Origin of the sequence: Pseudomonas sp. SZ57, from assembly GCF_009495975.1 — a bacterium.
Classification (GTDB): domain Bacteria; phylum Pseudomonadota; class Gammaproteobacteria; order Pseudomonadales; family Pseudomonadaceae; genus Aquipseudomonas; species Aquipseudomonas syringae.
The window spans coordinates 55,194-111,163 of record NZ_WIBD01000025.1 but is presented as its reverse complement, the minus strand read 5'-3'; the positions used below and the strand labels follow the sequence as shown (position 1 = coordinate 111,163).

59 protein-coding genes (2 of these 59 cut by a window edge) are annotated in these 55,970 nt (G+C 55.6%); 46 read left to right on the top strand and 13 right to left on the bottom strand.

Going from position 1 to position 55,970, the window contains the following annotated elements:
- The 35 genes from rpoB to bfr form a co-directional block, all read left to right on the top strand.
- On the top strand, positions 1–911 hold the 3' end of the coding sequence (gene rpoB, locus GE543_RS21245) for a DNA-directed RNA polymerase subunit beta (protein WP_003317110.1). Its footprint begins 3,163 nt before the window's first position; only the last 911 of its 4,074 coding nucleotides appear in the window; its start codon lies beyond the left edge, outside the window; the stop codon is at positions 909–911.
- Positions 912–975: 64 nt separating this feature from the next.
- Positions 976–5,175 (top strand): DNA-directed RNA polymerase subunit beta', encoded by a 4,200-nt coding sequence (rpoC, locus tag GE543_RS21240; RefSeq protein ID WP_003391781.1) that lies wholly within the window; start codon positions 976–978, stop codon positions 5,173–5,175.
- 199 nt (positions 5,176–5,374) lie between these two features.
- The gene (rpsL, locus tag GE543_RS21235) at positions 5,375–5,746 is read left to right on the top strand and encodes a 30S ribosomal protein S12 (protein WP_002555494.1); all 372 of its coding nucleotides are present in this window, start codon (positions 5,375–5,377) and stop codon (positions 5,744–5,746) included.
- A gap of 122 nt (positions 5,747–5,868) precedes the next feature.
- Positions 5,869–6,339, top strand: coding sequence for a 30S ribosomal protein S7 (gene rpsG, locus GE543_RS21230; protein WP_002555493.1), 471 nt, complete (start codon positions 5,869–5,871; stop codon positions 6,337–6,339).
- A 30-nt stretch (positions 6,340–6,369) separates the two neighbouring features.
- Complete coding sequence (fusA, locus tag GE543_RS21225) at positions 6,370–8,475, top strand: elongation factor G (protein WP_003317109.1); 2,106 nt, start codon at positions 6,370–6,372, stop codon at positions 8,473–8,475.
- Positions 8,476–8,506: 31 nt separating this feature from the next.
- The gene (gene tuf, locus GE543_RS21220) at positions 8,507–9,700 is read left to right on the top strand and encodes an elongation factor Tu (protein WP_003344210.1); all 1,194 of its coding nucleotides are present in this window, start codon (positions 8,507–8,509) and stop codon (positions 9,698–9,700) included.
- A gap of 141 nt (positions 9,701–9,841) precedes the next feature.
- Positions 9,842–10,153 (top strand): 30S ribosomal protein S10, encoded by a 312-nt coding sequence (gene rpsJ, locus GE543_RS21215; protein ID WP_002555491.1) that lies wholly within the window; start codon positions 9,842–9,844, stop codon positions 10,151–10,153.
- An 81-nt stretch (positions 10,154–10,234) separates the two neighbouring features.
- Positions 10,235–10,870, top strand: coding sequence for a 50S ribosomal protein L3 (gene rplC / locus GE543_RS21210; RefSeq protein WP_002555490.1), 636 nt, complete (start codon positions 10,235–10,237; stop codon positions 10,868–10,870).
- Positions 10,871–10,882: 12 nt separating this feature from the next.
- Positions 10,883–11,485: a 50S ribosomal protein L4 gene (gene rplD, locus GE543_RS21205; protein ID WP_002555489.1), complete on the top strand. Its 603-nt coding sequence runs from the start codon at positions 10,883–10,885 to the stop codon at positions 11,483–11,485.
- Positions 11,482–11,781 carry a 50S ribosomal protein L23 gene (gene rplW / locus GE543_RS21200; protein WP_002555488.1) on the top strand — a complete coding sequence of 100 codons (300 nt, stop codon included), beginning with the start codon at positions 11,482–11,484 and terminating at the stop codon, positions 11,779–11,781. Before rplD ends, rplW begins: the two co-directional genes overlap by 4 nt.
- A 14-nt stretch (positions 11,782–11,795) precedes the next feature.
- Positions 11,796–12,620, top strand: coding sequence for a 50S ribosomal protein L2 (gene rplB / locus GE543_RS21195; RefSeq protein WP_003317104.1), 825 nt, complete (start codon positions 11,796–11,798; stop codon positions 12,618–12,620).
- A gap of 16 nt (positions 12,621–12,636) precedes the next feature.
- Positions 12,637–12,912, top strand: a complete 276-nt coding sequence (rpsS, locus tag GE543_RS21190; RefSeq protein ID WP_002555486.1) for a 30S ribosomal protein S19 — start codon at positions 12,637–12,639, stop codon at positions 12,910–12,912.
- 13 nt (positions 12,913–12,925) lie between these two features.
- Complete coding sequence (gene rplV / locus GE543_RS21185) at positions 12,926–13,258, top strand: 50S ribosomal protein L22 (protein ID WP_002555485.1); 333 nt, start codon at positions 12,926–12,928, stop codon at positions 13,256–13,258.
- 13 nt (positions 13,259–13,271) lie between these two features.
- Positions 13,272–13,958, top strand: a complete 687-nt coding sequence (rpsC, locus tag GE543_RS21180) for a 30S ribosomal protein S3 (RefSeq protein ID WP_003176422.1) — start codon at positions 13,272–13,274, stop codon at positions 13,956–13,958.
- A 12-nt stretch (positions 13,959–13,970) separates the two neighbouring features.
- Complete coding sequence (rplP, locus tag GE543_RS21175; protein WP_002555482.1) at positions 13,971–14,384, top strand: 50S ribosomal protein L16; 414 nt, start codon at positions 13,971–13,973, stop codon at positions 14,382–14,384.
- Positions 14,384–14,575, top strand: a complete 192-nt coding sequence (gene rpmC, locus GE543_RS21170) for a 50S ribosomal protein L29 (RefSeq protein ID WP_002555481.1) — start codon at positions 14,384–14,386, stop codon at positions 14,573–14,575. The genes rplP and rpmC overlap by 1 nt, the downstream gene beginning before the upstream one ends.
- 2 nt (positions 14,576–14,577) lie before the next feature.
- Positions 14,578–14,844, top strand: coding sequence for a 30S ribosomal protein S17 (gene rpsQ, locus GE543_RS21165; RefSeq protein ID WP_002555480.1), 267 nt, complete (start codon positions 14,578–14,580; stop codon positions 14,842–14,844).
- 23 nt (positions 14,845–14,867) lie between these two features.
- Positions 14,868–15,236, top strand: a complete 369-nt coding sequence (gene rplN / locus GE543_RS21160) for a 50S ribosomal protein L14 (RefSeq protein WP_002555479.1) — start codon at positions 14,868–14,870, stop codon at positions 15,234–15,236.
- Positions 15,237–15,247: 11 nt separating this feature from the next.
- Positions 15,248–15,562: a 50S ribosomal protein L24 gene (gene rplX, locus GE543_RS21155; protein WP_003317102.1), complete on the top strand. Its 315-nt coding sequence runs from the start codon at positions 15,248–15,250 to the stop codon at positions 15,560–15,562.
- A gap of 20 nt (positions 15,563–15,582) precedes the next feature.
- Complete coding sequence (gene rplE / locus GE543_RS21150) at positions 15,583–16,122, top strand: 50S ribosomal protein L5 (RefSeq protein WP_002555477.1); 540 nt, start codon at positions 15,583–15,585, stop codon at positions 16,120–16,122.
- A 13-nt stretch (positions 16,123–16,135) separates the two neighbouring features.
- Entirely contained in the window at positions 16,136–16,441 is a 306-nt protein-coding gene (gene rpsN / locus GE543_RS21145; RefSeq protein WP_002555476.1) for a 30S ribosomal protein S14, read from the top strand.
- A 214-nt stretch (positions 16,442–16,655) separates the two neighbouring features.
- A complete protein-coding gene (rpsH, locus tag GE543_RS21140) occupies positions 16,656–17,048 on the top strand; it encodes a 30S ribosomal protein S8 (RefSeq protein WP_002555475.1) in 393 nt (130 codons plus the stop codon).
- Positions 17,049–17,060: 12 nt separating this feature from the next.
- Positions 17,061–17,594 (top strand): 50S ribosomal protein L6, encoded by a 534-nt coding sequence (gene rplF, locus GE543_RS21135; protein WP_002555474.1) that lies wholly within the window; start codon positions 17,061–17,063, stop codon positions 17,592–17,594.
- A gap of 10 nt (positions 17,595–17,604) precedes the next feature.
- Positions 17,605–17,955 (top strand): 50S ribosomal protein L18, encoded by a 351-nt coding sequence (gene rplR / locus GE543_RS21130; protein ID WP_002555473.1) that lies wholly within the window; start codon positions 17,605–17,607, stop codon positions 17,953–17,955.
- A gap of 3 nt (positions 17,956–17,958) precedes the next feature.
- Positions 17,959–18,459: a 30S ribosomal protein S5 gene (gene rpsE, locus GE543_RS21125; RefSeq protein WP_003317099.1), complete on the top strand. Its 501-nt coding sequence runs from the start codon at positions 17,959–17,961 to the stop codon at positions 18,457–18,459.
- A 2-nt stretch (positions 18,460–18,461) separates the two neighbouring features.
- On the top strand, positions 18,462–18,638 hold the full coding sequence (gene rpmD / locus GE543_RS21120; protein ID WP_002555471.1) for a 50S ribosomal protein L30: 177 nt from the start codon (positions 18,462–18,464) through the stop codon (positions 18,636–18,638).
- 3 nt (positions 18,639–18,641) lie between these two features.
- Positions 18,642–19,076: a 50S ribosomal protein L15 gene (gene rplO / locus GE543_RS21115; protein WP_002555470.1), complete on the top strand. Its 435-nt coding sequence runs from the start codon at positions 18,642–18,644 to the stop codon at positions 19,074–19,076.
- Positions 19,077–20,411: a preprotein translocase subunit SecY gene (gene secY / locus GE543_RS21110; protein ID WP_002555469.1), complete on the top strand. Its 1,335-nt coding sequence runs from the start codon at positions 19,077–19,079 to the stop codon at positions 20,409–20,411.
- A gap of 28 nt (positions 20,412–20,439) precedes the next feature.
- Positions 20,440–20,556, top strand: coding sequence for a 50S ribosomal protein L36 (gene rpmJ / locus GE543_RS21105; protein ID WP_002555468.1), 117 nt, complete (start codon positions 20,440–20,442; stop codon positions 20,554–20,556).
- Between the two features lie 130 nt (positions 20,557–20,686).
- A complete protein-coding gene (gene rpsM, locus GE543_RS21100) occupies positions 20,687–21,043 on the top strand; it encodes a 30S ribosomal protein S13 (RefSeq protein ID WP_002555467.1) in 357 nt (118 codons plus the stop codon).
- A 30-nt stretch (positions 21,044–21,073) separates the two neighbouring features.
- Positions 21,074–21,463, top strand: coding sequence for a 30S ribosomal protein S11 (rpsK, locus tag GE543_RS21095; protein WP_002555466.1), 390 nt, complete (start codon positions 21,074–21,076; stop codon positions 21,461–21,463).
- An 18-nt stretch (positions 21,464–21,481) separates the two neighbouring features.
- Entirely contained in the window at positions 21,482–22,102 is a 621-nt protein-coding gene (rpsD, locus tag GE543_RS21090) for a 30S ribosomal protein S4 (protein ID WP_002555465.1), read from the top strand.
- Positions 22,103–22,124: 22 nt separating this feature from the next.
- Positions 22,125–23,126 carry a DNA-directed RNA polymerase subunit alpha gene (gene rpoA, locus GE543_RS21085; protein ID WP_002555464.1) on the top strand — a complete coding sequence of 334 codons (1,002 nt, stop codon included), beginning with the start codon at positions 22,125–22,127 and terminating at the stop codon, positions 23,124–23,126.
- Positions 23,127–23,167: 41 nt separating this feature from the next.
- Positions 23,168–23,554: a 50S ribosomal protein L17 gene (gene rplQ / locus GE543_RS21080; RefSeq protein WP_003317096.1), complete on the top strand. Its 387-nt coding sequence runs from the start codon at positions 23,168–23,170 to the stop codon at positions 23,552–23,554.
- Positions 23,555–23,817: 263 nt separating this feature from the next.
- Positions 23,818–24,282, top strand: a complete 465-nt coding sequence (gene bfr / locus GE543_RS21075; protein ID WP_003317095.1) for a bacterioferritin — start codon at positions 23,818–23,820, stop codon at positions 24,280–24,282.
- A 94-nt stretch (positions 24,283–24,376) separates the two neighbouring features.
- Here the strand turns inward: bfr and uvrA are convergent, their stop codons facing one another.
- Positions 24,377–27,211: an excinuclease ABC subunit UvrA gene (gene uvrA, locus GE543_RS21070; protein WP_003317094.1), complete on the bottom strand. Its 2,835-nt coding sequence runs from the start codon at positions 27,209–27,211 to the stop codon at positions 24,377–24,379.
- Positions 27,212–27,340: 129 nt separating this feature from the next.
- Here uvrA and GE543_RS21065 point away from each other — a divergent pair, with 129 nt between their 5' ends.
- Both GE543_RS21065 and GE543_RS21060 read left to right on the top strand, forming a co-directional pair.
- On the top strand, positions 27,341–28,735 hold the full coding sequence (locus GE543_RS21065) for an MFS transporter (protein WP_153222305.1): 1,395 nt from the start codon (positions 27,341–27,343) through the stop codon (positions 28,733–28,735).
- 9 nt (positions 28,736–28,744) lie between these two features.
- Positions 28,745–29,311 carry a single-stranded DNA-binding protein gene (locus tag GE543_RS21060; RefSeq protein WP_003317093.1) on the top strand — a complete coding sequence of 189 codons (567 nt, stop codon included), beginning with the start codon at positions 28,745–28,747 and terminating at the stop codon, positions 29,309–29,311.
- Positions 29,312–29,590: 279 nt separating this feature from the next.
- Here the strand turns inward: GE543_RS21060 and GE543_RS21055 are convergent, their stop codons facing one another.
- Positions 29,591–30,769, bottom strand: coding sequence for a hypothetical protein (locus GE543_RS21055; RefSeq protein ID WP_256664790.1), 1,179 nt, complete (start codon positions 30,767–30,769; stop codon positions 29,591–29,593).
- Positions 30,770–31,282: 513 nt separating this feature from the next.
- Here GE543_RS21055 and GE543_RS21050 point away from each other — a divergent pair.
- From GE543_RS21050 to GE543_RS21030, 5 genes are all read left to right on the top strand, one after another.
- Positions 31,283–32,290 (top strand): CBASS cGAMP-activated phospholipase, encoded by a 1,008-nt coding sequence (locus GE543_RS21050; protein ID WP_153222304.1) that lies wholly within the window; start codon positions 31,283–31,285, stop codon positions 32,288–32,290.
- On the top strand, positions 32,291–33,439 hold the full coding sequence (locus tag GE543_RS21045) for a cyclic GMP-AMP synthase DncV-like nucleotidyltransferase (protein WP_153222303.1): 1,149 nt from the start codon (positions 32,291–32,293) through the stop codon (positions 33,437–33,439).
- 3 nt (positions 33,440–33,442) lie between these two features.
- Entirely contained in the window at positions 33,443–35,068 is a 1,626-nt protein-coding gene (locus tag GE543_RS21040; protein ID WP_256664788.1) for a ThiF family adenylyltransferase, read from the top strand.
- Positions 35,056–35,577, top strand: a complete 522-nt coding sequence (locus GE543_RS21035) for a Mov34/MPN/PAD-1 family protein (protein WP_178118650.1) — start codon at positions 35,056–35,058, stop codon at positions 35,575–35,577. The genes GE543_RS21040 and GE543_RS21035 overlap by 13 nt, the downstream gene beginning before the upstream one ends.
- A 70-nt stretch (positions 35,578–35,647) precedes the next feature.
- The gene (locus GE543_RS21030) at positions 35,648–36,232 is read left to right on the top strand and encodes a hypothetical protein (protein ID WP_153222302.1); all 585 of its coding nucleotides are present in this window, start codon (positions 35,648–35,650) and stop codon (positions 36,230–36,232) included.
- Positions 36,233–37,677: 1,445 nt separating this feature from the next.
- Here GE543_RS21030 and GE543_RS21025 read toward each other — a convergent pair.
- Genes GE543_RS21025 through GE543_RS20995 form a run of 7 tightly spaced genes read right to left on the bottom strand, consistent with a single transcriptional unit; the run spans position 37,678 to position 44,497 of the window.
- Positions 37,678–38,790, bottom strand: coding sequence for an endo-1,4-beta-xylanase (locus GE543_RS21025; protein ID WP_153222301.1), 1,113 nt, complete (start codon positions 38,788–38,790; stop codon positions 37,678–37,680).
- A complete protein-coding gene (locus tag GE543_RS21020) occupies positions 38,790–39,533 on the bottom strand; it encodes an inositol monophosphatase family protein (RefSeq protein ID WP_046235106.1) in 744 nt (247 codons plus the stop codon). Before GE543_RS21020 ends, GE543_RS21025 begins: the two co-directional genes overlap by 1 nt.
- Complete coding sequence (locus tag GE543_RS21015) at positions 39,530–40,291, bottom strand: glycerophosphoryl diester phosphodiesterase (protein WP_046235107.1); 762 nt, start codon at positions 40,289–40,291, stop codon at positions 39,530–39,532. The genes GE543_RS21020 and GE543_RS21015 overlap by 4 nt, the downstream gene beginning before the upstream one ends.
- Positions 40,292–40,297: 6 nt before the next feature.
- The gene (locus GE543_RS21010) at positions 40,298–41,404 is read right to left on the bottom strand and encodes an ABC transporter ATP-binding protein (protein WP_153222300.1); all 1,107 of its coding nucleotides are present in this window, start codon (positions 41,402–41,404) and stop codon (positions 40,298–40,300) included.
- The gene (locus tag GE543_RS21005) at positions 41,401–42,294 is read right to left on the bottom strand and encodes an ABC transporter permease subunit (RefSeq protein ID WP_046235109.1); all 894 of its coding nucleotides are present in this window, start codon (positions 42,292–42,294) and stop codon (positions 41,401–41,403) included. The genes GE543_RS21010 and GE543_RS21005 overlap by 4 nt, the downstream gene beginning before the upstream one ends.
- On the bottom strand, positions 42,291–43,184 hold the full coding sequence (locus GE543_RS21000) for a carbohydrate ABC transporter permease (RefSeq protein WP_003419592.1): 894 nt from the start codon (positions 43,182–43,184) through the stop codon (positions 42,291–42,293). Before GE543_RS21000 ends, GE543_RS21005 begins: the two co-directional genes overlap by 4 nt.
- Entirely contained in the window at positions 43,181–44,497 is a 1,317-nt protein-coding gene (locus GE543_RS20995) for an extracellular solute-binding protein (RefSeq protein ID WP_153222299.1), read from the bottom strand. The genes GE543_RS21000 and GE543_RS20995 overlap by 4 nt, the downstream gene beginning before the upstream one ends.
- 165 nt (positions 44,498–44,662) lie before the next feature.
- Here GE543_RS20995 and GE543_RS20990 point away from each other — a divergent pair, with 165 nt between their 5' ends.
- Positions 44,663–45,793 (top strand): ROK family transcriptional regulator, encoded by a 1,131-nt coding sequence (locus tag GE543_RS20990; protein WP_046271163.1) that lies wholly within the window; start codon positions 44,663–44,665, stop codon positions 45,791–45,793.
- Positions 45,794–45,866: 73 nt separating this feature from the next.
- On the opposite strand, the gene GE543_RS20985 is transcribed toward GE543_RS20990, so the two are convergent.
- Positions 45,867–46,754 (bottom strand): serine hydrolase, encoded by an 888-nt coding sequence (locus GE543_RS20985; protein ID WP_153222298.1) that lies wholly within the window; start codon positions 46,752–46,754, stop codon positions 45,867–45,869.
- A 312-nt stretch (positions 46,755–47,066) separates the two neighbouring features.
- On the opposite strand from GE543_RS20985, the gene GE543_RS20980 reads away from it, so the two are divergent.
- The 3 genes from GE543_RS20980 to GE543_RS20970 all read left to right on the top strand — a co-directional run bounded on the left by GE543_RS20980 (position 47,067) and on the right by GE543_RS20970 (position 52,621).
- A complete protein-coding gene (locus tag GE543_RS20980) occupies positions 47,067–47,888 on the top strand; it encodes a phosphate/phosphite/phosphonate ABC transporter substrate-binding protein (RefSeq protein WP_153222297.1) in 822 nt (273 codons plus the stop codon).
- Positions 47,889–47,919: 31 nt separating this feature from the next.
- A complete protein-coding gene (locus GE543_RS20975) occupies positions 47,920–50,838 on the top strand; it encodes a bifunctional diguanylate cyclase/phosphodiesterase (protein ID WP_153222296.1) in 2,919 nt (972 codons plus the stop codon).
- Positions 50,839–51,109: 271 nt separating this feature from the next.
- Positions 51,110–52,621 carry a Fic family protein gene (locus tag GE543_RS20970; protein WP_153222295.1) on the top strand — a complete coding sequence of 504 codons (1,512 nt, stop codon included), beginning with the start codon at positions 51,110–51,112 and terminating at the stop codon, positions 52,619–52,621.
- Here GE543_RS20970 and GE543_RS20965 read toward each other — a convergent pair.
- The 3 genes from GE543_RS20965 to GE543_RS20955 form a co-directional block, all read right to left on the bottom strand.
- Positions 52,614–53,264 carry an FMN-dependent NADH-azoreductase gene (locus GE543_RS20965; protein WP_153222294.1) on the bottom strand — a complete coding sequence of 217 codons (651 nt, stop codon included), beginning with the start codon at positions 53,262–53,264 and terminating at the stop codon, positions 52,614–52,616. The two genes, GE543_RS20970 and GE543_RS20965, sit on opposite strands and share 8 nt — an antisense overlap.
- A gap of 97 nt (positions 53,265–53,361) precedes the next feature.
- The gene (locus GE543_RS20960) at positions 53,362–53,601 is read right to left on the bottom strand and encodes a hypothetical protein (protein WP_003317071.1); all 240 of its coding nucleotides are present in this window, start codon (positions 53,599–53,601) and stop codon (positions 53,362–53,364) included.
- Between the two features lie 298 nt (positions 53,602–53,899).
- Positions 53,900–55,970, bottom strand: the 3' portion of a protein-coding gene (locus GE543_RS20955) for a TonB-dependent receptor (protein ID WP_153222293.1). The gene runs 236 nt beyond the window's last position; only the last 2,071 of its 2,307 coding nucleotides appear in the window; the start codon falls outside the window, past its right edge — the gene reads right to left on this strand; it ends in the stop codon at positions 53,900–53,902.

The window sequence follows — 55,970 nt, the reverse complement described above, 5'->3', positions numbered from 1 at the left end:
AGGGCGATGACCTTGCTCCAGGCGTTCTGAAAATCGTCAAGGTCTACCTGGCAATCCGTCGCCGCATCCAGCCGGGCGACAAGATGGCCGGTCGTCACGGTAACAAGGGTGTGGTCTCTGTGATCATGCCGGTTGAAGACATGCCGCACGATGCCAATGGCACGCCGGTCGATATCGTCCTCAACCCGCTGGGCGTACCTTCGCGTATGAACGTTGGTCAGATTCTCGAAACCCACCTGGGCCTCGCGGCCAAAGGTCTGGGCGAGAAGATCAACCGCATGCTCGAAGAGCAGCGTAAAGTTGCTGAGCTGCGCAAGTTCCTCAACGAGATCTATAACGAAATCGGCGGTCGTCAGGAGTCTCTGGAAGACCTCACCGACAACGAGATTCTGGACCTCGCGAAGAACCTGCGTAACGGCGTACCGATGGCTACCCCGGTTTTCGACGGTGCCAAGGAAAGCGAAATCAAGGCAATGCTCAAGCTGGCAGATATGCCGGAAAGCGGCCAGATGCAGCTGTTCGACGGTCGTACCGGCAACAAGTTTGAACGTGCTGTAACGGTTGGCTACATGTACATGCTGAAGCTGAACCACTTGGTGGACGACAAGATGCACGCGCGTTCCACTGGTTCGTACAGCCTGGTTACCCAGCAGCCGCTGGGTGGTAAGGCACAGTTCGGTGGTCAGCGTTTCGGGGAGATGGAAGTGTGGGCGCTGGAAGCATACGGCGCGGCGTACACTCTGCAGGAAATGCTCACAGTGAAGTCGGACGATGTGAACGGTCGTACCAAGATGTACAAAAACATCGTGGACGGCGATCACCGTATGGAGCCGGGCATGCCCGAGTCTTTCAACGTGTTGATCAAAGAAATCCGTTCGCTCGGTATCGATATCGATCTGGAAACCGAATAACACGTGACGCGAATCGGGGGCAGGGCGGTATTGCCTGCTCCCTGCTCCGCCAGGAGGAAAAGCCTTGAAAGACCTACTGAATTTGCTGAAAAACCAGGGTCAAGTCGAAGAGTTCGACGCAATCCGTATCGGACTTGCATCGCCTGAGATGATCCGCTCTTGGTCGTTCGGTGAAGTTAAAAAGCCGGAAACCATCAACTACCGTACGTTCAAGCCTGAACGTGACGGTCTGTTCTGCGCCAAGATCTTTGGCCCGGTAAAAGATTACGAGTGCCTGTGCGGTAAGTACAAGCGCCTGAAGCACCGTGGTGTCATCTGCGAAAAGTGCGGTGTTGAAGTAGCACTGGCCAAGGTTCGTCGCGAGCGCATGGCTCACATCGAGCTGGCTTCGCCGGTTGCCCACATCTGGTTCCTGAAATCGCTGCCGTCCCGTATCGGTTTGCTGATGGACATGACCCTGCGTGATATCGAACGTGTTCTCTACTTCGAGAGCTATGTCGTTATCGATCCAGGCATGACCACCCTTGAAAAAGGTCAGCTGCTGAACGACGAGCAGTACTTCGAAGCGCTCGAAGAGTTCGGTGACGACTTCGATGCCCGCATGGGTGCCGAGGCTGTCCGCGAGCTGCTGCACGCTATTGATCTGGAGCACGAAATTGGCCGTCTGCGCGAAGAAATTCCGCAAACCAATTCCGAGACCAAAATCAAGAAGCTGTCCAAGCGTCTGAAATTGATGGAAGCCTTCCAGGGTTCCGGCAACCTTCCTGAGTGGATGGTGCTGACCGTTCTGCCGGTTCTGCCGCCAGATCTGCGTCCTCTGGTTCCGCTTGACGGTGGCCGTTTCGCGACGTCCGATCTCAACGATCTGTATCGTCGAGTGATCAACCGTAACAACCGTCTGAAGCGCCTGCTGGATCTGTCCGCTCCCGATATCATCGTGCGTAACGAAAAGCGCATGCTGCAGGAAGCGGTCGATGCACTGCTCGACAACGGCCGTCGCGGTCGTGCGATCACTGGTTCGAACAAGCGTCCTCTGAAATCCCTGGCTGACATGATCAAGGGTAAGCAGGGTCGTTTCCGTCAGAACTTGCTCGGTAAGCGTGTTGACTACTCGGGTCGTTCGGTAATTACCGTAGGTCCGACCCTGCGTCTGCACCAGTGCGGTCTGCCGAAGAAGATGGCTCTCGAGCTGTTCAAGCCGTTCATTTTCGGCAAGCTGGAAATGCGTGGCCTGGCTACGACCATCAAGGCTGCCAAGAAGATGGTCGAGCGCGAGCTGCCAGAGGTCTGGGACGTTCTCGCTGAAGTGATTCGCGAACACCCGGTGCTTCTGAACCGTGCGCCGACGCTTCACCGTCTGGGCATCCAGGCGTTTGAGCCGGTACTGATCGAAGGTAAAGCTATTCAGCTGCACCCGCTGGTCTGTGCTGCGTACAACGCCGACTTCGACGGTGACCAGATGGCCGTTCACGTGCCTCTGACGCTGGAAGCTCAGCTCGAAGCGCGCGCGCTGATGATGTCGACCAACAACATTCTGTCGCCAGCCAACGGTGAGCCAATCATCGTTCCTTCGCAGGACGTTGTACTGGGTCTGTACTACATGACTCGTGAAGCGATCAACGCCAAGGGCGAAGGTCGTGTATTTGCGGACCTTCAGGAGGTCGACCGCGTATTCCGCGCCGGCGAAGCGGCTCTGCACGCCAAGGTCAAGGTTCGTATCCACGAAACGGTCAACGACCGTGATGGTGGCAGCGTCAAGAACACCCGTATCGTCGACACCACTGTCGGCCGTGCGCTGCTGTTCCAGGTGGTTCCGGCCGGCCTGTCATACGACGTCGTCAACCAGCCGATGAAGAAGAAGGCGATCTCCAAGCTGATCAACCAGTGCTATCGCGTGGTTGGCCTGAAAGAGACCGTTATCTTCGCTGACCAGTTGATGTACACCGGTTTTGCCTACTCGACCATTTCGGGTGTTTCCATCGGCGTTAACGACTTCGTTATCCCTGATGAAAAAGCTCGCATCATCGACGCGGCCACCGAAGAAGTTAAAGAGATCGAAAGTCAGTACGCCTCCGGCCTGGTAACCCAGGGCGAGAAGTACAACAAGGTAATCGACCTTTGGTCCAAGGCGAACGACGAAGTCTCGAAAGCGATGATGTCGAACCTTTCCAAAGAACGCGTTATCGACCGTCACGGCGTCGAAGTTGATCAGGAATCCTTCAACTCGATGTACATGATGGCTGACTCCGGGGCGCGTGGTTCTGCTGCCCAGATTCGTCAGCTGGCCGGTATGCGTGGTCTGATGGCCAAGCCTGACGGCTCCATCATCGAAACGCCGATCACTGCGAACTTCCGTGAAGGTTTGAGCGTACTTCAGTACTTCATCTCTACTCACGGTGCTCGTAAGGGTCTTGCGGATACCGCGTTGAAAACCGCTAACTCCGGTTATCTGACACGTCGTCTGGTAGACGTCGCGCAGGATCTGGTGGTTACCGAGGTTGATTGCGGTACCGAGCACGGTCTGCTGATGACTCCGCACATTGAAGGCGGTGACGTTGTAGAGCCGCTGGGTGAGCGCGTACTGGGTCGAGTCATTGCCCGTGACGTGTTCAAGCCGGGTACAGAAGAGGTCATCGTGCCTGCTGGCACGCTGGTAGACGAGAAGTGGGTCGAGTTCATCGAGCTGAACAGCATCGACGAAGTCATCGTTCGTTCGCCAATCAGCTGCGAAACCCGCTACGGCATCTGCGCCAAGTGCTACGGTCGCGACCTGGCACGCGGTCACCAGGTCAACATCGGTGAAGCTGTCGGCGTAATCGCTGCACAGTCGATCGGTGAGCCGGGTACCCAGCTGACAATGCGTACGTTCCACATCGGTGGTGCGGCAAGCCGGACCTCGGCAGCCGACAGTGTTCAGGTGAAGAATGGCGGTACTGTCCGTCTGCACAACCTGAAGCACGTCGAGCGTGTTGACGGTCACCTGGTTGCGGTATCCCGCTCCGGTGAGCTGGCAATCGCAGATGACTTCGGTCGCGAGCGTGAGCGTTACAAGCTGCCATACGGTGCAGTGATTTCGGTGAAGGAAGGCGACAAGGTCGACGCTGGCTCTATCGTGGCCAAGTGGGATCCGCACACTCACCCAATCGTCACCGAGATGAAAGGTACTGTTACCTACGTAGGCATGGAAGAAGGCATCACGATCAAGCGTCAGACAGACGAATTGACCGGTATGACCAACATTGAAGTGCTCGACGCCAAAGACCGCCCGGCTGCCGGCAAGGACATCCGTCCTGCTGTGAAGATGGTCGGTCTGGATGGCAAGGATCTGCTGCTGCCAGGTACTGACGTACCGGCCCAGTACTTCCTGCCGGCCAACGCCCTTGTTGGTGTTGCTGACGGTGCGCAGATCGCGATCGGTGATGTTATCGCTCGTATTCCGCAGGAAACTTCGAAGACTCGTGACATCACCGGTGGTCTGCCGCGTGTTGCCGACCTGTTCGAAGCGCGTCGTCCGAAAGAGGCGTCGATCCTTGCAGAAGTCAGCGGTACCATCGCATTCGGTAAAGAGACCAAAGGCAAGCGCCGTCTGGTCATTACCCCGAACGACGGTAGCGATCCGTACGAGGAGCTGATTCCGAAGTGGCGTCACCTGAACGTCTTCGAAGGCGAGCAAGTGAACCGCGGCGAAGTTATCTCCGACGGCCCGAGCGATCCACACGACATCCTGCGTCTGCTGGGTGTGAGTGCGCTGGCCAAGTACATCGTCAACGAGATTCAGGACGTATACCGTCTGCAGGGCGTGAAGATCAACGACAAGCACATCGAGACGATTCTGCGTCAGATGCTGCGTAAGGTTGAGATTGCCGAGTCTGGCGATTCCAGTTTCATCAAGGGCGACCAGATGGAATTGACTCACGTACTGGTAGAAAACGAGCGCTTGAGCACGGAAGACAAGTTTGTTTCCAAGTTCACTCGCGTGTTGCTGGGTATCACCAAGGCATCGCTGTCCACCGAGTCGTTCATCTCCGCGGCCTCCTTCCAGGAGACAACCCGCGTACTGACCGAAGCGGCTGTGACCGGCAAGCGCGATTACCTGCGCGGCCTGAAGGAAAACGTGGTCGTGGGTCGTCTGATCCCGGCCGGTACCGGTCTGGCTTATCACAGCGAGCGCAAGCGTCGTCGTGAAATGGACAAACCGACCCGTGTCAGCGCGAGCGAAGTAGAAGCAGCTCTGACGGAAGCGTTGAACTCCAGCGGTAATTGAGACCAGAGCCTCGGCATTTTTCATCTGGCAGGCAGCACGTTATCGTGTTGTTTGCCCGGTGAGGACGTCGGGGCTTTGTCTTGACTGGGGGCGGGATCCTCTTTAGACTCTTGTACCCCTAAATTTGGCGGGGCCTGTGCCCTGTCATTTGCTTTTCTTGTAAGACAATAGCGTCGCAAGACAACAGTGGAGCTAGTAGATGGCAACTATCAACCAGCTGGTACGTCAGCCGCGTAAGCGTATCGTCGAGAAATCCGACGTACCTGCGCTGCAGAACTGCCCGCAACGTCGCGGTGTGTGCACTCGTGTGTATACCACCACGCCGAAAAAACCTAACTCGGCATTGCGTAAAGTCTGCCGTGTGCGCCTGACCAACGGTTTCGAGGTTTCCTCGTACATCGGTGGTGAAGGTCACAACCTGCAAGAGCACAGCGTGGTACTGATCCGTGGCGGTCGTGTAAAAGACTTGCCAGGTGTTCGTTATCACACCGTTCGTGGTTCTTTGGATACTTCCGGCGTTAAAGGTCGTAACCAGGGTCGCTCGAAATACGGTACCAAGAAGCCTAAGTAGTTTTTGGCTTCTGTTTGAAATTGCAGATTTCTATTTTTCTGAGTCGATAAGAGTAAGGTCGGGCGCATCCCTTGCAGGATGGTGGTCCCGAGCTAACCTGAAGACCGTTTGAGGGCTTATCCATGCCAAGAAGACGCGTAGCAGCCAAGCGCGAAGTGCTTGACGATCCAAAATACGGCAGCCAGATTCTGGCCAAGTTCATGAACCACGTAATGGAAAGCGGCAAGAAGGCCGTTGCCGAGCGTATCGTTTATGGCGCGCTGGAAAAGGTTAAAGAACGTAAGAACAGCGACCCCCTGGAAATCTTCGAGAAAGCTCTCGACGCCATCGCTCCGCTGGTCGAAGTAAAGTCGCGCCGTGTAGGCGGTGCTACTTACCAGGTTCCTGTCGAAGTTCGTCCGTCCCGTCGTAATGCTCTGGCAATGCGTTGGCTGGTAGACTTCGCGCGCAAGCGCGGTGAGAAGTCAATGGCACTGCGTTTGGCTGGCGAACTGCTGGACGCCGCCGAAGGTAAAGGTGCTGCGGTCAAGAAGCGTGAAGACGTGCACCGTATGGCTGAGGCCAACAAGGCTTTCTCGCACTACCGCTTCTAATTTCAGCGTCACTAATTTTGCGAGGGCTTTATGGCTCGTACTACTCCGATTGGCCGCTACCGTAACATTGGTATCGTCGCTCACGTGGATGCTGGTAAAACCACCACCACCGAGCGCGTCCTTTTTTACACCGGCAAAAGCCACAAAATGGGCGAGGTGCATGACGGCGCCGCGACCACGGACTGGATGGTTCAGGAGCAGGAGCGTGGTATTACCATTACTTCTGCTGCTATTACTGCCTTCTGGCAGGGTTCCGAGAAGCAACACAAAGACCAATACCGTTTCAACGTTATTGACACCCCGGGCCACGTTGACTTCACCATTGAAGTTGAGCGCTCCCTGCGTGTACTCGACGGCGCGGTCGTTGTGTTCTGTGGTACTTCTGGCGTAGAGCCGCAGTCCGAAACCGTATGGCGTCAAGCCAACAAGTACGGTGTTCCGCGTATCGTTTACGTGAACAAGATGGACCGTGCTGGTGCGAACTTTCTGCGCGTAATCGCTCAGATCAAGCAGCGCTTGGGCCACACCCCGGTGCCGATCCAGCTGGCCATTGGTGCCGAAGACAACTTCCAGGGTCAGATCGATCTGATGTCCATGGAAGCTGTTTACTGGAACGATGCCGACAAGGGTATGGTTCCACGTCGTGAGCCTATCCCTGCTGAACTGCAGGAACTGGCTGACGAGTGGCGCAGCAACATGGTCGAGGCTGCGGCCGAAGCCAGCGAAGAGCTGATGAACAAGTACCTCGAGGGTGAAGAACTCACCAACGAGGAAATCAAGGCCGCTCTGCGTCAGCGTACTATCGCTGGTGAGATCGTTCTTGCTGTTTGCGGTTCTTCCTTCAAGAACAAGGGTGTTCCCCTGGTTCTCGACGCCGTGATCGACTACCTGCCGGCTCCAATCGATATTCCAGCTATCAAGGGTTCCGATCCTGATAACGAAGAAATCCTGATGGAGCGTCATGCAGACGACAACGAGCCGTTCTCGGCTCTGGCGTTCAAGATCGCTACTGACCCATTCGTGGGTACCTTGACTTTCGTCCGCGTTTACTCGGGCGTGTTGGCATCCGGCGACGGCGTGATCAACTCGGTCAAGGGCAAGAAAGAGCGTGTGGGTCGTATGGTGCAGATGCACGCAAACGCCCGCGAAGAGATCAAGGAAGTGCGCGCTGGTGACATCGCGGCCTTGATCGGCATGAAGGACGTCACCACTGGTGAGACCTTGTGCAACGCTGACAAGCCAATCATCCTGGTTCGTATGGACTTCCCGGAGCCGGTTATTTCGGTTGCCGTTGAGCCTAAAACCAAGGATGACCAGGAAAAAATGGGTATCGCACTGGGCAAACTTGCTCAGGAAGACCCGTCTTTCCGCGTCAAGACTGATGAAGAGACTGGTCAAACGATCATCTCTGGCATGGGCGAGCTGCACCTGGACATCCTGGTTGACCGGATGCGCCGTGAGTTCAACGTCGAAGCCAACATCGGCAAGCCTCAGGTTTCCTATCGTGAGCGCATCACGAAGAACTGTGAAATCGAAGGCAAGTTCGTTCGTCAATCCGGCGGTCGTGGCCAGTTCGGTCACTGCTGGATCCGTTTTGCACCTGCTGACGAAGGTCAGGAAGGTCTGCAATTCGTAAACGAAGTGGTAGGTGGTGTTGTTCCCAAGGAATACATCCCGGCTATCCAGAAGGGTATCGAAGAGCAGATGAAGAACGGCGTTGTTGCCGGTTATCCGCTGATCGGCCTGAAGGCTACCGTGTTTGATGGTTCCTACCATGACGTCGACTCGAACGAGATGGCGTTTAAGGTGGCTGCTTCCATGGCGACCAAGCAACTGGCCCAGAAGGGCGGTGGTGAGCTGCTTGAGCCGATCATGGCGGTAGAGGTTGTTACGCCTGAAGACTATATGGGTGACGTGATGGGCGACCTTAACCGCCGTCGCGGCATGATTCTGGGTATGGAAGATACGGTTTCCGGCAAAGTAATTCGTGCCGAGGTTCCGTTGGGTGAGATGTTCGGTTATGCGACCGACGTTCGCTCCATGTCTCAGGGTCGCGCAAGCTACTCTATGGAATTCAAAAAATACAATACAGCTCCGTCGCACATCGTCGAAACTGTAACCAAAAAACAAGGCTGATTCAGCGCCTTTAGGCTAGGAGTTATTTGTCGTGGCTAAAGAAAAATTTGATCGTTCCCTCCCGCACGTCAACGTTGGCACCATTGGTCACGTTGACCACGGTAAAACCACGCTGACCGCTGCTCTGACTCGCGTCTGCTCCGAAGTTTTCGGTTCGGCTGCTGTTGAATTCGACAAGATCGACAGCGCACCGGAAGAAAAAGCTCGTGGTATTACCATCAATACCGCGCACGTCGAATACAAATCGTTGATCCGTCACTACGCTCACGTTGACTGCCCAGGTCACGCTGACTACGTGAAGAACATGATCACTGGTGCTGCCCAGATGGACGGCGCGATTCTGGTTTGTTCGGCCGCTGATGGTCCGATGCCACAAACCCGTGAGCACATCCTGCTGTCCCGTCAGGTTGGCGTTCCGTACATCGTGGTCTTCCTGAACAAGGCTGACCTGGTAGACGACGCTGAGCTGCTGGAACTGGTTGAGATGGAAGTGCGCGATCTGCTGAGCACTTACGACTTCCCAGGCGACGACACTCCGATCATCATCGGTTCTGCTCGTATGGCTCTGGAAGGTAAAGACGACAACGAAATGGGCACCACTGCCGTTCGTAAACTGGTTGAAACACTGGACTCGTACATTCCAGAACCAGTTCGTGTTACCGACAAGCCGTTCCTGATGCCAATCGAAGACGTGTTCTCGATCTCCGGTCGCGGTACTGTTGTGACTGGTCGTATTGAGCGCGGTATCGTCAAGGTTCAGGATCCACTGGAAATCGTTGGTCTGCGTGACACTACCGTCACCACCTGCACCGGTGTTGAAATGTTCCGCAAGCTGCTCGACGAAGGTCGTGCTGGCGAGAACTGCGGCGTGCTGCTGCGCGGCACCAAGCGTGACGACGTTGAGCGTGGCCAGGTTCTGGTCAAGCCAGGCAGCGTTAAGCCGCACACTCAGTTCGAAGCTGAAATCTACGTTCTGAGCAAGGAAGAAGGCGGTCGTCACACTCCGTTCTTCAAGGGCTACCGTCCACAGTTCTACTTCCGTACTACCGACGTAACTGGTAGCTGCGAACTGCCGGAAGGCGTAGAAATGGTTATGCCAGGTGATAACGTTAAAGTTTCCGTTACCCTGATCAAGCCAATCGCAATGGAAGATGGTCTGCGTTTCGCAATCCGTGAAGGCGGTCGTACCGTCGGCGCTGGCGTCGTAGCCAAAATCATCGCTTAAGCGTTGAGTCCCAAAAAGAGCCCCCGCACTGCGGGGGCTTTTTTATTGGGTTGACACCTTGTTAGGTCGTCTATAGAATTGCGCCTCCTTTTAACGGGCGTATTGCGCTCGGTGGGAACAGCAATCTGGAGTCTGAATCCAATGCAAAACCAGCAAATCCGTATCAGGTTGAAGGCTTTTGACCATCGCCTGATCGACCAATCAACCCAGGAAATCGTGGAAACCGCGAAACGTACTGGTGCACAGGTGCGTGGTCCGATTCCACTGCCGACTCGTAAAGAGCGGTTCACCGTTCTGGTTTCTCCGCACGTCAACAAAGACGCGCGCGACCAGTATGAGATCCGTACTCACAAGCGTGTTCTGGACATTGTCCAGCCAACGGAAAAAACCGTTGATGCGCTTATGAAGCTTGATCTTGCGGCCGGTGTGGAAGTTCAGATCAGCCTCGGCTAAGACTTGGGTCTTAGTCGTGTAACGCTCTGAAATGGGCGGCCATAGCGGGTGAAAGCCCCGTACACTCATGAGGTTTACAACATGACTATTGGTGTAGTCGGTCGTAAATGCGGTATGACCCGTATTTTCACCGAAGAAGGTGTCTCCATTCCGGTCACGGTCATTGAGATCGAGCCGAATCGCGTCACTCAGTTCAAAACCGAAGAAACCGATGGCTATCGTGCAGTGCAAGTCACTGTCGGCGAGCGTCGCGCTTCGCGTGTCACAGCCGCTCAGGCTGGCCACTTCGCTAAGGCGAACGTTGCCGCCGGTCGTACCGTCATGGAATTCCGTCTTGAAGAAGGCGACTACCAGGCTGGCGATCAGATCAACGCTGAAATCTTCGCCGCTGGTCAACTGGTTGATGTAACCGGTCAGTCCAAGGGTAAAGGCTTCCAGGGTACGATCAAGCGTTGGAATTTCCGTGGTCAAGACAATACCCACGGTAACTCCGTCTCCCACCGCGTCCCAGGCTCTATCGGCCAGTGCCAGACTCCTGGTCGTGTATTCAAGGGCAAAAAAATGTCCGGTCATATGGGCGCTGAGCGCGTGACCGTGCAGTCCCTGGAAGTAGTGCGCGTGGACGCTGAACGCAATCTGTTGTTGGTCAAGGGTGCTGTTCCTGGCGCTACTGGCGGCAACCTGGTTGTACGTCCGGCAGCCAAGGCTCGCGGTTAAGGGGAAGCTGACATGCAATTAAATGTAAATGACGCTCAGGCAATCGAAGTTTCCGAACTGACATTTGGCGGCGAATTCAACGAGACGCTGGTTCACCAGGCAGTCGTGGCCTACATGGCTGGCGGTCGTCAGGGTAGCAAGCAGCAAAAGACCCGTTCCGACGTTCGTGGTGGCGGTAAGCGCCCTTGGCGTCAGAAAGGTACTGGCCGTGCTCGTGCCGGTACTATCCGTAGCCCAATCTGGCGTGGCGGCGGTACCACTTTCGCAGCTCGTCCTCAGGATCACACTCAGAAGCTCAACAAGAAGATGTATCGCGCTGCTCTGCGCTCCATCCTTGCTGAACTGGTTCGTACTGATCGTTTGGTCGTGGTTCAGGACTTCGCTGTTGAAGCACCGAAAACCAAAGATTTGCTGAACAAGCTGACTGGCATGGGCCTGACTGACGTCCTGATCGTGTCTGACGCTGTTGACCAGAATCTGTACCTGGCTGCTCGTAACCTGCCGCACGTTGATGTACGTGACGTTCAAGGTTCCGATCCAGTTAGTCTGATCGCATACGACAAAGTGTTGATCACTGTGTCGGCCGTGAAGAAATTCGAGGAGCTGCTGGGATGAACCAGGAACGCGTATTTAAAGTTCTGCTTGGCCCGCACGTTTCCGAGAAGGCTACGGTTCTTGCAGACAAAAAAGGTCAGTTCGTTTTCAAGGTTGCTACTGACGCAACCAAGCTGGAAATCAAGAAGGCCGTCGAAAGCCTGTTCAGCGTGAAAGTAGAGCGTGTTACTACCCTGAATGTTCTGGGTAAGAGCAAGCGCACTGCTCGCGGTCTGGGCAAGCGTAATGACTGGAAGAAGGCAGTTATCTCCCTTCAGCCAGGCCAAGATCTCGATTTCAGCAGCAGTGCTGAGTAAGGAAGGGGTGCATCATGGCAATCGTTAAATGCAAACCGACTTCCCCTGGCCGCCGTTTTGTGGTCAAGGTGGTCAACCAGGAGCTGCATAAAGGCGCTCCTCACGCACCGCTGCTCGAGAAAAAATCGAAGTCTGGTGGTCGTAACAACAATGGTCGTATTACTACCCGTCATATCGGTGGTGGCCATAAACAGCATTATCGTCTGGTCGACTTCCGTCGCAACGACAAGGATGGCATCGCTGCCACCGTCGAGCGTATCGAATACGATCCAAACCGTACTGCTCACATTGCTCTGCTGCTTTACGCAGACGGCGAGCGCCGCTACATCATCGCCCCTAAAGGCGTGAGTGCTGGCGACCAGCTGATTGCAGGTGCTCTGGCACCAATCAAGCCGGGCAACGCTCTTCAACTGCGCAACATTCCAGTTGGTAGCACCGTACACGGCATCGAACTGAAGCCAGGTAAAGGCGCACAGATCGCTCGTTCCGCTGGTGCCTCGGCACAGCTGATCGCTCGTGAAGGTGTGTACGTAACCCTGCGTCTTCGCTCCGGTGAAATGCGTAAAGTACTGTCTGAGTGCCGTGCAACGCTGGGTGAAGTCTCGAACTCCGAGCACAGCCTTCGTTCGCTGGGTAAAGCGGGTGCCAAACGCTGGCGTGGCGTTCGCCCAACCGTTCGTGGTGTTGCCATGAACCCGGTTGACCACCCACATGGTGGTGGTGAAGGTCGTACCTCTGGTGGTCGTCATCCGGTATCGCCGTGGGGCTTCCCGACTAAGGGCGCGAAGACTCGTGGTAATAAGCGTACCGACAAAATGATCGTCCGTCGTCGCAAGTAAATAGAGGGATACGACAGTGCCACGTTCTCTGAAAAAAGGTCCTTTTATTGATCTTCACCTACTGAAGAAGATCGAAGTGGCGGCGGAAAAGAACGATCGCAAACCAGTTAAGACCTGGTCGCGTCGTTCGATGATCCTGCCACAAATGGTCGGTTTGACCATTGCAGTGCATAACGGTCGCCAGCATGTTCCAGTTCTCGTGAACGAAGACATGGTCGGCCATAAACTAGGCGAGTTTGCCGGTACCCGCACATATCGTGGGCACGTGGCAGACAAGAAAGCCAAGCGTTAAGGGGTAAGGAACGATGGAAGTAGCCGCTAAGTTGTCGGGCGCTCGAATCTCCGCCCAGAAAGCCCGCTTGGTCGCCGACCAGATCCGCGGGAAGAAGGTGGGCGAAGCGCTCAACCTGTTGGCTTTCAGCAGTAAGAAAGCCGCCGAGATCCTGAAGAAAGTGCTGGAGTCGGCTGTAGCCAACGCCGAGCATAACGAAGGCGCAGACGTTGATGACCTCAAGGTCTCCACCGTTTTCGTCAACGAAGGGCGTTCGCTGAAGCGCATCATGCCACGTGCTAAAGGCCGTGCTGATCGCATCGTCAAGCGGTCTTGCCATATCACTGTCAAGGTTGCTGACAAGTAACGGAGTCGAAGAGATGGGTCAGAAAGTACATCCCATTGGCATTCGCCTGGGAATCGTCAAGGAGCACACCTCCGTCTGGTACGCAGACGGTCGGACTTATGCGGACTATTTGTTCGCTGATCTGAAAGTGCGTGAGTACCTCCAAGACAAATTAAAAAGCGCGTCCGTCAGCCGTATCGATATCCATCGTCCGGCTCAGACAGCACGTATCACCATCCACACCGCTCGTCCAGGTATCGTTATCGGGAAGAAAGGTGAAGATGTTGAGAAACTGCGTCAGGACCTGACCAAGCAAATGGGTGTGCCTGTGCACATCAATATCGAAGAGATCCGTAAGCCGGAGCTCGACGGTATGCTGGTTGCGCAGAGCGTAGCTCAGCAGCTGGAGCGTCGCGTAATGTTCCGTCGCGCTATGAAGCGCGCTGTTCAGAACGCCATGCGCATTGGTGCCAAAGGCATCAAAATCCAAGTGAGCGGTCGTCTCGGCGGTGCTGAAATCGCACGTACTGAATGGTATCGCGAAGGTCGTGTGCCATTGCACACCCTGCGTGCCGACATCGACTATGCCAACTACGAAGCTCACACCACTTACGGTGTGATCGGTGTAAAGGTTTGGATCTTCAAAGGCGAAGTAATTGGTGGTCGCCAAGAAGAACTGAAACCACAAGCACCAGCGCCTCGTAAAAAAGCTGCTAAGTAAGGGGTACGCCAAATGTTGCAACCAAAGCGTACGAAGTTCCGCAAGCAGATGACCGGCCACAACCGTGGTCTGGCACTGCGCGGTAGCAAAGTCAGCTTCGGCGAGTTCGCGCTGAAGTCTGTTGCTCGTGGTCGTCTCACCGCTCGTCAGATCGAGTCAGCGCGTCGTGCTCTGACCCGTCACGTTAAACGTGGCGGCAAGATCTGGATCCGTGTGTTCCCGGACAAGCCTGTAACCAAAAAGCCACTCGAAGTTCGGATGGGTAAAGGTAAGGGTAACGTGGAGTACTGGGTTGCCCAGATTCAGCCAGGCAAAGTCCTGTATGAAATCGAGGGTGTTACTGAAGAGCTGGCGCGTGAGGCTTTCGCCCTGGCTGCTGCAAAGCTGCCGCTCGCCACCTCCTTTGTTAAGCGGACGGTGATGTGATGAAAGCGAATGAACTTCGTGAAAAATCAGCACAGCAGCTGAACGAGCAACTGCTCGGCCTGCTGCGCGACCAGTTCAATCTGCGTATGCAGAAAGCAACTGGCCAGTTGGGGCAGTCTCATCTGCTCTCGCAAGTTAAGCGTGACATCGCTCGCGTGAAAACTGTGCTCAACCAGCAGGCAGGTAAGTAATCATGGCTGAAGCCGAAAAAACTGTCCGTACGCTGACTGGCCGTGTTGTCAGCGACAAGATGGACAAGACCATCACCGTTCTGATCGAGCGTCGCGTAAAGCACCCGATCTACGGTAAATACGTTAAGCGTTCGACTAAGCTGCACGCACACGACGAAACCAATCAATGCCATATCGGCGACAAGGTCACTATTCGTGAAACTCGTCCGGTAGCCAAGACCAAGTCTTGGGCGTTGGTTGATATCCTCGAACGCGCTGTGGAAGTCTAAGGGCTAGGGGTCGGAGAAATTATATGATTCAGACTCAATCCATGCTCGATGTGGCCGATAACAGCGGCGCACGCCGCGTTATGTGCATCAAGGTGCTGGGTGGCTCCCATCGTCGTTACGCTGGTATCGGTGACATCATCAAAGTAACCGTCAAGGAAGCAATTCCTCGCGGCAAGGTGAAGAAAGGCCAGGTGATGACTGCAGTTGTAGTCCGCACTCGCCACGGTGTTCGTCGTGCAGACGGCTCCATCATCCGCTTCGATGGCAACGCTGCTGTTCTGTTGAACAACAAGCAAGAGCCGATCGGTACCCGTATCTTTGGGCCAGTGACCCGTGAACTTCGTACTGAGAAGTTCATGAAGATCGTCTCGCTCGCCCCAGAAGTGCTCTAAGGAGATCCGACATGCAAAAGATTCGTCGTGACGACGAGATCATCGTGATCGCCGGCAAAGACAAAGGTAAGCGCGGTAAGGTGCTCAAGGTTCTCGCTGACGACCGTTTGGTCGTTGGTGGGATCAACCTGGTGAAGCGTCATACCAAGCCAAACCCGATGTCGGGCGTACAGGGCGGTATCGTCGAGAAAGAAGCGCCAATGCACGCTTCTAACGTCGCCATTTTCAACGGCGCAACCAACAAGGCTGACCGCGTTGGTTTCAAAGTTGAAGACGGCAAGAAAATTCGTGTCTTCAAGTCGACCCAAAAAGCGGTTGATGCTTGAACACTGCTAGGTAGAAGACCATGGCACGACTAAAAGAGATTTACCGGAAGGAAATCGCTCCGAAACTTAAGGAAGAACTTAAGCTTTCGAACGTGATGGAAGTTCCGCGCGTTACCAAAATCACCCTGAACATGGGTCTGGGCGAAGCGATCGGCGACAAAAAAGTCATCGAGCACGCTGTTGCTGACCTGGAAAAGATCACCGGTCAAAAGGTCGTTGTGACTTACGCTCGGAAATCCATCGCTGGCTTTAAAGTCCGTGAAGGTTGGCCGATCGGCGTCAAAGTGACCCTGCGCCGCGATCGTATGTATGAATTCCTGGATCGTCTGCTGTCGATCTCCCTGCCTCGGGTTCGCGACTTCCGCGGCCTGAATGCCAAGTCCTTCGATGGTCGTGGTAACTACAGCATGGGCGTAAAAGAGCAGATCATCTTCCCGGAAATCGACTACGACAAGATCGATGCTCTCCGCGGTCTGGACATTACCCTGACCACCACTGCCAAGAACGATGATGAAGGTCGCGCATTGCTGCGTGCTTTCAAATTCCCGTTCCGCAACTGATTGGAGTAGGAAAATGGCCAAGAAGAGCATGAAAAACCGTGAGCTGAAGCGTCAGCTCACCGTTGCCAAGTACGCCAAGAAGCGTGCAGAGCTGAAAGCAATCATCGTTGATCTGAACGCAAGTCCAGAAGCGCGTTGGGAAGCTACCGTAGCCCTGCAGAAGCAACCACGTGACGCAAGCGCTGCGCGCATGCGTAACCGTTGCCGCATCACTGGTCGTCCACACGGCGTTTACCGCAAGTTCGGCCTTGGCCGTAACAAGCTGCGTGAAGCAGCTATGCGTGGCGACGTTCCAGGTCTGGTCAAAGCCAGCTGGTAAGGCGACACCTCTCGCGCCCTCCCGCCGGTTACGCAAGTCACCGGTCGGGATGGCGCCTGAATTTGAATCAAGCCCCTTTTGGGGCTTGATTCATTTCTGGGGTAGGACTAGAATTGCCGGCTCGCCTGAGCCCGTGTTTTTACTTGCCCGGAAGTTCTCGGCGATCAAGCTGTAGCCGCAAGGCTAATTATTTTGTTTTAGGAGCGTCTAGCCCATGAGTATGCAGGACCCGTTAGCGGACATGCTAACTCGTATCCGTAATGCCCAGATGGCTGAAAAGCCCGTCGTAAGCATGCCATCTTCCACGTTGAAGGTTGCTGTAGCAAAAGTCCTGAAGGACGAAGGCTACATTGCGGGTTATCAGATCAGCAGCGAAGTTAAATCCTCGCTGTCCATCGAGCTTAAGTACTTCGAAGGCCGTCCGGTCATCGAAGAGGTTAAGCGCGTCAGCCGCCCAGGCTTGCGTCAGTACAAGTCCTCCGATGATCTGCCGAAAGTTCGTGGCGGTCTTGGTGTGTCTATCGTCTCCACCAGTAAAGGTGTGATGACGGATCGTGCTGCGCGCGCTGCCGGTGTCGGTGGCGAAGTGCTTTGCACTGTGTTCTAAGGGGGGATAAGCATGTCACGCGTCGCTAAGAACCCCGTTAAGCTGCCATCCGGCGTCGAAGTCAAACTCGTCGGCCAGCTGCTTTCGGTGAAGGGTGCCAAGGGCACTCTAGAACTGAACATCCATTCGTCCGTTGAGATTGTTGAAGAAGCTGGTGAGCTGCGTTTCGCTGCTCGCAATGGCGATCAACAAACCCGCGCAATGGCAGGCACCACTCGTGCACTGGTAAACAACATGGTCCAAGGCGTAAGCCAAGGCTTCGAGCGCAAGCTCCAGCTGGTCGGTGTTGGTTACAAGGCGCAAGCAAAAGGCACGGTACTGAACCTTGCACTTGGCTTCTCGCACCCAGTGGACTACGAATTGCCGAATGGCATCACCGCTGAGACCCCCAGCCAGACCGATATCCTGATTCGCGGTATCGATAAGCAGTTGGTTGGTCAAGTGGCCGCTGAGATCCGCGACTTCCGCCGTCCTGAGCCTTACAAAGGCAAAGGTGTGCGTTACGCAGACGAAGTCGTCCGCCGTAAAGAAGCCAAGAAGAAGTAGGGCATAGCAAATGACCGTCAAAAAAGTTACCCGACTGCGTCGCGCTCGCAAAGCACGCCTGAAAATGCACGAGCTAGAAGTCGTGCGTCTCTGCGTGCACCGCTCTTCGCAGCACATTTATGCCCAGGTCATCTCGGCCGACGGCAGCAAAGTCCTGGCAAGCGCCTCGACTTTGGACAAAGAACTGCGTGATGGCGCCACTGGCAACATCGACGCGGCCACTAAGGTTGGCAAGCTGGTCGCCGAGCGCGCGAAAGCCGCGGGTGTATCGCAAGTCGCTTTCGACCGTTCTGGCTTCAAGTACCACGGCCGTGTCAAAGCGCTGGCTGATGCTGCTCGTGAAGGCGGGCTGGAGTTCTAAGTTATGTCAAATCACGACCAAAAACGCGACGAAGGCTACATCGAGAAGCTGGTTCAAGTTAACCGCGTGGCCAAAACCGTAAAAGGCGGCCGTATCTTCACTTTCACTGCGTTGACCGTAGTGGGTGATGGTAAAGGGCGCGTTGGCTTCGGCCGTGGCAAGTCACGTGAAGTGCCTGCTGCGATCCAGAAAGCGATGGAAGCTGCTCGCCGCAACATGATTCAGGTTGATCTGAACGGCACTACCCTGCAGTACGCAATGAAGTCTGCTCATGGCGCCTCCAAGGTGTACATGCAGCCTGCTTCTGAAGGTACCGGTATCATCGCTGGCGGCGCAATGCGCGCAGTGCTGGAAGTTGCTGGTGTCCAGAACGTATTGGCCAAGTGCTACGGTTCGACTAACCCGGTAAACGTGGTTCACGCTACGTTCAAGGGTTTGAAGGGCATGCAGTCTCCTGAGTCGATCGCTGCCAAACGTGGCAAGCGTGTTGAGGAGATCATCTGATCATGGCTACCGTTAAAGTAACGCTGATCAAAAGCATGACCGGCCGCATCCCTAATCACAGATTGTGCATTAAGGGTTTGGGTCTGCGTCGCATCGGTCACACTGTAGAAGTCCTGGATACTCCCGAAAATCGCGGGATGATCAACAAGGCTTACTACATGCTGCGAGTCGAGGGTTAATCGATGAAACTCAATGATCTGAGTCCAGCGCCGGGTTCCCGTCGCGAAAAGCATCGTCCGGGCCGTGGTATCGGTAGTGGTTTGGGCAAGACCGGTGGCCGTGGCCACAAAGGTCAAAGCTCCCGCTCCGGTGGCACTATTGCTCCGGGCTTTGAGGGCGGCCAACAGCCGCTGCATCGTCGCCTGCCAAAATTCGGTTTCGTTTCCCTGAAGGCCATGGACCGCGCAGAAGTGCGTCTGTCCGAGCTGGCTAAAGTGGAAGGCGACATCGTAACTGTGCAGTCCCTGAAAGATGCCAACGTGATTAACCAGAACGTTCAGCGTGTGAAAATCATGCTGTCGGGCGAAGTTACTCGCGCTGTCACTATCAAGGGTATCGCCGCCACCAAAGGTGCGCGTGCGGCTATCGAAGCAGCTGGCGGCAAGTTCGAGGAATAAATGGCTAAGCAAGGTGCTCTCTCAGCGCTCGGCAAAGGCGGTATGTCTGAACTCTGGGCTCGTCTGCGTTTTCTGTTCCTGGCGATTATCGTCTACCGAATAGGCGCACACATCCCCGTTCCAGGTATCAACCCGGACCGACTCGCAGAACTGTTTCGACAGAATGAGGGGACCATTCTTAGCTTGTTCAACATGTTTTCCGGCGGCGCGCTGGAACGGATGAGCATCTTTGCACTGGGGATCATGCCGTACATTTCGGCATCGATCATCATGCAGCTGATGACCGCCGTCAGCCCGCAGCTGGAGCAGTTGAAGAAGGAAGGTGAAGCTGGCCGTCGCAAGATAAGCCAGTACACCCGCTATGGCACCGTTGTCCTGGCTCTGGTCCAAGCTATCGGCATGTCCGTTGGTCTGGCGAGTCAGGGCGTCGCGTTTTCTGGGGACCTGGGTTTCCACTTTGTGGCCGTAACTACCTTCGTGGCAGGTGCGATGTTCATGATGTGGCTGGGCGAGCAGATCACCGAGCGCGGTGTCGGCAACGGTATCTCGATGTTGATTTTCGCAGGTATCGTCGCCGGTCTTCCGAGGGCAATCGGGCAGTCTTTCGAGTCTGCACGTCAGGGTGATATCAATATCTTCGCTCTGGTTGCAATCGGTTTGCTGGCGGTAGCGATCATCGGTTTTGTGGTGTTCATTGAGCGTGGTCAGCGTCGTATCGCTGTTCACTACGCCAAGCGTCAGCAGGGCCGCAAGGTCTTCGCTGCGCAGACCAGCCACTTGCCGCTGAAAGTGAACATGGCTGGTGTCATACCGGCCATTTTCGCGAGCAGCATTTTGCTGTTCCCGGCTTCGTTGGGGTCCTGGTTCGGTCAGTCTGAAGGTCTGGGCTGGTTGCAGGACATCTCGCAGTCGATCGCTCCTGGTCAGCCGTTGAATATTCTGCTGTTTAGTGCAGGGATTATTTTCTTCTGCTTCTTCTATACGGCGTTGATGTTCAATCCGAAAGACGTAGCGGAAAACCTGAAGAAGTCCGGTGCCTTTATTCCGGGTATTCGTCCAGGCGAGCAGTCGGCACGCTATATTGATGGCGTTTTGACTCGCTTGACCATGTTCGGTGCTCTATATATGACGGCCGTGTGTCTGCTTCCCCAGTTCCTGGTGGTCGCGGCAAACGTACCGTTCTACCTTGGCGGGACCTCGTTGCTGATCGTGGTCGTGGTTGTGATGGACTTTATGTCGCAAGTGCAATCTCACCTCGTTTCGCACCAGTATGAATCCCTGATGAAGAAAGCCAACCTGAAGGGCTACGGTGGCAGCGGCGGTATGCTGCGCTGAAGCACCCCTAAGGTTCGAGGAGTTGGTGATGAAAGTTCGTGCATCGGTGAAAAAGCTGTGCCGTAACTGCAAGATTATCCGCCGCGAAGGTGTGGTTCGAGTAATTTGCAGCGCGGAACCACGTCATAAGCAGCGCCAAGGCTGATTGTGATTTGTGCTTAAGCCCAGCAGCTAGTGCGCTGCTGGGTTGATTATTTGTTACTACAGCGATATTATCTCGCGCCCTATTTCTTGGCTTCCGGGGCGTAGGTAGCTGTCAATTGGAGTCCCACTGAATGGCCCGTATTGCAGGCGTTAACATTCCAGATAACAAGCATACTGTTATCTCGTTGACCTACATCTATGGTGTTGGTCGCACCACCGCACAGAAAATTTGTGCAACCACCGGCGTAAACCCGGCGGTGAAAATCAAAGATCTGAGCGACGAGCAGATTGAACAGCTGCGTGGCGAAGTGGCGAAGTTCACCACTGAAGGTGACCTGCGTCGCGAAATCAACATGAAAATCAAGCGCTTGATGGACCTGGGCTGCTACCGCGGTCTGCGTCATCGTCGTGGTCTTCCAGTGCGCGGTCAGCGTACCAAGACCAACGCGCGTACTCGCAAAGGTCCGCGTAAGCCGATCCGCAAGTAATCGCACCAGCGCAACGACAGGAATTTAGTCATGGCAAAACCTGCTGCTCGTCCTCGTAAAAAAGTTAAAAAGACAGTGGTTGATGGCATCGCCCACATCCACGCGTCGTTTAACAACACAATCGTCACCATTACCGATCGTCAAGGTAACGCTCTTTCGTGGGCTACCTCCGGCGGTTCGGGTTTCCGTGGTTCGCGCAAGTCCACCCCGTTCGCTGCTCAAGTAGCTGCTGAGCGTGCTGGTCAAGCTGCGCTGGAGTACGGTCTGAAGAACCTCGACGTCAATGTCAAGGGTCCAGGCCCAGGTCGTGAATCCGCTGTCCGTGCATTGAACGGCTGTGGCTATAAGATCGCCAGCATCACCGACGTGACGCCAATCCCGCACAACGGGTGCCGTCCGCCGAAGAAGCGCCGCGTGTAATCCAGGAGACTGTAAGAAATGGCTCGTTACATTGGTCCAAAATGCAAACTTGCTCGTCGTGAAGGCACCGATCTCTTTCTGAAGAGCGGCGTTCGCGCTATCGAATCCAAGTGCAACATCGAAGCAGCTCCAGGTATCCACGGCCAACGTCGTGGTCGCCAGTCCGATTACGGTACTCAGCTGCGTGAAAAGCAAAAAGTCCGTCGTATCTACGGCGTTCTCGAGCGTCAGTTCAGCGGCTACTACAAAGAAGCCGCCGGCAAGAAAGGTGCAACAGGCGAGAACCTGCTGCAACTGCTCGAATGCCGTCTGGACAACGTTGTATACCGCATGGGCTTCGGCTCGACGCGTGCCGAATCCCGTCAATTGGTTTCGCACAAGTCGGTCAGCGTAAACGGCAAAACCGTTAACGTTCCTTCTTATCAGGTTCGTGCTGGCGACGTTGTTGCTATCCGCGAAAAAGCTAAGAATCAGCTGCGTATTGTCCAGGCTCTCGATCTGTGTGCCCAACGTGGCCGCGTAGAATGGGTAGAAGTAGACACTGAGAAGAAATCGGGCGTTTTCAAGAACGTTCCAGCTCGCAGTGATCTATCCGCCGACATCAACGAAAGCCTGATTGTCGAGCTCTACTCCAAGTAAGGGCTAGAAAATAGGTGCATCCATGCAGATTTCGGTAAATGAGTTCCTGACACCCCGCCACATTGATGTGCAGGTTGTCAGTCCAACCCGCGCCAAAATCACTCTCGAGCCTCTCGAGCGTGGTTTCGGCCATACCCTGGGCAACGCGCTTCGCCGCATTTTGTTGTCCTCCATGCCCGGCTGTGCAGTAGTCGAGGCCGAGATTGACGGTGTACTCCATGAGTACAGCGCCATCGAAGGTGTACAGGAAGACGTCATTGAAATCCTGTTGAACCTTAAAGGTCTGGCTATCAAGCTGCACGGTCGAGACGAAGTTACGCTGACCTTGTCGAAGAAGGGTTCGGGGGTGGTTACCGCTGCCGATATTCAGCTGGATCATGATGTCGAGATCGTTAACCCCGATCACGTAATCGCTAACCTGGCGTCTAACGGCGTCTTGAACATGAAGCTCACCGTAGCTCGTGGTCGTGGTTATGAGCCGGCAGACTCGCGTCAAAGCGATGAAGACGAAAGCCGCAGCATTGGTCGCTTGCAGCTTGACTCTTCGTTCAGCCCGGTTCGCCGTATCGCATACGTGGTGGAAAACGCCCGTGTCGAACAGCGTACTAACCTGGACAAGCTGGTTATTGATCTGGAAACCAACGGTACTCTGGACCCTGAAGAGGCTATCCGTCGCGCTGCAACCATCCTGCAACAGCAGTTGGCTGCGTTCGTGGACCTCAAAGGCGACAGCGAACCAGTGGTAATCGAACAGGAAGACGAGATCGATCCGATCCTGCTTCGTCCGGTTGACGATTTGGAACTGACCGTGCGTTCGGCCAACTGCCTTAAGGCGGAGAACATCTACTACATCGGCGATCTGATTCAGCGCACCGAAGTAGAGCTGTTGAAGACTCCGAACCTGGGCAAGAAATCCTTGACCGAGATCAAGGACGTTCTGGCTTCTCGTGGTCTCTCCCTCGGCATGCGCCTCGACAACTGGCCGCCGGCAAGTCTTAAGAAGGACGACAAGGCTACGGCCTGATCGTCGTAATCACCGAACGCGAGTTTGGTAAGGAATGAACCATGCGTCATCGTAAAAGTGGACGTCACCTGAGCCGTACCAGCTCTCACCGCAAAGCCATGTTTCAAAACATGGCGGTGTCGCTGTTCGAGCACGAGCTGATCAAAACTACCCTGCCGAAAGCCAAGGAACTGCGCCGCGTTGCCGAGCCGCTGATCACCCTGGCCAAGGAAGACAGCGTTGCCAACCGTCGTCTGGCTTTCGACCGTACTCGTTCGAAAGAAATCGTCGGCAAACTGTTCAACGATCTGGGCAAGCGCTATGCAACCCGTCAGGGCGGCTACCTGCGCATCCTCAAGTGCGGTTTCCGCGCTGGCGACAACGCGCCAATGGCGTACGTCGAGCTGGTTGATCGTCCTATCGGTGGCTCTGTAGAAGCTGCTGAATAAGACATCAGTTTGAACATGAAACCGGGCCTAGTGCCCGGTTTTTTGTTGCTCGCGATTCAGGCAGGCTAAACCAGGGTGTTAATCAGCATACGTTGAATTGTGGGGCTGACTCGAAGTGAGAAACAGAACCGCCCTCATTTGGGCGGTTTTTCGCTTCTTAACGGCGTAATTTCGCCACTTTTCGTCGGTTTATTGCGTTTTTCTCAGTGACCTCGCGCGGCGCTTGGTTCAAACTATCGGCTTTGAAGCAGGAGTCTGGTGCGATGCAAGGCCACCCGGAAGTAATCGATTATCTCAACACGTTGCTCACGGGCGAACTGGCAGCTCGTGACCAATATTTCGTTCACTCACGCATGTACGAAGACTGGGGCTTTTCGAAGCTCTATGAACGTATCAATCATGAGATGGAAGAAGAGGCGCAACACGCTGATGCGCTGATGCGCCGTATCCTCATGCTCGAAGGCACGCCGCGCATGCGCCCGGACGACCTCGATGTCGGCACCACAGTGCCTGAGATGCTCGCCAGCGACCTGCGTCTCGAATACAAGGTACGTGCTGCCCTGTGCAAGGGTATCGAGCTCTGTGAGCTGCACAGCGACTACGTGACCCGCGAAATCCTGCGCGTGCAGTTGGCTGATACGGAAGAAGACCATACCTACTGGCTCGAACAGCAGATGGGGCTGATCAAGTCCATCGGTCTGCAGAACTACCTGCAATCGCAGTTCTGATTCAGCCGCTCATAAAAAAGCTCCTGCACTTGCGTGACAGGAGCTTTTTTGTATCCGGGTTCGACTGATGCCGAACCCGTTTTCATCACACGTGTCAGGCTTTGTCTCTGGTCAACAGAGGCTTCAGGTAATGACCGGTGTAGGACTGTTCCATCTCGGCGACCTGTTCAGGTGTGCCCGTCGCAATGATCTGCCCACCTCTCGAACCGCCTTCCGGACCCAGATCCACCAGCCAGTCGGCCGTCTTGATCACGTCCAGGTTGTGCTCGATCACCACCACGGTATTGCCGTGGTCGCGTAGGCGATGCAATACATCCAGCAACTGCTGAATATCCGCGAAGTGCAGACCGGTAGTCGGCTCGTCGAGGATGTACAGCGTCTTGCCGGTGTCGCGCTTGGACAGCTCACGCGACAGCTTGACCCGTTGCGCTTCACCGCCTGACAAGGTCGTCGCCGATTGCCCCAGCTTGATATAGGAAAGTCCTACATCCATCAGGGTTTGCAGCTTGCGCGCCAGTGCCGGAACGGCGTCGAAGAACTCACGCGCTTCCTCGATGGTCATTTCCAGCACTTCGTGGATGTTCTTGCCCTTGTACTTGACCTCAAGCGTCTCGCGATTGTAACGCTTGCTCTTGCACACATCGCAGGGCACGTAGATGTCCGGCAAAAAGTGCATCTCGACCTTGATCAGCCCGTCGCCCTGGCACGCCTCGCAGCGGCCGCCCTTGACGTTGAACGAGAACCGCCCTGGACCATAGCCCCGCGAGCGTGATTCCGGAACCCCGGCGAACAGCTCGCGAATCGGCGTGAACAGCCCGGTATAGGTCGCCGGGTTGGAGCGCGGCGTACGACCGATAGGGCTCTGGTCGATGTCCACCACCTTGTCCAGGTGCTGCAGGCCATTGATGCTGTCGTGCGTAGCCGCTTCCAGCGTCGTGGCGCCGTTCAGTGCCGTAGCACTCAGCGGGAACAGCGTGTTGTTGATCAGCGTCGACTTGCCCGATCCGGACACACCCGTCACGCAGGTCAGCAGACCGATCGGGATTTCCAGGTTGACGTTTTGCAGGTTGTTGCCACGCGCGCCCTTGAGGGTCAGCGAGAGCTTTTTGTTACGCGGGGTGCGCTTGGCAGGAACGGCAATCTTCACGCGCCCCGACAGGTATTTGCCGGTCAGCGAGTCAGGGTGCGACATCACTTCGTCCGGCGTACCTTCGGCAACGATATGACCACCATGCACGCCGGCACCCGGGCCAATGTCGACCACGTAGTCGGCCAGGCGAATCGCATCTTCATCGTGCTCGACCACAATCACTGTATTGCCGATGTCGCGCAGGTGCTTGAGTGTGCCCAGCAAACGATCGTTGTCGCGCTGGTGCAGACCGATGGACGGCTCATCGAGGATGTACATCACCCCGACCAGGCCCGCACCGATCTGGCTGGCCAGACGAATACGCTGTGCTTCGCCGCCCGACAGGGTGTCCGCGCTACGGTCCAGGGTCAGGTAGTCCAGGCCCACGTTGACCAGAAACTGCAGACGCTCACGAATTTCCTTGAGAATCTTGTCGGCGATCTCGCCACGTCGTCCGGTCAGCTTGAGCGTTTCGAAGTAATGCGTCGCGTCGCCAATCGGCAGATTGGTGACTGCAGGCAGAGTCTTTTCACCCACCCACACATGACGTGCTTCACGACGCAGACGAGTGCCTCGGCAGTCAGGGCAGGGCTGCGTGCCCAGGAACTTGGCCAGCTCTTCGCGGACCGTGGCCGATTCGGTTTCCCGATAGCGACGCTCCAGATTCGGCACGATGCCTTCGAACGGGTGCGCGCGCTTGACGATATCGCCGCGGTCATTCAGGTAGCGGAAGTCGACACTTTGCGAGCCACTGCCGTTGAGCAGGATCTTCTGCATGTCGGCCGGGATCTGCTTGAACGGCATTTCCAGGCTGAAGCCATAGTGCTTGGAGAGCGAGCCGAGCATCTGGAAGTAATAGACGTTACGCCTGTCCCAGCCTCGTATCGCGCCTTCGGCAAGCGTCAGTTCGGCATTCACCAGTCGCTTGATATCGAAGAACTGCTTCACGCCCAGGCCGTCACAGGTCGGGCAGGCGCCAGCCGGGTTGTTGAAGGAGAACAGCTTCGGCTCCAGCTCGCTGATCGCATGGCCACAGATCGGGCAGGCGAAGCGGGCGGAGAAAATCACTTCCTCGCCCGGCTCGTCGTCCATCGGCGCAACCAGGGCGATACCGTCGGCCAGCTTCAGGGCGGTCTCGAAGGACTCGGCCAGACGCTGCTGCAGGTCGGCGCGGACCTTGAAACGGTCCACGACCACATCGATCGAGTGCTTCTTCTGCTTGTCCAGCTTCGGCAGCTCATCCAGCTCGCACAGCTTGCCGTTGACTCGCGCCCGGACAAAGCCCTGCGCGCGCAGCTCTTCAAAAACCGAAAGATGCTCACCCTTGCGCTCGCGGATGACCGGCGCAAGCAGCATCAATTTGCTGCCCTCCGGCTGGGTCAGCACCAGGTCGACCATCTGGCTGACCGTCTGGGCTTCCAGCGGGATATCGTGGTCGGGGCAGCGAGGCTGGCCGACGCGCGCATACAAAAGACGCAGGTAATCGTAAATTTCGGTGATCGTACCCACGGTCGAGCGCGGGTTATGTGAAGTAGACTTCTGCTCGATGGAAATCGCCGGCGACAGACCTTCGATCGTGTCGACGTCCGGTTTTTCCATCATCGACAGAAACTGGCGGGCATAGGCCGACAGCGATTCGACATAGCGGCGTTGCCCTTCGGCGTACAGCGTATCGAAAGCCAGTGAAGACTTGCCTGAGCCGGAGAGCCCGGTGATAACGATCAGTTTGTCGCGGGGAAGTGTCAGGTCAATATTTTTCAGGTTGTGGGTTCGTGCCCCACGTATCAGGATCTTGTCCACTGCGGCCTCGCTTGGCGGGCATAAACGACGGAGTATACGGCTCCGAGCCATCACGCGGCAAAGCGTCGCGTATGTGCTGTACAACGATGGGACTGGTAGAATCGCCGCCGGTTCACACGAGGTTATTCCATGCACGATACCCACAGCGAGCGTATGAGTAGCGGCGAGACCCGCGCAGCAGGCGGTCTGGCCCTGGTGTTCGCGTTCCGCATGCTTGGCATGTTCATGGTCTTGCCGGTTCTGGCAACCTACGGCATGGACCTGGCAGGCGCGAGCCCTGCACTGATCGGTCTGGCGATTGGCGCCTACGGCCTGACCCAGGCGGTGTTGCAGATACCGTTCGGGATCATTTCCGACCGTATCGGCCGGCGACCGGTCATTTATTTCGGCCTGATCATCTTTGCGATCGGCAGCGTGGTGGCGGCGAACGCGGATTCGATCTGGGGAATCATTGCCGGACGCATCCTGCAGGGGGCTGGCGCTATTTCCGCGGCAGTCATGGCGCTGCTCTCTGACCTGACCCGCGAACAGCACCGCACCAAGGCCATGGCCATGATCGGCATGACTATCGGCCTGTCGTTCGCCATCGCCATGGTCGTCGGCCCGGTCATCACCGGCATGTTCGGTCTTTCCGGATTGTTCCTGGCCACCGGCGGCATGGCCTTGATAGGCGTTCTCATCGTCGCCTACGTGGTGCCCAAGGCCAGCGGGGCGTTAATGCACCGCGAGTCCGGCGTCGCCAAACAGGCACTGGGGGCGACGTTGCGTCATCCGGACCTGCTGCGCCTGGATTTGGGTATCTTCGTGTTGCATGCGATGCTCATGTCCAGCTTCGTGGCCTTGCCGCTGGCGCTGGTCGAAAAAGCCGGTTTGCCCAAGGAACAACACTGGTGGGTCTACCTGACCGCCTTGCTGGTTTCCTTCTTCGCGATGATCCCGTTCATCATCTATGGCGAGAAGAAACGTCAAATGAAGCGCGTTCTGCTGGGCGCCGTCACAGTTTTGATGCTGGCTGAGCTATTCTTCTGGGCATACGGGGACACGTTGCGGGCACTGGTCATCGGGACAGTGGTATTCTTCACCGCGTTCAACCTGCTGGAAGCGTCGTTGCCGTCGCTGATCAGCAAGGTTTCACCGGCCGGCGGAAAAGGCACGGCAATGGGAGTTTATTCCACCAGCCAGTTTCTTGGATCGGCCGCAGGTGGGATACTGGGCGGCTGGTTGTTCCAGCACGGTGGGCTCGATGTGGTGTTCCTGGGTGGTGCAGCCATGGCCACCGTCTGGCTCGCCTTCGCAGTGACCATGCGAGAACCGCCTTACGTGACCAGCCTACGTCTGCCGTTGTCGCCGCAGGCGCAGCGTGAAGCAGGCCTGGCAGAGCGTTTGATGTCCGTAACAGGCGTGACAGATGCAGTGGTGGTTGCGGAAGAGGCAGCCATCTACATAAAACTCGACACAAAATTATTGGATCGTGCCTCTCTCGAAAAGCTGGTCAATCCAGCGTCAGAAGCGTGCGAAGCCTAGGAGAACGTTATGGCCCGTGGGGTTAACAAAGTCATATTGGTCGGTACATGCGGCCAGGATCCCGAAGTTCGCTACTTGCCTAACGGTAACGCCGTGACCAACCTGAGTCTGGCAACCAGCGAACAGTGGACTGACAAGCAGTCCGGTCAGAAAGTCGAAAAGACCGAATGGCACCGTGTATCGATGTTCGGCAAAGTCGCCGAAATCGCTGGTGAATACCTGCGCAAGGGTTCGCAGGTGTACATCGAAGGCAAGCTGCAGACCCGCGAGTGGGAAAAAGACGGCATCAAGCGCTACACCACTGAAATCGTCGTCGACATGCAGGGCACCATGCAACTGCTGGGCGGCCGTCCACAGGGCGACGCTCAACAAGGTCAGGGCGGCGGCAACTACAACCAGTCCGCACCTCGTCCACAGCAGTCGCGCCCACAACAGTCGGCGCCGCAGCAATCTGCACCTCAGCAGAACTACAACCAGCAGCCGCCACAACAGCGCGACTCGCGCCCAGCGCCGCAACAACAAGCGCCGCAGCCAGCTGCTGACTTCGATAGCTTTGATGATGATATTCCGTTCTAGGACTTACCTGAGACTTTATTGTAAAGTTTAGGGCTGAAGCCCCCGCAATGCGGGGGCTTCTTCGTTTTTGTAAGTGTAAAATTATTTTGACCTTCAAACGGGCCGAACCTACGTGTTTAAAGCCTTAACTCGCACTCAACTCCAGGTGATCCTGGTTGGTGATGTGACTGAGCTGGGGCAAGCTATTGCATTGCCCCCTAAAGCATTTTCGCGGCAAGTCGCTTTGGACTCGATGTTGTCCGGTTGAGCGGCTAATCCACGCTCGATTGTGCGTGATGTTTACGTCCAGTTTTTGAGCCGGGCTATGAGTTTTTCATCTGTGATTTTTAGGGGTGTGACTTTGCGATGTTGGGTGGGTGCCATTCGGCTGCCCGCTCTTTCGGCGTTGGCCCTGGCTGCGAGCAGCTCATCCGAACTGGAGATGAATACCAGTAATGTCCCGTTCCAATTACCAATTCCCTCTAGCTCGATATCCACAAAAATAGGTAAGCGATGATCGGTGAGTTCGAATGAGGGGATTTCGACGCGATTGATCCGATTAACGCAGGCCATGGGCGTCGTGGCGTCGGAGCCATGAAGTGGCTTTGATGGGATGGACGAAAGGCGGATCATTTCCATGGTGACAAGACCTGCGAACCATGGCGAACCTAGATAGCGCCAGTAGAGGTCAGATACATCACTACCTCGATCAAGATCGGCGAACCACGTCCCGCATGCCATGCCCAATGTGGCCTGACAAATCGGGATTATAGCTTCAAGCCCTTCAAGCCTTTTCAATGTGTCTGCGCACAGTGTTTTGATTTTGCTAGCATCCCTACGTGGCACTTCAGCTTCAAGGATGAAGTGAACCTCGTACCCTTGATTGGTTCGCTCAATACTAGGTGCTTCAGCCAACAGTCCTCCATAACCAAGCTCATTCAGGAGCACGTAACGACGTTCTCTGGGCCATTTCCTAAAATCTTGGGTCAAAGACCACAGGTCTCGCATAGTCCCCTGTAAAAAATGGGAGATTCTGACCTGTATTCCTTCCGGACCGGATCTAACGACCGAGCCCAAGGCTATGAGGAGGGGGCCAACAGCAATAATATCATCTGCGTCGGCGCCGCCGGTTCTGTGGATGCGCCGGGATTCCTCGTGCTGCCTCTTCAGATCCAAGAGAGATTTGGTCGAAAAACGCTGTTCATCTCGGTCAATGAGAATACTGCACGTTCCACATAACCAAATCCCGTTATCGATGTGCGAACGCTCTAAAGAGGTCATGTTTGGGTCGTAGCGGCGCGCACCAGGACCAGCCGAAGCGGCAGAAATGTGGGCTGCAACTCCTATCATCGTCACTGCATTGGAAGCTTCATCGCTTGGTCCAACAGTCGGGCACTTGCACTTGCTGCATATGTAGCTGGCACGCAACGCCAAATCACTTTTGGTTCGGATCGAGAAATTGTCTCGTGTGTTTGACATATTCAACTACCTAGCAGGCATTTTGGGCTGCGGCGTCTCTCTAGAAAGTTCTGTAACCAGGAGATATGCCAAACTGTTTTGGTCTTTTGGTCATAGGAGTTGTTGACTTGGATCGAAGCATATCAGTCCGGAGAAGGGATACTTGCGTCAGTTTCGAACGGGCCATCATCGGGTCACCACGACCAAGGATTTTCTAAGGTACGGCGGTAAATCGTCAGCAAGCTTTTCTAAGATCACATGTGACAGCAACCCTGCGGTTGGGATGCCCTTGTCGATGATCTAAGCCGGTGCCTAGACCATCGTTTCGCACTGTCACCGGCCCACTCCGACGGGTGAACATGCCCTGATCGAGCCTCTCGTTGGTCCTTGGCTCGGCTTCAGTACCTTCCTACGACGACTTGGATCCATTCCAGAAATCCTGTATAACCGTATCTAGTGGTGGCTTTTTTGATTTTGCACTATATGTGGTGTTTTTTTGGTTCGGTGCGGTTGTTAGAGCTGTAGGGGGCCTAAATGACAGATAACAGCAAAGATTTGCCAATTTATCACGTGCTTGCTTTGTCTGGTGGCGGGTATCGGGCGCTTTACACCGCCACGATCCTCAAAGAATTTGAGCAGGTTCTTGGTCGCCCAATCGCCTCTCACTTCGATCTGATCTGCGGCACCTCAGCTGGGGGCCTTCTGGCTCTAGGGCTTGCGAGTGAGATCCCTGCGAGTGAACTGAAATCCTTGTTTGAAGATCAAGGTAAGCAGATATTCGGTTCGCGGGACTTCATGCGTAGGCGACTGGGATTCCTTACGCGTGCGAAGCACTCAAACGGCGGCCTAAGCTCCGTCCTTCACCAGCGGTTTGGCGCCACCACTATGGGCGACCTGAAGCATCGGGTTCTCATACCGGCTGTTAACTACACCACTGGGCGTGGTCAATTTTTTAAAACCCCCCACCACCCATCTTTCGAACTCGATCACCGTATGAGCCTAGTGGATGTCGCCTTGGCTACCTCCGCTGCTCCCGTGTACTTCCCATCTGTACGTAATGACCGCGGAGTTTTTGTTGACGGCGGACTGGTCGGAAATGCGCCTGGGCTTTTCGGACTCCATGAAGTTCGTACCTTTCTTGCTCCCAATCAAGATATTCGTGTTCGTGTGCTCGCAATCGGAACTATGACTGTCGGTGCCACAGTTAGCGGAGGGAAGGATCTGGATCAAGGAGTTATTGGGTGGGGAGGGAGCCTTTTCGATCTGGTTATCTCGGCCCAAGAGTCTTCTGTGGACTACATGCTTACTCAATCTCTGGGCGACTGCTATTTCAAAATTGATGATCAAGTAACACCGCAGCAAAGCAGCGACGTGAAGGCATTGGACGATGTATCCGAGGCTTCAACAAACACCCTCCGGGATCGAGGCATGGCAGCGGCTCAACGCGCATTGGGTGACCGTAGATTCATACCGTTCCGTGGTCATCAACCAAAACCTCCAACGTTCTTCCACGGTCCAAACAAAAATTCGGGGGATCTCTAGATGCTTAATCTGTCACCGCTTTTCAATACATCCGAGGACGAGTCGTGTTTGCTTCAGGCACTGGAGCTGACTGCATCACAACGACTCCAGATTACGTCGGCAAAAAATGAGGTCCGGCAGTGTCTCCGACATGGCATACCCAAGGTCTTGGTCGAGCAGGGGTACAAGGGTGATATTCCTCAGCCACGTTTTTTTACTCAAGGCTCGTGGGCATACAAAACGCTTAATAGCCCCGCCCATCTACCTCCGCAACAATCTGATGTCGATGATGGGGCCTACCTGCCGATCAGTTTTCTAAAAGGCAGCAAAAGACCAAGTGCTGCCAGTGCCATTTTTTTCGCAGCAGCCGAAGAGGCGTTAAGCAGATTGGTTGAGTCCAAGCGGAGCGAAAAGTGGAAACTTGTGACTGACAAACCGACTTGCATCCGGATCGAGATATCGACCACGGCTCACATCGATATCCCCTTGTATTCGATACCAGATGACGAGTACGTGACCCTTGAGAAGGCCGCAAATAGCTACGGCTTTGAAAGCCTGATGGATGCTGTAAACGTTAGGCGGGCAGACTCCTGGACGACGCTTCCAATCGGTGAAGTGCTCTTGGCCCATCGCGAAGAAGACTGGATTAATTCTGACCCACGACCGGTGAAAGACTGGTTCGTAGATGAAGTCGAATCGAAAGGCGAACAGCTTCGTCGTGTGGTCCGTTACCTCAAAGCCTTCCGTGACTGGCAGTGGGAGAAAGGTGGGCCATCTTCCATTTTGTTGATGGCCGCAGCTGTGCCGTTGTTCACGAAAATGGATCGAAGAGACGACTTGGCGCTTCTCGAAGTCTTGAAAGGGCTTCCTGCTGCCCTTCGGAATGGCGTGGTCAATCCCGTGAGTGCCGAAGAGAGCCTGAGTGATCGTCTCCCAAGTGATGAACTTGAGCAAGCAGCCAAGAAATTTGAAATGTTCGAAAACTATCTTAATGGCGCGGTGAATGCCTCTGATGAGACAACCGCGTGCAATTGGATGATCAGCATGTTCGGACCTCGGTTTCCTAATCGTCCGAACCGAATTAAACAGGTTACTGTTGCTGCGACCATTGCGGCATTTCCCGCGCAAGCGGCTGCCAGTGAACTGGTCGGTCGCACTAAGGCTGGTTAGTAGATGAGTGAGGCAATTCCTAATCTGATTTCAGAAATGCAATCCCGAGACTTCAAACACATCGGAAGAACACCTGAACGTTGGATTTGGTTTGAGGGGCCTCTTAAGACGGTTGCCGGCGATTATCAGTGCAAGTTCACTGTAGACCCAACGTTCTTTTCATTACCGGTTGTGAGTCTAAAAGAGCTGCCCCCTGAACTAGGGCCAGTAACACCTCACCTCGGATCTAGCGGCTGGCTCTGTTATCTGACAGCAAGCTCTGTAGTGCTCGATATTTTTGACCCCATCGGTCAGACACTAAAATGTCTGGCTGAGGCAGAACGTGTTCTGGGATGCATTCTCAAAGGGGAAATGGTAGAGGACTTGACAGAGGAGTTTCTGGTTCACTGGTTCAGTCAGTTTTGCGTTTTCGATGTCCAAAATTTGAAACGAGGTGAGATCCCTGCCTTTTGCGTCATCTCGCAGAGAGGAGTACGAACCCCCGTACTCACCGATAATATAAATCGCACAGTCCGCAGAATTGACGCGCTCAACTTTCAGCCGAAAAGGCAAATGATGCTGGGATATGTTGTCAGAACCGTCGCTCAGCCCCGCCCTAATCAGACTGCATGGCCGCCTAATTCCGTTGCTGATATCCTGATTTGGCAGCGTGAGCTGGATAAAGGCTGCGCTCGGAAAATCCAGCAGCGTATATCTGAAGCTTATCGGCAGAAGCACGCTGATGCGATTATTTTCATTCAATCGCCAACACTGAACTACGGCTTTCAGGTGCATTTTGACCAGTCCATCCTGAGCGATGAGAAATTTCAGCGGTCAAGAGGTACAGAAAGGCTCTTCAGTTTCCGAATAACTAGGCTAGCTGCAATACGGATCGACGAGCATTACATCGCGCAGCGCAGCATTCCGTCTATGAAGACGTTAGCAGGCTTCAAGATTGCCTTGGTGGGGTGCGGAACCATCGGCGGATATCTAGCCGACCTGTTATCGAAGGCTGGGGCAGGGACAGGTGGAGGCAAGCTGACGCTTGTAGATTTTGATCGGTTGATGCCGGAAAACGTCGGTAGGCACTGCTTGGGATTGCGATATTTCAACACTAATAAAGCTCTTGGCACCAGTATCATGCTTGAGTTTGACTCTCCAGGGATCTCCGTGCGGGCCCTAGAGGTCGATGTGCGTAAAGCGCACTTGGGCGAAATGGATCTGTTGATTGATGCCACAGGGGAAGAGGCGCTTGGGCATTGGCTGACCGCCAACTACATCTCCTCGACGCCGATGTTATCAGTATGGGTCGAAGGCCCTGGGACAGCCGTGCGCGCCCTACTTAAAACTGCTGGAGAAGGCGCGTGCTACCGGTGCCTCTCGACACACACCAGAGTGGGCCAATTCCCGACCGTAGAGGGCGGGGTACCCCACGTTATGGCCGGACATGGCTGCGAAGGCCTGTATGTCCCTTTTCCCGCGACCGTATCTATTCAAGCCGCAGCGTTGGGCGCTGAAATGGCGCTGGCGTGGGCTAATGGAAAAGCCTCTCCTTCACTACGGACCAAAATTACTGACTCTATGTTCACATCAGCTACACCTGATTGTGATCCACCCAAGGTTGAGGTCTGCCAAGCATGCAGTTCGTAGCAGAGTGGTCCGCAAACCAAGGTCGTCATTTGATTTACATCCACTCCCAGGTGCTCAACGTATTCCTGCGCCATATTCAGGCAGAACCTACGGATATGGAAGGTGGAGGCCTTCTACTTGGGTATGTCCGTGGGTCACATCTTGAAATTGTCGATGCCACCGAGCCCACTAAGTTTGACCGACGCTTTAGAACGTTTTTTGAGCGAATGAGGGAGGTGCATGAGCACATCGCTCAGAAGCAATGGAGCGATAGCAACGGGTTGGTCAGATACGTTGGTGAGTGGCATACGCACCCGCAGGATCATCCGTCGCCGTCCGACACTGATTTGACCGAGTGGAGGAAACTCGCCGTTAAGCGTAATGACAAACGACCTGTACTTGGGTTGATAGTGGGGCGAAAAACCTTGTATTTAGAAAGCATATTCAGGGATGGGAAGCGGACAGAGTTTTTCCATGCCGATGGCCGCTCCCGCGACGTCAGAATTCGGGATTTTCCTGATAGGTATTAGTGTGAATGGGCGGTTAGAGCAATATGCGTAACTGCTAAATGGAATAGCCAACAATGAGTACGCAGTAGATATGAAGATAAGCGAAGCTATTTTGAGATACCGGATTTACTACATGCTGGGCTACGCCATGTGGCTGGGCACATTACTAGTGTACGCAGTGTCCTTTCTGACATTCGTATATTGGCAGGGCGTTGAGCTTGGAGGCCTTCCAGGGTTCGGTATCATATTTCAAGCAATGAGCAAGCTCGCCTACTCAGTCTTCGCAACGACATATCCATACACGAGCTTTATATGGGACCACGCTCTAACCATCAATCAAGGTGATCCCCTGAGTTACGGCAACCTAGCTTTGCTTGGACTGGTAGGCGTTGCGATGCTAGGTGTCCAAATTATAAAAATGGCCAGATCACTTCGCAGCCGTGTGAAGGCAGCGCTGCGTCGTGCTGAAGAGTCAGGGTGGAGGACTGCACCGCAACAAGGTTTTTCGACCACGATTAATGCTACCCAGATCGCCCAAGTGAATGTTTACAATCAGGCATTACCGAATAATTCCAAGGATTCGGGATGGCTTGATCGCCCTTTAGTAAAATTTGCCTTGGGGATTCTGGCGAGCTATCTAGTGGCTATTTTGGTGAAGCTGACAGGCGTGGCCTAGCGTACTCGTCGTCACATCACGACATCTGGGCATCAAAAGGATCGGGATTAACCCCCTTGTAAACCCATAGGCATGCCCACTTGTCGAGTTAGTAGAGAGATCAGCTGATACCGCATGGTAGCGGGAGACCTGAGCATTCAAAGCTTGCACCAAGACGTATATCTATTTTCATCAGTTCCAGCCCGTACAGGGGCTCTATCAACCCAATGATTAGGAAATGGTGAAAATCTGCGAATGTCGCATGGAATCGTTCACGTGATGGCTCATTGATGTTGCGCTAGGGCGTTGCTCAGACAGGTCGTTTACCTGCAAGGCTTGACATCGCGAATGTCGCAGCGAGCATCTGTTGCACCTCTACGTAGCGGCTGGTAAGAGAGTTGAAAGCGCTCAACTGCCATGTCGAGGCCGCTGTGTGGGCTTTGTGAATCTTTAACAATTTCGTTTGATTTGGGCTATTCAGCGATTTCCTAGAGGCGCGAATCATTGGGTTATTTTTAAGTGGTGATCACAAAAAAGCCGCAAATAGCGGTTTTTTTGTGATTCAAAAGTCCTCATTTTTCTACTAGCAATCGATTGAGTTCATTTTGAAAGCCTCGCGATGCAAGTCGAAGCTTTATGGGTCACTTACCTTTTCTATGCTTGTGTACATCCAGATCGGGGTGTTTGGGTTTGTTCTCGGGTGTAACACGTCGGCGCTGATCTTCTTTGCCAGTAGATTCAGCTATTGGTTTAGGTCCGGGTTTGATACTCATATGATTGTCTCTCTTTGGTTTATATGTATGTGCCATCGCACTTCATACGTGCTTAAAAATTCGCCACGGATCGTGGCGCTTTGAGGCTATAGCTTGCATTTTTACAGCCGGAGGTTTTTCCATTCCGAACGAGCATAGCGATGCAGCTATGCCAAGCACCATGGCAGCCGCTACCGCTAAGCTCAAACTGAAAGCCAAGCTAAATGCCTAGCTCCAGCTACACAGTCACTAGCGGATGCTAGCAACCTACACCCTCGTGGACAGTGTATTGCAGCGATGATCCTCAGCAGGGCTAGCTTCATATCAGTGGGCGGCATCTCGGTCTAAAAATGCGCAAGCTTGCTCTACTGATGGGCGGCTTCGTTGACATGGGGGCGAAGCGAAATGTGGGTGCTATACTTTGTAAAGTATTTCATAGTGAAAAGCGCTTATTTAGCAAAAACCTTACATTATTCTTTGCGTATTGTTTTCTTGGTGCAGGTTCATCGGATGGATGTGGCCGTATTATATGGGGTCACTCACTCGCCGAAAGCACCAGACTTTGTGGTGGCTACAACCATTCTAGGATATAGCTGGAACCTGCCATTCAGTTCCAGAACCGGAGCCCCCGTTTATCGGGGGCTTCGTTGTTTTCAGGCGTCAGAAAGCGCTGAACCACTCCGGCTGTACTGCTGCCGTGAAGCCGCTGAGCACCTAAATCCGCGCATCCTTCTGCATTTGCGCGTTTTCGAAACAATGCGCGATCACCCAGCTTGCCGGCTTAACCTCACCTCGTGGGCCAAATGCCAATGCCCGCTGTGCCAACGGCCCGTTGCTGGCCGTGGCGCCGGCAACATGCGGGCTGTCCCAAGCGCCCCACGTAATAACGGTAGACACCGAGCGCGTGGCAAGCACCACGTCGAGATACCGCTTATAAGTCGCTGCAACTGATCCATCACGATCTGCGATGGACCCCGTCAAGTGGCTGTCATCGACGTCGAGTTCCGTGATGTGGATCGACAATCCCATACCACGCACTGCCAGAATAAAGCGAGACAGGCCCGGACCAAATGTGTCGCCTGCACGCAGGTGGGACTGAATGCCGAGGCCGTGTATCGGAATGCCCCGCTGCTTGAGACTGCGCAGCATGGCGAGCACGGCAGTGCGTCGGCTTTCGCCGTAATGGGTATCCTTTTCCAGGCCGTAATCGTTGTAGCAGAGCAGGGCGTCCGGGTCGGCCTTGTGCGCAGCCTTGAAGGCTATGTCCAGATAGCGAGGCCCGAGCATCTGATACCAGAATGAATTGCGCAGCCCGTCAGGCTGGCCGTCCTCCAACTGGATGGCTTCGTTGACGACGTCCCATGCGCTGATGAGGCCGCGATAATGGCTGGCGACGGTACTGATGTGCGCCGTCAGCACTGCTTCGGCGTTCATCGGGGTGACGGTGTGGTGAACCCATTCGGGTAAAGAGCGATGCCAGCAGAAGGTGTGCCCGCGCATACGCTGGTCATGCGCTTTGGCAAACGCCGCGATTGCGTCGGCGGGCGCGAAGTTGTAACGCTCTGGTTCGGGGTGGACGGCCTGCCACTTCAAGGCATTTTCTGGCACAACGATGCTGGCCTGTAGGGCGACCAGTTGCCGATAGGCCGCGTCGTCATTCAGCTTTGCCGGATCAACCGCAAAGCCGAACCTTATGCCTTTCTCGGCTGCAGGCTGGCGCAATGCGGTAAAGGGTTCTGCCGCCAGCAGCCTGCTGTTGACGAAGGGCAGGCACGCCAGCAGGCGGACAAATGCAGTCAGAAAACTGCGTCGACTAGCCCGGCGCATTACGCACCAAAAATCCCCATCAACTCCTCACGGCCTACCATCACCGTCATCGAGCCTTGCTTCTGTTCGCCTTCAATCGTGCACAACAATCCGGCTTCCCGGCAGATCACTGCGCCCGCTGCGATGTCCCACAGGCTGGTGAATTTCTCCATGTAGCCGTCTGTCTGCCCCAAAGCGGCGAACGCCAGGCCGATGGTGGCGCAGCGATAACCGGCGAGGCCCCAGCCCTGTCGGCGCAGGCTCAGGTGCAGTTTGCCCATCTCTTCGGCATCCCAGCGGGTGTTTTCACCGACGCCAGCGATGCGCAGGTGCTCGGGTGGTTGAGGGCGGAAAAAGGGGACGCCGTTGCGCAGCAAGCCATCGCCCGTGCGGGCTGCCAGGGTGTAGCCCAGTGCCGGGTAGGCGACGACGCCGATTTCGGGCTCGCCTGCCGACATGTACGCCACCGCGATTCCCCACAATGGGGTGCCCCGCAGGTAGTTGCCGGTGCCGTCGATGGGGTCGATGACCCAGCCGTCGGTGATGAATTCGCCGCCCATTTCTTCGCCGAGGATTGTATCGTCGGGGAAGTGTTTGCTCAGTTCTGCACGCAGCAGTTGTTCCACTTCAAAGTCGGCGCGGGAGACGAGGTCTTGCGCGCTTTTGGTGGTGATGTCGAGGGTGTGGCGGTCGTTAAAATACGCCATGGCCAGGCCAGTGGCCTTTTCTACGGCTTGCATCGCGACGCTGAGTCGGTTGTTCATTGCAGACAGCCTCCGTTCGGCAGGTTCAACAAGTCCGGGTAATCACTGAGAATCGACTGTGCGCCATGTTCCAGCAGGTAGTGCGCACGCTTCGGGCTGTTGATGGTAGCCACGGCGAATTCGACGCCGCTGCTTTTCAGGCGAACAAGGTGATGGTCATCGAGCATATCGTCAAGTACGTGGAGTATCCGGCAGTCATATTCGGCCAACAGCGCGACCGGGTCGGCAGGCGCCACCACGGAGGCGATAGCCAGTGGTACGTCGTTCCACAAGCGGCGGGCGGCCGTTAGCGAGCGCACCGAAAAGCTGGAGACGAACAACCGATCGTTGTCGGCGGGCCACAGATTTTTGAGGATCGGCATCACCACTTCCGCCGTCTCGACATCGTCGCCAATGGTCGGCTTGAGTTCGACCTGCAAACCCAGGTTCAGGCGCAGCGCACAGGCCACGATCTCTTCAAAAGTCGGGACCTGCAGGCCGGCGAACTCAGGCGCGAACCAACTGCCCGCGTCCAGCATGCGGATAGCTTGCAGCTCATGCAGCACCACGGCGCCGCGCCCGTTGGTGGTGCGGTCCAGCAAGTCGTCATGAATCACGACCGGCTGGCCATCACGGGTCAGCTTCACGTCGATTTCGACCCACTCGGCGCCGCATGCGGCAGCTTTTTCCAGGGCCAGCAGAGTGTTTTCCGGCACGTAAGCCTTGGCACCGCGATGGGCAATCAGGGACGAGCGGACGAGGGGAGCAGGTTTGAGCATGGCGGGTCACTTGGTGGTGTGGGAGAAAGTCACGAGCTGGCGTTGGCCGGTCTCGATATCGAACAGCAAGGGCGTGGAGTTGATCGCGAGTCGAACCTGGGTGCCGGGTATCTGATGTTGCCGTCCGGCCAGGCTGACAACGCAGCGCGTTCCAGCCAGTTGGCAATACAGCAGCGTGTGGCTGCCCAGATTTTCCGAAGACTCCACTGTGGCAGTCACGCCTTCCTGGTCGAGCATGAAGGTCTCGGGGCGCAGGCCCATCAGCCATTTGCCGGTCAGGTTGCTGGCAATGCCGAGCTCGATGGGCAGGCGTTGACCGTCGGCCAGCATCAAAAACCGGTCGTCGAGGCAGTGAACCGGCAGCAGGTTCATGGGCGGCGTGCCGATGAAGCTGGCGACGAAGGTGCTGGCGGGTTGATCGTAGATCTCGGCGGGCGTGCCGATCTGCTCGACACGGCCTTTGTCGAGAATCACCACACGCTCGGCGAGGGTCATGGCTTCGGTCTGATCATGGGTGACATACAGGATCGTCGCGCCGGTCTGCCGGTGCAGGCTGCGAATCAACAGACGCATTTCATGACGCAGCGCGCTGTCCAGATTGCACAGCGGCTCATCGAACAGCAGCACCGGCGGTTTGCGGATCAACGCCCGACCGATGGCGACGCGCTGGCGCTGGCCGCCGGAAAGCTCTCCGGGCTTGCGTTGCAGCAGGTCCTCCAGGCCCAGTGACGCTGCGCACTCGCGGATGCGCTGCTCGCGCTCCTTGCGTGCAACCCGCGCCAGTTTGAGCGCGTAGCCGATGTTGTCAGCCACGCTCATGTGCGGGTAGAGCGCGTAGTTCTGAAACACCATGGCGCAACCGCGCTCCTTGGGCTGCAGGCGCGTAACGTCGCGGCCGCCCATGAGAATCTGCCCTTGGCTTGCCTCTTCCAGCCCGGCCACCATGCGCAGCAACGTGGACTTGCCACACCCGGACGGACCGAGGATGACGTTGAGTTCGCCCGCCTTGAAAACCAGATCGAGCCCGTGAAGGATGGGTTCTGCGCCATAGGTTTTGTGCAGGCCCTTGAGGACAATATCCGGCGCGCAGGTAATAGGGGTGAGCGCGTTCATTTACCGACTCCAATCAGGCCTTTGACAAACCATCGCTGCATGAGCGCAATGACGAGGATGGGCGGCAGCATGCTGACCACAGCAGCGGCCATCAGCAGGTTCCACTCGGGGACCTGGGTCGCATCGGTTGGCAGGAAGCTGGCGACGCCCAGCACCAGCGTGCGCATGTCCTCGCGATTGGTTGCGACCAGCGGCCACAGGTAGTCCTTCCAGGCGCCGATGAACACCAGCGTGCCGAGCGCTGCAAAGTTGGTCTTCGACAGTGGTAGCAGGATGTCGATGAAGAACCGCCAGGGTCCGGCACCGTCCATGCGTGCGGCCTCTACCAGCTCGGCAGGCAGCGTCTGGTAGAACTGCCGGAACAGGAAGGTGCCGGTGGCCGAAGCAATCAGCGGCAGGGCGAGGCCGGGGTAACTGTCGAGCAAATTGATGGTCGGCAGCGGCAGCCATTGAATGCCCAGCCAGTGCAACAGGCTGCGTACGGGGGCGAGCAGATCGCTGGCCACCGAATACGTGGGGATGATCCTTACTTCCAGCGGCAGCAGCAGCGCCCCCAGCACAGCGAAGAAAATCACCGAACTGTAGCGGCTGCGAAAGTACACCACGGCAAAGGCCGTCAGCGCCGAGAGCGTCAGCTTGCCGATCACCACCAGCGTGGCGACCAGCAGGCTGTTGCCCAGCAGGCGTAACAGATCGAGACGCCGGGTGACCTGCTGCAGATTCTCCAGCAGTTGGTCGCCGGGAATGACCGCCAGACCGTGGGCGAACAGTTGTGGATTGCCGACGGTCGCCGAGCAGACCGCCATGTACAGCGGGCCCAGCGCGAACACCAGCCCCAGGATCAGCAACAGATAAGCGCCTGCGTTGAACAGCCGGTTATGCTCGATCATGCTTTCACCCCGCGACGCTGGAAGCGCGACAGGAGTTTGAATTGAGCGACGCTCAGCGCCACCACCGCCAGCAGCATGAGCACTGACAGGGTTGATGAGCCTGCCAGATCCAGGCCCATGAAACCGTCGGTGTAAATCTTGTAGGCCAGCACATTGGTGGTGTCGCCAGGTCCGCCTTGGGTGAGGGTGTCGACCAGCCCGAAACTGTTCGACAGGCTTTCCAGTAGGTCGATGACAAACACGAACAGCAGATAGGGCGCGATCAGGGGCAGTTGTATGTCGAGCATGCGCCGCAAGGGACCTGCGCCATCCAGTGCAGCAGCGGCGAGGTAGTCGTCGGGCACCGATTTCAGGCTGGCGACCAGCATCACGAAGTTGAACGGCACCAGGCACCAGGCATACGCCACGATCAGCAACAGCATGCTCTGTATCGGGCTGGAGTAGGGCGCCCAGGTGCCGGGTGCAATCGCGTTGAGCCATGCGAAGATGCCCATCACCGGATTGGCCAGCACATGAAAGACGATACCGATGGTCGCGCCCGATACCGCGTAGGGCCAGATCAGCAGGTTGCGAAACACGGCGTTGCCGCGCAGTTTCAGTTCCAGGCACAGCGCAAGCACCAGCGCGATGAGGATCGAAAGCACGACGCTCGATAAGCTGAACACCAGCGTCGAGCCCAGCGACGCCAGCACGCCGGGGTCTTTCAGCACACGCCAATAGTTGCTCAGGCCAACGAAGATTTCATTACCGCCGAAGGGCGGCACCAGATGAAACGACCACCAGATGGCCTGGACCGCAGGCCAATAGAAGAACAGGCCGAGCGCCAGCAGTTGCGGCAGGGCGAACAGCAGCGCCAGACGTGGCTGAGGGAAATGTGCACGCGGTTTCATGGCGTTGCCTCGTTTGACTCATTGCTGGCCTGGGCCTGGTGCATCTGCTGAAACAGACCCAGCAGCTGGTTGGCGCGCAGCGTCGTCTGGCGCAGGGCCAGATCGATGCTCTGGCGACCCGCGAGCGCGTTCTCCATTTCCTGTGACCAGATCAGACGCATCAGCGTGATAAATCCGCAGCGCAAAGGCGCGGAGGGCTGACCGTCGATATCGTTCAGCACTGTCAGTCCAAGCGTGATTGCGGATGGCTCGCTGGCAGCAGATTGCAAACGTGCAGCGCCAGCCTGAGTGACGGGCAAGTAGCCCGTCCGTGCGCTGAACATCAACTGGTTGTCCGGTTGCAGCACGAAAGCCAGGAATTCCGAGACTAGCCGATAATCCCTCACGGAATGCCCGCGCATCACCCACAGCGAGGAGCCTCCGGGGACATTGGCGCGTCGCTGGGTACCCGCGTAAATCGGCAGTGCCGTGACCTGGATATCGGATTCGGGCGCGCTGTGCACAACATTCCACGCCCCGGTGGAGTCGATCAGCATGGCGCAGTCGTCGGTGGCAAACGCCAGTGCCTGCTGTCCGCTGCGGGTTGCATCCTCATGGACCACCAGACCTTCACGGGTCCATTGCGCGAGGTCTTTCATAAGGCGCAGATGGGCGCCATCGTCGAATTGATAACGGTCACTGCCTGCGGAGCGAACAGCAACGGCGGTGCCTTGCGCTGCGCTGGTCTGCTCCAGCCAGATCCAGGGCGCAAACGCGCTGACGACGGGGCATTTCTGACCGTTTTTCTTCAGGGCCCGCAAGGCATCCGCGAAGGCTTCCCACGTGGCGGGTGGCTCGCTGATCCCGGCAGCGGCCAACGCATTCCGGTGCGTGTAAAGCACGGCTGTTGACGCCGCAAAAGGCTGCGCCGCGAGGGTGCCGTGTTCGTCGGCGTAGTAGCGCCGCAAGGCTGGCAGAAAGGTGTCGTCGGGATAGGCCCTGTGATGATCGGCCATGATCGCCTCGACAGGTCGGGTGGCACCGCCCAAGAGCATGTCAGGCGTGGCGACGTCGTAAATCTCCACCAGTGCCGGGCCTATGCCCGCCCGGTAAGCAGCTACGGTTTTCTGCAGGGTCTGCTCATAGCTGCCTTGGCGAATACAGTGCAGGCGATCACTTTCCTCGCGTTGTGCATTGAAGCTTCTGCACAAATCCGCGATGGCACTCCCGGCCGCGCCACTGTGGCTGTACCAGAACTCGGCCGGTGCAGCGAAGGCGTGTGCAGCGAGCGACAGCAGGGCCAGCACGGAAAACGTCTTACGGATGGAAGGCATGAGGACACTCACAAGAACTCAATGCCATTTAATACAGGTTGTGTGTAGTATTTGTGACCTGCGCCACTTTTATTAAATTTTCATGATTGAAGTGTGCAATGGATGGTGGGCGATACACTGCTTCACACGCCGACTGTTTTAATCCTCCTATGATTTGAAGATTCCATGCCTCTCGACCTCGACACGCCACTTCATTCGCACCAACCGTTGAGCCTCAATGAACGCAAGTTGCTGGACATCCTTCGTCGTCGAGGCGCGATCACCCGTGCCACGGTTTCGACCGAGATGGACCTGGCTCAGCAGTCGGTGCACCGGCTCATCGAAGAACTGATCAGTCGTGGCCTGCTGCGCAGTGGCGAGCGCGTCAAAAACGGTCGCGGCCAACCCAGCCCGCGCATCGAACTGGTCAACGAAGCGGTGTATGCCATTGGTGTATCGATCAACACCGACTCGGCAGTAGTTTGTGTCGCCGATCTGGGCTGCAATGTGCTGGAACAAGTCACCCTGCGCACGCCGCCGTTAAGCCGCAACAGCACCCTGGATTCGCTGGAAAAGACCATCGAACGCATGCTTCAGCGCAACGGCATCGAAGTGCAACGCGTCGTCGGCATGGGCTTCGCGATTGCCGGCTTTTTTCTCGAGAACCGCCAGATCAATGCGCCTGAACCGCTGCGCGACTGGTCATTGATGGACCTGCAACCGGTGCTGGAGGAACGCTTCGGCATGCCGGTCTGGCTGGAAAACAACGCCACCACCGCAGCCATCGGCGAAAGCCTGGTCGGCGTGGGCGCCTGGGCCAGCAACTTCATCTACCTGTCGTTCAACTTCGGTTTCGGCGCGGGCGTCGTCATCAACGGCAAACCGTATTTCGGCAGCCACGGCAACGCAGGCGAGATCACCCTCTACAGCGACGAAGAATCGATAAACCGCCCGGCTTTGCGTTACTTGCTCGAAGACCTGCATCAGAGCGGCGTGCAGGTCGACTCCATCGAAGACCTGCGCCTGCGCTTCGACCCCGACTGGCCCGGTGTGGATACCTGGCTGACACGCGTCAAGCCCACACTGGATCGCCTGGTCAACGCACTGGCCGGGTTGTTCGATCCGCAGGCCGTGGTGTTTGGCGGGCAATTACCGCCCGAATTGGGAAAACGCCTGATCGACGCGACGACCTTCTGGGGCACCCATCGCTACAACTCCCCACCGCCTCGGCCGCAGTTATTGCTGAGCGAGACGAATGGTGATGCGGCGGCTCTGGGGGCGGCGTTGGTGCCGTTGAAAGAGCGGTTTTTTGTTTGATCGGTCGTCAGTATCGAGTCGAAGCAGGCATTCAACGCATGATGACATCTACGCCCAAAGCATTTTGACGCCTTCAGCCATTCTGTCGTAGAGCTTGCATCAGTTGCTCAACGACGATGGCTTCAACGGCACCTTCAGTGGAGTCCGCCTTAAAAACAGCGCAGCAAGCCGATGCTTGACCGTCGCCGATGCGGTAGACAGCAATGACGCTGCCTGGCCCGCAGCCTGTGTGCCCGGACAGAGAATACCCACCGTCAATCGAACCTTGCATCAAGCCGAGGCCATATCCCGGCGTGATCCATGGGCGCCCTGGAATCGGGCCGCCTAGTGTTCGTGCTGTCTGCATTTCCTGAAGCAAGCCCGCGCAGAGGAGCTCTGCACTGAGAAGTCGATCCAGAAACAGCGCTGCTTGTGAAATCGGACCGATCAACAAGCCGTGGTAAACCCAGGCGGGGTCATAATTCGAGGTACTTCCCAGATGGGTCGTTTGCATGTCGGCTCGCGTTTTAGCAAAGCGAACGTTCGAGATGCCCAGAGGGGCGAGCGCACGTTGAATCACTGCATCATCAAGCGTCAGATCGGTCAGCCGTTCAATGAGCCTGCCGATGAATAAGTAGCCGACGTTCGAGTAACGCCATCCGGTTCCGGGGCTGTATCGAAGTCGAGTAACGTCAAGACGTCGCATCATTTCATCTGCCGGCCAGGCGGGCTCACCGTTAGCAACGGCGGTGTGATACTCCGCAAGCTCTCCGTAGTCAGCCAGCCCTGCTTCATGCCGCAGCAACTGGCGTAACGTGAAAGGCTGATCGGAAATGGGGTCGTCCAACCCGATCAGTCCATCCTGTACCAACGAGAGAGCCGTCGCAGCCAGGACCGTTTTCGTGAAGCTCCACCAGGGGGCCATCGGCTCCAATCGGTCTGGCGTTTGTGGCTGACCATTTGACAAGAGTGAAATGAGCATTGGCTTCCCTGGAATGTTGAGCGGATCGACAGCTCGACAAGATATCTCAATTACTCTTCTTCGCCGGGGTGACGTCAGCCGTTTGTGCTGTGCTGAGCGACTGTTTTTGACAGAGAGCTGCCTGTGGCGGTGACAGGCAGGTGTGGTGGCTGGCCATTAACATTTATTCATGCAATCGGTGCTTAAGATTCAAGGGGCGCGGCCGATTATACGATATTGCTGAGATTAAGTTGGCTCTAATCATCGTTGGATAAGCCGTTATTGTACAGTCGGAGTTGACAAGTGAAGTTACGCCTAAGCTGCAAAGCTATCATGATCGCCCTGTCGTTTGCCTTGTCGAATGTGGCGGTTTCTGAAGAGCTTAAAGTGTACAACTTTTCGCCTGTCAATCAGTACAATCTTAATCTTTCAGCCAGTTTTTGGAATCCAATCATAAAGTATGTGTCTGAAAAAAGCGGCGTGAATCTCACGCTGAAATTAGGGCGAACGTCCTCTGATACAACGAGTTATGTGCTCGCACAAGAAGTTGATTTCGCTTTTACCAATCATCTTTTTAGTCCGGAACGCGACAAGATGGGCTGGAAGGTGTTTGGTCGCCGTGACGCGCCTGCGCTTGAGGGGCAAATCGTGGTGCCTGCCGACTCGCCAATTCAAAGCCTTTCGGAGCTGGAGGGCAAGGAAGTCGTGTATCCGGGACCGGAAGCGTTCATTGCTTATAAAGTGACAAGTTCGGAATTGGTCAAGAAGAAGATCAATACGTCTACTGTGTTCGCAGGAAACATGGACGGTGCTTTCAGCCAACTCCTTAGCGGCAAGGCTCAAGCGATGGGGGCCAACTCACAGCTGGTAAGCGGCTACACGGAGAGAGAAGGGAAGTTGTTCCGCGTCCTGTGGAGTTCGGCCTCGTTCAACGATTTGGCCCTCATGGCATCCCCTCGGGTTTCCAAAAAAGAACGTGATGCGGTAGCCAACGCATTTTTTAACATGCAAAACGATCCCGACGGTAGCAGGGTTCTTCGTGAGGCGACCGAGCTGGTCCATGCACCGGCACCGATTACCTTCATTCCTGCGACGGAAGCGGATTATGCGTCCTATCGTGATTTTTATAATAGTTTGCCAGCAAACCTCAAGTAAATAATTTCAACTTTAGCTGGAGAGGCTGTTAATGAATTTCTTTAAAAGCCTGCTACCCAAATCACTGACGTCGCGAATACTGGCGATGTTATCTGTTCTGATTCTGACTTTTTTGACGACGGGCCTGGGCCTGTTTTATAAAAATCAGCTGCTTCAGCATATTGAAGAGATTCAAGACACCGCTAACATGCTGATCGAGGTTGCCGCGCAAGCGGTAGAGGAGAGTGTCGTCATCGGCGATTACGACACCATCAAAAGAACCCTCGAAAAAACCCTGGCTCGCTCGCCGTTCAAGTCGGCCATGTTTATTGATCTGTCGGGTGGCGTCATTCGCCTTGAGGCCGCCAGTGCGCCGCTTGGAAGAGCGCCTGCATGGATAGAGTCTGAAGTCGCTGCACGATTATTCGATGTCAATCGTCCGATCACTATTGGCGGGAAAGATTATGGCGTGATGCGTCTGTCTTTTAATGCCGAGAGAATTGCTGCTGAGCTCTACAGTCTGGTGATCCAGGCGACACTCTTTGCAGTATTTTTCCTGCTGATAAGTTTGATGTTGATGGGGTTCATGATCAAGCGTTCGCTTGCCCACCTGGGCAAGCTCCACTCTTATGAGGCAGAAATCGCTTCAGGCGCAGTGGCAGCAGAAGCGATGTTGGTCGCTGATGCTCCCATGGAAATACAGGAGGCTATAAAAGCGGTAAACCGTACCGCCGCGAGTATGCGCAATCACTTTGGCCTGCGTATCGAATCGTTGATGAACACCTTGGTGCAGCATAAAAATGCCCTGGATGAGGTGTCGATCGTTTGCGAAGTGTCGGCCTCCGGACGTATCACCTACGTTAACGAACGATTCGTAACAAGCTCACAGCATTCGCGAGCCGAGCTTTTAGAGTTGACGATCGATGAAGTCTGGACCGGCATGTCTTCAGCCAATGAACCTTGGCAATGGGCACCTGAAAATGAGGTGTGGAACGGTGAGGTCAGGCTCTCAGGTCGTACCGGCAAGGTTGCATGGCATCGACGCACCGTCATACCTATTCTCGATGACCTGGGCGGCGTTGAAAAATATATCTGCATCGATATCGATATCACCGATCGAAAAGAGTTTGAGGTGGCGATTCTGGATAACTCCAGAAGGCAAAACCTGATCGCCTTGTTTGGTCAGCAGGCGTTGACGGAAGAAAACGTCAGTGCTCTGGGTGAACTGGCAGCACTGACTGCGGCGCAAGGACTGAAATTGCGCAAGGCCGCTTTACGGGTCGTTGATCGAGTGAGTCATGAGCTCATCCTCAGCGCTGAGGTTGGCTTCACCGACGTTGAAATCCGCAGTGGTTATCACAATGATTTTTTGAACGGCACTGCTTCTTCCGCCGGGTTTGTCATTAATGCTGATGCGCCTGATAACAGGTACACGCTGCTTCCTGATGAAGCAGTGGAGGCGTGCAGTATCAGGAGTGGCCTGGAGGTTGATATCTCTTGCAGAGAAGTCTTCAAGGGCGTTCTTGGGGTGTATGCCAGCAGGGATTACCGCTTTACGCGTGAAGATGTCAGCTACCTTCAGACACTTGCCAACCTCTTGGCAGCCGCGCTTGAAAGGTATGACGCAAAGAGCAAGCTGACCTACCTGGCCGAAAATGACTCGCTCACCCGTCTGCCTAATCGCTGGTTTCTCAGCAATTATCTGCGCGAGATAATCAGTCGGACCACGTCAGCGCCAGATGCAGTAAGCGTCATATTCATAGATTTGGACAGGTTCAAAGCCGTGAATGACACCATGGGGCATTCGGTAGGCGATCAATTGCTTATCCAGGCAGGTCGACGCTTGAAAGACTGCATTGATGAGAACAGTGTGGTTGCGCGGTTGGGAGGTGATGAGTTTTCGATCGTCGTCACACACAACGTCTATTCCGAGAGCCTCATCAAATCGCTGGCGACCCAGGTTGTTGATGCGTTGGGTAAACCGTTCAACCTGGGCGGCCAGGATATATTTGTTTCAGCGAGTGTGGGCATCGCTAATTATCCGTTTGACGGGCGTGACACGGGCGTTATCTTGAAGAATGCAGATACCGCCATGTACCACGCGAAGAAAAGTGGTCGTAATAATTACAAGTTCTACAATGCCCGGATGAACGAAAGTTTAACCAGGCGCTTGCAAACTGAAACGCTGTTGCGGGGTGCGCTTGAGCGCGATGAGTTTATTCTGCATTTTCAGCCAAAGGTCAGCCTCACCGATGGCAGGATAAGTGGTCTGGAGGCCTTATTGCGCTGGAATCACCCGGAGCAAGGAATGATTTCTCCGGCCGATTTTATTCCTATTCTTGAGGACACTGGCCTGATCATTCCTGTCGGCGTGTGGGTGATCCAGAAAGTCTGTGAAACCCTGAAAAGCTGGGAAGAGAGTAATGTCAGGATGGTGCCGATCGCCATCAATCTGTCCGTCAGACAGCTTCAGGTAAAAGGCCTGGCTGAAACCGTCAAGCATGTCGTTGAAGCATACGGTATCAACCCCGCTCTTTTAGAGTTCGAACTGACCGAGTCGATGCTGATGATCGATCCTGAGTCGGCGGTTGAGATACTTCGAGATATAAAATCGTATGGCATAAGCCTTTCGGTCGACGATTTCGGAACGGGCTATTCCAGTTTGGCCTACCTGAAGCGATTTCCTCTTGATGCCCTCAAAATCGACAGGGCGTTCATCAAAGATATCACCAGCAATCATGAGGACGCCGCGATCACCAGGGCGGTAATCGTATTGGCGCACGAATTGGGTCTTAAAGTTATTGCAGAAGGCGTCGAAACAATCGACCAGTTAGAACTGCTCGTGGCGTATGGCTGCGATCAAATGCAGGGTTATCTTTTCAGTAAGCCTGTCATCAGTGATGAGTGTGCCGCCATGATTAAATCGTCACGTAGTCTGGAGATAGGCTTTTCTGAAAGTGGTGTGGCGTAACATCGTATTGATAGTGTCTGCGAGAGCGGTCATGGCAGGCCGCTTTACGCAGCGGCTGCTTTTGGTCGAAAGCACGTATTGGCAGGTAGCTGCATTTGATCAGCGATACGCATCAGACGAAACATTTCCGACCCACTGCTACCTGAGTCGAAACGAAGCAGTCTTCACAAAAAATCACCCACTCGTTCATGGTATGCACAGCGAGCTATAATTTTTTCCTCGAAAAGCGTGTAAATTATAATTTTCTCGTGACTCGTATAGGAAATTCTCCATGCAGCAACCCATTGAGCGAGCCGGGTATAGCTGGCTGATCAATGCACTGGATCTTCGCTGCGTGGCGCTTGATCATGAGTGTGTCATTGGCTCGCGGCCTGCGCTCTCACTGCCCGCTGGTGGCGTGAAGATAGAGGTCTTCACCAAGGGCTATGCCAGAGAGCATCGCCCCGTTGACCAGATGCTTTTTGCGCTCTCATACGAAGGGGTGAATATAGGCGTTCTGGAGCGCGCCTTTCAGAATCCGGGTGTTCGTAATGACCTGACTGCTGCAATCGCCGAGAAACCAGCCAGCGGCTATCTGCGCCGACTCTGGTACATCTGTGAACACATTGCAGGCCAGCTGTTACCTCTGCCCGACGCGGCTCAGAACATCCCCTATGAGCACCTGCTTCCACCGGATAAATATTTCACCGGCCCAGAGGTAATGTCGCGCAGACACCGGGTGCGGATGAATCTGTTGGGGACACCGAAGCTTTCGGCTCTTGTTACACGCCAGAGTCTGGCAGACGACAATCTTCTGAATGCACAAATAGTCGAGCGTATGCATGACCAGATGGTCGACTTCTCAGTCAGCGAGATTGCTAGAGCAGCGCAGTACCTGCTGACGACCGAAACCCGCAGTTCATACGAGATTGAGCACGAACGCCCGGCGCCTGATCGAATCCTGCGCTTTGTGCGAGTGCTGGAACAGGCAGGCCAGCGCTCGCTTGATGAGGAGTTCCTGTTCGACGTCCATCGGATAGCCCTCGCTACGGGGCGTCCTGACCCTTCCATTGGTGCTTACAGGTATATGCAGAACTGGCTTGGCCGCGGGGATCTGATCCACCTGATCCCGCCAGCGCCGGAGAACGTTCCAGAGATGATGGAGGAGTGGTTCCTGATGCGTGAGCGCGTTATGCGCAGTAACGCTCCAGCGCTGGTTAAATTGAATGCGATTGCGCACAGCTTTATCTATATCCACCCTTTCATGGACGGCAACGGCCGTTTGTCCCGCTTCATCATGCAGGACATCCTGGCTAATGAAGGTGTCAAGCTGCAGGGCATTATCATGCCGATATCTGCTGGCCTTCTGGTCAATCTCGAGACTTATATCGGCGCGCTTGATGCCCTGTCACGGCGGATACTCGGTGCTACGCAGTACCACAGGACGGACCTGGCCAGCGACCCTGAACTGGATGAGGCGCACGATCATCTGTTCGCTCATCTGGATTTCACTGATCTGCAGGGCGAGGTCAACAAGAGTGCTGCGCGGGTTCTGGACGGGCTCATGCGTGACGAAGTTAACCATCTCGTTCGCCGTGACAGATTCAAAGAGCAAATGAATCGCGAACTTGATCTGTCCAACCGAGACCTTGAGCTTCTTATCGCGGTGATCTACGAGAACAGCGGACATGTCTCCAAGCGCAAGCGGACAGGGTTGTTCCAGCACCTGACGGATGAAGACATTGCACTGGCGGAGAGTATTTACGCCGATCTGCATGCGCCTCAAGCGACGGGGTCTAAGTGACCTTGGCACCTTGTGGGTCAGAGTGGTCCGTGGCGAGCTTCGACGCTTCAGCCAGCGCTGCGTTAAAATTGGCCTCTGCCGTTGCGGGATCCGCGAGCGTTGCTTCCGATAGCACTGCATCGATGGCCGGGATGCCCACCATCCGTGCCCAGGTTCTGAGGTACGCGACCTGATGGTCGTAGGCTTCGATGGGGAAGTCTTCCCCAAGCGCTACCCCACGTGAGGCGAACACCACCACTTTCTTGCCTTTGAGCAGACCACGCATGCCTTGGGCATCGAACTCGAACAGCACACCGCGCTGCGATACGGCGTCAATCAAGTGCTTAAGGCGGTAGGGAATACCGAAATTCCACATTGGCACACTGAAGAGGATGACGTCGGCTCGGTGGAAACGCTCGCCCAATGCGTGGATCTGTTTCCACACTGCCTGTTGCTCAGCGCTCATTTGCACACCTTGAAGGTCTGCGTACTTGGCGTTCAAGGCAGGACCGTCGAAGGGCAAAAGATCGACCGTCCACACGTCCAGAACGTCCACAGTGGATTCCGGATGAAGTGAGGTAAAAGTCTCAAGGTAGCGCGAGGCCAGTTTCAGGGAAACGGAGCGCTCGGCGCGGGGGGAGCTGGCGATATGAAGAATATGCATGGAATCATTCCTGTTGGGTACACCCGCAGAAGTTATCCAATTTAGTCTATGAGTTGACGCCGATGTTCCTTCTGGCTTATCGGCTTGAGAGCTAAGTCTACATCCTCAGCGCTATTGCCTCTGCCACAAGGCACTCCAGCGCAAACTGCTCGGTATAGGTCATCTGAATCGGCGTGGTCTCGCCCTTGACGGTCCGCTCGCCATCAAGGATGTAGCGAATGCGTTTGTCGGTCACACCGATGCGCTTGGCAATCCACGAAGGGGTTTGGCCGATGCGCGAGATCAGTTTGTCGGCATATTCGGTGGAGGGGTTATAGAGTTCTGCGTTGGGTGTCATGGTGTGTCCAGATGGAAGTCAGGTGCTATAGATGCGGGGGAGTATGCAGCACCGTGCGCTGTTCGTCGCCGTGGGGCTGGCAACCGACATATATTATGCAGCGACTGGCAGATTGCCTTCGCGAGCAAGCTCGCTCCCACAGAAGCCTGTCTTCGCGAGCAAGCTCGCTCCCACAGAAGCCTGTCTTCGTGAGCAAGCGCGCTCCCGCAGGATCCTGTCTCCAAGAGCAAACCGCGCAGCGTCATTCAATGCAAGTGGCGGGTGGGGCGATCCTTCGCCCGTCCTCAGTCAGCAACGATCAGAGTTTCACGCCGAGTGTTACGAACGCGCTGCGCGGTGTGCCTACTTGAAGAATCTGCAAGTTCCCCGCCGGGTCGGTGGCTGCGCTGGCGTCGGTGTTGAGGGTGGAGATGTAGCGTTTGTCGAACAGGTTGACCATGTTCAACGACAGCGTGGTGTCCTTGAGGGCGCCGAGTTTGCCGAAGTCATAGCCGAGGTTGGCGTTTGCCAGCCAGTAGCCGCTGACACTGGAGTCATTGGTGTAGGTGTAATAGCGCTTGCTGATGTAGCTGCCTTGCAAGCCGGCGTTCCAGTGTTCCCAATTCCAGTCCAGGTTGCTCGAATACATCAGTTTCGGTGTATCGACGACGGTCTTGCCTTTTACATGAACGGTGTTGCCGCCGCTGGCGTAGTCATCGTCGTAAGTGCTGTGGTTATAGGACATGGAGTTGGACCAGCGCCAGTTCTCATTGGGCGTCAGACCGAACGACAGCTCCAGGCCTCGACTGGTGACCGAGCCGACGTTGGCGACGCCGTTCTGGCAGATGACGATGCCGGTGCAGTTGGTGATGGCGACCAGGCGGTTATCGAATTTGGTGTTGTAGATCGCCGCCGAGGCCGAATACAGTTTGGTGCTGCGGCGCACGCCCAGCTCCACGGTTTTCGAGGTTTCCGGCTTCAGGTCCTTGAAGCCGTTCTGCGCATCGACGGCGCTCTGCGTCGTGAAGAACGGGCTGTAACCGCCACTCGGGAATGCGGCCATGTTTTCCGAGTAAGAGGTGAAGACCTCGTCGTCTTCGTCGAGTTTGTAGGTTGCGCCTACTTGCGGCAGAAACCTGTCCCGCGCTTGCAGCGAACCACTGGCATAACCGCCACCTTTGCCCTCGGCTGTCGAGGTCGTCACGGTATTTTTCGCGCCGAACTCAAGTTTGAGGCGGTCATCCAGCAGGGTGTAGGTGTCGCGCAGGTAGAACTGCCGGGTCAGGTCGTTGTAACTCTGATCCAGCACGGTGGCCGCCAGGGGCAGGCCATCGGTTTTGACGATGTGGTTCTGCGGCGTCGCATTGGTGGTATCGAACAGGTAGCGCGAGATGTCGTTCTTGTTGGATTGAATCCAGAACCCGCCCTGAATTTCATGCTGGCCGAGGTAGTAGGTCAGCGAGCTCTGGAAGCCGGTTCGATCGATGCCGTATTTTGTGCTGCGAATCGAATTGCTCGGCACTGTCGTCGAGCCGCTGGTGTAGACGAACGGATAATACGAGTTGCCCCGGCCCGAGTCATGGTGGTGATAGACGGTCGCGTCCAGGACCAGATCATCGGTCAGCGAGAAGTTGCCGTTGAGGATGTCCAGTTCGTCGTCGCGCAGGCTGCTGGCGTTGTAGGTCGCATCGTTCGCGCTGGTGACCCCGCCGCTATAAATGCCGTTGGCCGCATTGACCGCGCGGGTCCAGTCCGGCGTGTAGTAGCTCCAGTTGTAGCCCAGACGCTGGATGATGCTTTTGGACATGTTCGGCAGGTTGGCTTCGTCATGAGACGAGGTGCTGTGGAAGAAGCTCACCCGATTGTCGCCGAAGTTGTAGTTGACCTTGGCGTTCACCGCGTCGGACTTTTGCGGGTTGTTGTGGCCTTTCCAGGCGTCGGCGTCGTACTTTTCGCCCGACACGTACGCTGACAGGCCGTTGTATTCGCCGGTATCGACCCGCATGAAAGTGCGTGAGGTGTCGTAGCTGCCCAGGGTTTGCGACAGACGCGCGCCGAACTCTTTATCGGGGTTGGAACTGGTGAACTGGATGGTGCCGCCCAGATCACTGTTCGATGCCGTGCCCAGTGAGCCGATGCCGGGTGCCACTTCGCTGGAGGCGATGTTTTCCGCGATGATCGCACGGGTGATGCTCAGGCCGTTGAAGTTGCCGAAGCTCATGTTGCCGAGGGTGACGCCGTCCAGCGTGTAGCCCAGGTGGTGCATATCGAAGCCGCGCAGGCTGATGCGCTGGCTGCCTTCCTCACGGCCCAGCGGGTCACCGGACTGGAAGTTGACCCCCGGCAGGCGTTGCAGAACCTTCATCGGGCTGGTGCCTGCCGAGTAAGCC

Bases quoted from the DNA above. Each gene is read 5' to 3' on its own strand.
- rpsL (WP_002555494.1), top strand. From the start codon at position 5,375: ATGGCAACTATCAACCAGCTGGTACGTCAGCCGCGTAAGCGTATCGTC.
- rpsG (WP_002555493.1), top strand. From the start codon at position 5,869: ATGCCAAGAAGACGCGTAGCAGCCAAGCGCGAAGTGCTTGACGATCCA.
- fusA (WP_003317109.1), top strand. From the start codon at position 6,370: ATGGCTCGTACTACTCCGATTGGCCGCTACCGTAACATTGGTATCGTC.
- rpsJ (WP_002555491.1), top strand. From the start codon at position 9,842: ATGCAAAACCAGCAAATCCGTATCAGGTTGAAGGCTTTTGACCATCGC.
- rplC (WP_002555490.1), top strand. From the start codon at position 10,235: ATGACTATTGGTGTAGTCGGTCGTAAATGCGGTATGACCCGTATTTTC.
- rplD (WP_002555489.1), top strand. From the start codon at position 10,883: ATGCAATTAAATGTAAATGACGCTCAGGCAATCGAAGTTTCCGAACTG.
- rplW (WP_002555488.1), top strand. From the start codon at position 11,482: ATGAACCAGGAACGCGTATTTAAAGTTCTGCTTGGCCCGCACGTTTCC.
- rplB (WP_003317104.1), top strand. From the start codon at position 11,796: ATGGCAATCGTTAAATGCAAACCGACTTCCCCTGGCCGCCGTTTTGTG.
- rplV (WP_002555485.1), top strand. From the start codon at position 12,926: ATGGAAGTAGCCGCTAAGTTGTCGGGCGCTCGAATCTCCGCCCAGAAA.
- rpsC (WP_003176422.1), top strand. From the start codon at position 13,272: ATGGGTCAGAAAGTACATCCCATTGGCATTCGCCTGGGAATCGTCAAG.
- rplP (WP_002555482.1), top strand. From the start codon at position 13,971: ATGTTGCAACCAAAGCGTACGAAGTTCCGCAAGCAGATGACCGGCCAC.
- rpmC (WP_002555481.1), top strand. From the start codon at position 14,384: ATGAAAGCGAATGAACTTCGTGAAAAATCAGCACAGCAGCTGAACGAG.
- rpsQ (WP_002555480.1), top strand. From the start codon at position 14,578: ATGGCTGAAGCCGAAAAAACTGTCCGTACGCTGACTGGCCGTGTTGTC.
- rplN (WP_002555479.1), top strand. From the start codon at position 14,868: ATGATTCAGACTCAATCCATGCTCGATGTGGCCGATAACAGCGGCGCA.
- rplX (WP_003317102.1), top strand. From the start codon at position 15,248: ATGCAAAAGATTCGTCGTGACGACGAGATCATCGTGATCGCCGGCAAA.
- rplE (WP_002555477.1), top strand. From the start codon at position 15,583: ATGGCACGACTAAAAGAGATTTACCGGAAGGAAATCGCTCCGAAACTT.
- rpsN (WP_002555476.1), top strand. From the start codon at position 16,136: ATGGCCAAGAAGAGCATGAAAAACCGTGAGCTGAAGCGTCAGCTCACC.
- rpsH (WP_002555475.1), top strand. From the start codon at position 16,656: ATGAGTATGCAGGACCCGTTAGCGGACATGCTAACTCGTATCCGTAAT.
- rplF (WP_002555474.1), top strand. From the start codon at position 17,061: ATGTCACGCGTCGCTAAGAACCCCGTTAAGCTGCCATCCGGCGTCGAA.
- rplR (WP_002555473.1), top strand. From the start codon at position 17,605: ATGACCGTCAAAAAAGTTACCCGACTGCGTCGCGCTCGCAAAGCACGC.
- rpsE (WP_003317099.1), top strand. From the start codon at position 17,959: ATGTCAAATCACGACCAAAAACGCGACGAAGGCTACATCGAGAAGCTG.
- rpmD (WP_002555471.1), top strand. From the start codon at position 18,462: ATGGCTACCGTTAAAGTAACGCTGATCAAAAGCATGACCGGCCGCATC.
- rplO (WP_002555470.1), top strand. From the start codon at position 18,642: ATGAAACTCAATGATCTGAGTCCAGCGCCGGGTTCCCGTCGCGAAAAG.
- secY (WP_002555469.1), top strand. From the start codon at position 19,077: ATGGCTAAGCAAGGTGCTCTCTCAGCGCTCGGCAAAGGCGGTATGTCT.
- rpmJ (WP_002555468.1), top strand. From the start codon at position 20,440: ATGAAAGTTCGTGCATCGGTGAAAAAGCTGTGCCGTAACTGCAAGATT.
- rpsM (WP_002555467.1), top strand. From the start codon at position 20,687: ATGGCCCGTATTGCAGGCGTTAACATTCCAGATAACAAGCATACTGTT.
- rpsK (WP_002555466.1), top strand. From the start codon at position 21,074: ATGGCAAAACCTGCTGCTCGTCCTCGTAAAAAAGTTAAAAAGACAGTG.
- rpsD (WP_002555465.1), top strand. From the start codon at position 21,482: ATGGCTCGTTACATTGGTCCAAAATGCAAACTTGCTCGTCGTGAAGGC.
- rpoA (WP_002555464.1), top strand. From the start codon at position 22,125: ATGCAGATTTCGGTAAATGAGTTCCTGACACCCCGCCACATTGATGTG.
- rplQ (WP_003317096.1), top strand. From the start codon at position 23,168: ATGCGTCATCGTAAAAGTGGACGTCACCTGAGCCGTACCAGCTCTCAC.
- bfr (WP_003317095.1), top strand. From the start codon at position 23,818: ATGCAAGGCCACCCGGAAGTAATCGATTATCTCAACACGTTGCTCACG.
- GE543_RS21065 (WP_153222305.1), top strand. From the start codon at position 27,341: ATGCACGATACCCACAGCGAGCGTATGAGTAGCGGCGAGACCCGCGCA.
- GE543_RS21060 (WP_003317093.1), top strand. From the start codon at position 28,745: ATGGCCCGTGGGGTTAACAAAGTCATATTGGTCGGTACATGCGGCCAG.
- GE543_RS21055 (WP_256664790.1), bottom strand. From the start codon at position 30,769: ATGTCAAACACACGAGACAATTTCTCGATCCGAACCAAAAGTGATTTG.
- GE543_RS21050 (WP_153222304.1), top strand. From the start codon at position 31,283: ATGACAGATAACAGCAAAGATTTGCCAATTTATCACGTGCTTGCTTTG.
- GE543_RS21045 (WP_153222303.1), top strand. From the start codon at position 32,291: ATGCTTAATCTGTCACCGCTTTTCAATACATCCGAGGACGAGTCGTGT.
- GE543_RS21040 (WP_256664788.1), top strand. From the start codon at position 33,443: ATGAGTGAGGCAATTCCTAATCTGATTTCAGAAATGCAATCCCGAGAC.
- GE543_RS21035 (WP_178118650.1), top strand. From the start codon at position 35,056: ATGCAGTTCGTAGCAGAGTGGTCCGCAAACCAAGGTCGTCATTTGATT.
- GE543_RS21030 (WP_153222302.1), top strand. From the start codon at position 35,648: ATGAAGATAAGCGAAGCTATTTTGAGATACCGGATTTACTACATGCTG.
- GE543_RS21025 (WP_153222301.1), bottom strand. From the start codon at position 38,790: ATGCGCCGGGCTAGTCGACGCAGTTTTCTGACTGCATTTGTCCGCCTG.
- GE543_RS21020 (WP_046235106.1), bottom strand. From the start codon at position 39,533: ATGAACAACCGACTCAGCGTCGCGATGCAAGCCGTAGAAAAGGCCACT.
- GE543_RS21015 (WP_046235107.1), bottom strand. From the start codon at position 40,291: ATGCTCAAACCTGCTCCCCTCGTCCGCTCGTCCCTGATTGCCCATCGC.
- GE543_RS21010 (WP_153222300.1), bottom strand. From the start codon at position 41,404: ATGAACGCGCTCACCCCTATTACCTGCGCGCCGGATATTGTCCTCAAG.
- GE543_RS21005 (WP_046235109.1), bottom strand. From the start codon at position 42,294: ATGATCGAGCATAACCGGCTGTTCAACGCAGGCGCTTATCTGTTGCTG.
- GE543_RS21000 (WP_003419592.1), bottom strand. From the start codon at position 43,184: ATGAAACCGCGTGCACATTTCCCTCAGCCACGTCTGGCGCTGCTGTTC.
- GE543_RS20995 (WP_153222299.1), bottom strand. From the start codon at position 44,497: ATGCCTTCCATCCGTAAGACGTTTTCCGTGCTGGCCCTGCTGTCGCTC.
- GE543_RS20990 (WP_046271163.1), top strand. From the start codon at position 44,663: ATGCCTCTCGACCTCGACACGCCACTTCATTCGCACCAACCGTTGAGC.
- GE543_RS20985 (WP_153222298.1), bottom strand. From the start codon at position 46,754: ATGCTCATTTCACTCTTGTCAAATGGTCAGCCACAAACGCCAGACCGA.
- GE543_RS20980 (WP_153222297.1), top strand. From the start codon at position 47,067: ATGATCGCCCTGTCGTTTGCCTTGTCGAATGTGGCGGTTTCTGAAGAG.
- GE543_RS20975 (WP_153222296.1), top strand. From the start codon at position 47,920: ATGAATTTCTTTAAAAGCCTGCTACCCAAATCACTGACGTCGCGAATA.
- GE543_RS20970 (WP_153222295.1), top strand. From the start codon at position 51,110: ATGCAGCAACCCATTGAGCGAGCCGGGTATAGCTGGCTGATCAATGCA.
- GE543_RS20965 (WP_153222294.1), bottom strand. From the start codon at position 53,264: ATGCATATTCTTCATATCGCCAGCTCCCCCCGCGCCGAGCGCTCCGTT.
- GE543_RS20960 (WP_003317071.1), bottom strand. From the start codon at position 53,601: ATGACACCCAACGCAGAACTCTATAACCCCTCCACCGAATATGCCGAC.